General features: G+C 46.0%; 57 protein-coding genes. 42 read left to right on the forward strand and 15 right to left on the reverse strand.

Annotated elements, in window-relative coordinates; all coding sequences use genetic code 11:
• Positions 1-319 precede the first annotated feature (319 nt).
• Both K6G33_RS14765 and K6G33_RS14770 read right to left on the reverse strand, forming a co-directional pair.
• On the reverse strand, positions 320-1,114 hold the full coding sequence (locus tag K6G33_RS14765; RefSeq protein WP_296780986.1) for a hypothetical protein: 795 nt from the start codon (positions 1,112-1,114) through the stop codon (positions 320-322).
• Between the two features lie 109 nt (positions 1,115-1,223).
• Positions 1,224-2,078, reverse strand: a complete 855-nt coding sequence (locus K6G33_RS14770) for a ComEC/Rec2 family competence protein (RefSeq protein WP_296780988.1) — start codon at positions 2,076-2,078, stop codon at positions 1,224-1,226.
• Between the two features lie 324 nt (positions 2,079-2,402).
• Here K6G33_RS14770 and K6G33_RS14775 point away from each other — a divergent pair, with 324 nt between their 5' ends.
• The 32 genes from K6G33_RS14775 to K6G33_RS14930 all read left to right on the forward strand — a co-directional run bounded on the left by K6G33_RS14775 (position 2,403) and on the right by K6G33_RS14930 (position 32,540).
• Positions 2,403-2,867: a dockerin type I repeat-containing protein gene (locus K6G33_RS14775; RefSeq protein WP_296780990.1), complete on the forward strand. Its 465-nt coding sequence runs from the start codon at positions 2,403-2,405 to the stop codon at positions 2,865-2,867.
• Positions 2,868-3,067: 200 nt separating this feature from the next.
• Positions 3,068-3,538 carry a dockerin type I repeat-containing protein gene (locus tag K6G33_RS14780; protein ID WP_296780993.1) on the forward strand — a complete coding sequence of 157 codons (471 nt, stop codon included), beginning with the start codon at positions 3,068-3,070 and terminating at the stop codon, positions 3,536-3,538.
• Between the two features lie 220 nt (positions 3,539-3,758).
• Positions 3,759-5,180, forward strand: a complete 1,422-nt coding sequence (locus K6G33_RS14785; RefSeq protein ID WP_296780995.1) for an ABC transporter substrate-binding protein — start codon at positions 3,759-3,761, stop codon at positions 5,178-5,180.
• Positions 5,181-5,236: 56 nt separating this feature from the next.
• The gene (locus tag K6G33_RS14790) at positions 5,237-5,803 is read left to right on the forward strand and encodes a hypothetical protein (RefSeq protein ID WP_296780998.1); all 567 of its coding nucleotides are present in this window, start codon (positions 5,237-5,239) and stop codon (positions 5,801-5,803) included.
• Between the two features lie 306 nt (positions 5,804-6,109).
• Positions 6,110-6,682 carry a hypothetical protein gene (locus K6G33_RS14795; RefSeq protein WP_296781000.1) on the forward strand — a complete coding sequence of 191 codons (573 nt, stop codon included), beginning with the start codon at positions 6,110-6,112 and terminating at the stop codon, positions 6,680-6,682.
• Between the two features lie 71 nt (positions 6,683-6,753).
• On the forward strand, positions 6,754-7,581 hold the full coding sequence (locus K6G33_RS14800) for a hypothetical protein (protein WP_296781003.1): 828 nt from the start codon (positions 6,754-6,756) through the stop codon (positions 7,579-7,581).
• The gene (locus tag K6G33_RS14805) at positions 7,578-8,153 is read left to right on the forward strand and encodes a DUF5028 domain-containing protein (RefSeq protein ID WP_296781005.1); all 576 of its coding nucleotides are present in this window, start codon (positions 7,578-7,580) and stop codon (positions 8,151-8,153) included. Before K6G33_RS14800 ends, K6G33_RS14805 begins: the two co-directional genes overlap by 4 nt.
• Positions 8,154-8,294: 141 nt before the next feature.
• A complete protein-coding gene (gene miaB, locus K6G33_RS14810; RefSeq protein ID WP_296781009.1) occupies positions 8,295-9,668 on the forward strand; it encodes a tRNA (N6-isopentenyl adenosine(37)-C2)-methylthiotransferase MiaB in 1,374 nt (457 codons plus the stop codon).
• Between the two features lie 14 nt (positions 9,669-9,682).
• A complete protein-coding gene (locus tag K6G33_RS14815) occupies positions 9,683-10,498 on the forward strand; it encodes a hypothetical protein (protein WP_296781012.1) in 816 nt (271 codons plus the stop codon).
• 78 nt (positions 10,499-10,576) lie between these two features.
• Positions 10,577-11,371, forward strand: coding sequence for a hypothetical protein (locus K6G33_RS14820; protein ID WP_296781013.1), 795 nt, complete (start codon positions 10,577-10,579; stop codon positions 11,369-11,371).
• A 21-nt stretch (positions 11,372-11,392) separates the two neighbouring features.
• Positions 11,393-12,178, forward strand: coding sequence for a hypothetical protein (locus K6G33_RS14825; RefSeq protein WP_296781016.1), 786 nt, complete (start codon positions 11,393-11,395; stop codon positions 12,176-12,178).
• Positions 12,179-12,211: 33 nt separating this feature from the next.
• A complete protein-coding gene (locus K6G33_RS14830; protein ID WP_296781018.1) occupies positions 12,212-12,619 on the forward strand; it encodes a YlbF family regulator in 408 nt (135 codons plus the stop codon).
• A gap of 1 nt (position 12,620) precedes the next feature.
• Positions 12,621-13,241: a hypothetical protein gene (locus K6G33_RS14835; protein ID WP_296781021.1), complete on the forward strand. Its 621-nt coding sequence runs from the start codon at positions 12,621-12,623 to the stop codon at positions 13,239-13,241.
• A 32-nt stretch (positions 13,242-13,273) separates the two neighbouring features.
• Positions 13,274-13,903 (forward strand): hypothetical protein, encoded by a 630-nt coding sequence (locus tag K6G33_RS14840; protein ID WP_296781024.1) that lies wholly within the window; start codon positions 13,274-13,276, stop codon positions 13,901-13,903.
• A gap of 15 nt (positions 13,904-13,918) precedes the next feature.
• Entirely contained in the window at positions 13,919-16,540 is a 2,622-nt protein-coding gene (gene mutS / locus K6G33_RS14845; RefSeq protein WP_296781026.1) for a DNA mismatch repair protein MutS, read from the forward strand.
• Between the two features lie 143 nt (positions 16,541-16,683).
• Complete coding sequence (locus K6G33_RS14850; protein ID WP_296781029.1) at positions 16,684-17,304, forward strand: hypothetical protein; 621 nt, start codon at positions 16,684-16,686, stop codon at positions 17,302-17,304.
• 30 nt (positions 17,305-17,334) lie between these two features.
• Positions 17,335-19,365, forward strand: coding sequence for a DNA mismatch repair endonuclease MutL (gene mutL, locus K6G33_RS14855; protein ID WP_296781032.1), 2,031 nt, complete (start codon positions 17,335-17,337; stop codon positions 19,363-19,365).
• Between the two features lie 9 nt (positions 19,366-19,374).
• Positions 19,375-19,587 (forward strand): hypothetical protein, encoded by a 213-nt coding sequence (locus tag K6G33_RS14860; protein ID WP_296781034.1) that lies wholly within the window; start codon positions 19,375-19,377, stop codon positions 19,585-19,587.
• Positions 19,588-19,798: 211 nt separating this feature from the next.
• Positions 19,799-20,752 carry a tRNA (adenosine(37)-N6)-dimethylallyltransferase MiaA gene (gene miaA / locus K6G33_RS14865; protein WP_296781037.1) on the forward strand — a complete coding sequence of 318 codons (954 nt, stop codon included), beginning with the start codon at positions 19,799-19,801 and terminating at the stop codon, positions 20,750-20,752.
• Between the two features lie 98 nt (positions 20,753-20,850).
• Positions 20,851-21,090, forward strand: coding sequence for an RNA chaperone Hfq (gene hfq, locus K6G33_RS14870; RefSeq protein ID WP_173449178.1), 240 nt, complete (start codon positions 20,851-20,853; stop codon positions 21,088-21,090).
• A gap of 11 nt (positions 21,091-21,101) precedes the next feature.
• Positions 21,102-22,361: an HlyD family efflux transporter periplasmic adaptor subunit gene (locus K6G33_RS14875; RefSeq protein WP_296781043.1), complete on the forward strand. Its 1,260-nt coding sequence runs from the start codon at positions 21,102-21,104 to the stop codon at positions 22,359-22,361.
• The gene (locus K6G33_RS14880) at positions 22,351-23,043 is read left to right on the forward strand and encodes a YggS family pyridoxal phosphate-dependent enzyme (protein WP_296781046.1); all 693 of its coding nucleotides are present in this window, start codon (positions 22,351-22,353) and stop codon (positions 23,041-23,043) included. Before K6G33_RS14875 ends, K6G33_RS14880 begins: the two co-directional genes overlap by 11 nt.
• Before the next feature lie 99 nt (positions 23,044-23,142).
• On the forward strand, positions 23,143-23,616 hold the full coding sequence (locus K6G33_RS14885) for a cell division protein SepF (protein ID WP_296781049.1): 474 nt from the start codon (positions 23,143-23,145) through the stop codon (positions 23,614-23,616).
• Positions 23,616-24,374 (forward strand): YlmH/Sll1252 family protein, encoded by a 759-nt coding sequence (locus K6G33_RS14890; RefSeq protein WP_296781052.1) that lies wholly within the window; start codon positions 23,616-23,618, stop codon positions 24,372-24,374. Before K6G33_RS14885 ends, K6G33_RS14890 begins: the two co-directional genes overlap by 1 nt.
• Positions 24,375-24,385: 11 nt before the next feature.
• Positions 24,386-24,946, forward strand: coding sequence for a DivIVA domain-containing protein (locus tag K6G33_RS14895; RefSeq protein ID WP_296781055.1), 561 nt, complete (start codon positions 24,386-24,388; stop codon positions 24,944-24,946).
• Positions 24,947-25,046: 100 nt separating this feature from the next.
• The gene (gene ileS, locus K6G33_RS14900) at positions 25,047-27,824 is read left to right on the forward strand and encodes an isoleucine--tRNA ligase (RefSeq protein WP_296781058.1); all 2,778 of its coding nucleotides are present in this window, start codon (positions 25,047-25,049) and stop codon (positions 27,822-27,824) included.
• A 64-nt stretch (positions 27,825-27,888) separates the two neighbouring features.
• Positions 27,889-28,398, forward strand: coding sequence for a signal peptidase II (gene lspA / locus K6G33_RS14905; protein WP_296781061.1), 510 nt, complete (start codon positions 27,889-27,891; stop codon positions 28,396-28,398).
• Positions 28,391-29,305, forward strand: a complete 915-nt coding sequence (locus tag K6G33_RS14910; protein ID WP_296781064.1) for an RluA family pseudouridine synthase — start codon at positions 28,391-28,393, stop codon at positions 29,303-29,305. The genes lspA and K6G33_RS14910 overlap by 8 nt, the downstream gene beginning before the upstream one ends.
• An 11-nt stretch (positions 29,306-29,316) precedes the next feature.
• Positions 29,317-30,138 (forward strand): HAD family hydrolase, encoded by an 822-nt coding sequence (locus tag K6G33_RS14915; RefSeq protein ID WP_296781066.1) that lies wholly within the window; start codon positions 29,317-29,319, stop codon positions 30,136-30,138.
• A gap of 4 nt (positions 30,139-30,142) precedes the next feature.
• Positions 30,143-30,466 (forward strand): hypothetical protein, encoded by a 324-nt coding sequence (locus K6G33_RS14920; protein WP_296781069.1) that lies wholly within the window; start codon positions 30,143-30,145, stop codon positions 30,464-30,466.
• Between the two features lie 284 nt (positions 30,467-30,750).
• A complete protein-coding gene (locus tag K6G33_RS14925; protein ID WP_173449724.1) occupies positions 30,751-31,590 on the forward strand; it encodes a transketolase in 840 nt (279 codons plus the stop codon).
• 5 nt (positions 31,591-31,595) lie between these two features.
• Complete coding sequence (locus tag K6G33_RS14930; protein WP_173449723.1) at positions 31,596-32,540, forward strand: transketolase family protein; 945 nt, start codon at positions 31,596-31,598, stop codon at positions 32,538-32,540.
• A gap of 106 nt (positions 32,541-32,646) precedes the next feature.
• Here the strand turns inward: K6G33_RS14930 and K6G33_RS14935 are convergent, their stop codons facing one another.
• Both K6G33_RS14935 and K6G33_RS14940 read right to left on the reverse strand, forming a co-directional pair.
• Complete coding sequence (locus tag K6G33_RS14935) at positions 32,647-33,252, reverse strand: hypothetical protein (protein WP_296781074.1); 606 nt, start codon at positions 33,250-33,252, stop codon at positions 32,647-32,649.
• Positions 33,253-33,403: 151 nt separating this feature from the next.
• On the reverse strand, positions 33,404-34,576 hold the full coding sequence (locus K6G33_RS14940) for a hypothetical protein (protein ID WP_296781076.1): 1,173 nt from the start codon (positions 34,574-34,576) through the stop codon (positions 33,404-33,406).
• Positions 34,577-34,977: 401 nt separating this feature from the next.
• Between K6G33_RS14940 and rplJ the strand changes: the two genes are divergently transcribed.
• From rplJ to K6G33_RS14955, 3 genes are all read left to right on the forward strand, one after another.
• Complete coding sequence (gene rplJ, locus K6G33_RS14945) at positions 34,978-35,493, forward strand: 50S ribosomal protein L10 (protein WP_296781079.1); 516 nt, start codon at positions 34,978-34,980, stop codon at positions 35,491-35,493.
• 103 nt (positions 35,494-35,596) lie between these two features.
• Entirely contained in the window at positions 35,597-35,968 is a 372-nt protein-coding gene (gene rplL / locus K6G33_RS14950; protein ID WP_173449719.1) for a 50S ribosomal protein L7/L12, read from the forward strand.
• A 204-nt stretch (positions 35,969-36,172) separates the two neighbouring features.
• A complete protein-coding gene (locus K6G33_RS14955) occupies positions 36,173-36,919 on the forward strand; it encodes a CAP domain-containing protein (protein ID WP_296781084.1) in 747 nt (248 codons plus the stop codon).
• A gap of 184 nt (positions 36,920-37,103) precedes the next feature.
• On the opposite strand, the gene K6G33_RS14960 is transcribed toward K6G33_RS14955, so the two are convergent.
• The 5 genes from K6G33_RS14960 to K6G33_RS14980 all read right to left on the reverse strand — a co-directional run bounded on the left by K6G33_RS14960 (position 37,104) and on the right by K6G33_RS14980 (position 42,656).
• Positions 37,104-38,213 (reverse strand): GTP-binding protein, encoded by a 1,110-nt coding sequence (locus K6G33_RS14960; RefSeq protein ID WP_296781087.1) that lies wholly within the window; start codon positions 38,211-38,213, stop codon positions 37,104-37,106.
• A gap of 261 nt (positions 38,214-38,474) precedes the next feature.
• Complete coding sequence (gene grcA3, locus K6G33_RS14965) at positions 38,475-38,714, reverse strand: autonomous glycyl radical cofactor GrcA3 (protein WP_173450509.1); 240 nt, start codon at positions 38,712-38,714, stop codon at positions 38,475-38,477.
• 83 nt (positions 38,715-38,797) lie between these two features.
• On the reverse strand, positions 38,798-39,019 hold the full coding sequence (locus tag K6G33_RS14970; protein WP_296781089.1) for a hypothetical protein: 222 nt from the start codon (positions 39,017-39,019) through the stop codon (positions 38,798-38,800).
• A 1-nt stretch (position 39,020) separates the two neighbouring features.
• Positions 39,021-41,123 carry a formate C-acetyltransferase gene (gene pflB / locus K6G33_RS14975; protein WP_296781090.1) on the reverse strand — a complete coding sequence of 701 codons (2,103 nt, stop codon included), beginning with the start codon at positions 41,121-41,123 and terminating at the stop codon, positions 39,021-39,023.
• 312 nt (positions 41,124-41,435) lie between these two features.
• Positions 41,436-42,656: an AI-2E family transporter gene (locus K6G33_RS14980; protein WP_296781092.1), complete on the reverse strand. Its 1,221-nt coding sequence runs from the start codon at positions 42,654-42,656 to the stop codon at positions 41,436-41,438.
• 167 nt (positions 42,657-42,823) lie between these two features.
• Between K6G33_RS14980 and K6G33_RS14985 the strand changes: the two genes are divergently transcribed.
• The 7 genes from K6G33_RS14985 to K6G33_RS15015 all read left to right on the forward strand — a co-directional run bounded on the left by K6G33_RS14985 (position 42,824) and on the right by K6G33_RS15015 (position 48,936).
• Entirely contained in the window at positions 42,824-43,561 is a 738-nt protein-coding gene (locus tag K6G33_RS14985) for a VWA domain-containing protein (RefSeq protein ID WP_296781094.1), read from the forward strand.
• A gap of 9 nt (positions 43,562-43,570) precedes the next feature.
• A complete protein-coding gene (locus K6G33_RS14990; protein WP_296781095.1) occupies positions 43,571-44,710 on the forward strand; it encodes a PP2C family serine/threonine-protein phosphatase in 1,140 nt (379 codons plus the stop codon).
• Positions 44,711-44,968: 258 nt separating this feature from the next.
• Complete coding sequence (locus tag K6G33_RS14995) at positions 44,969-46,507, forward strand: sodium/proline symporter (RefSeq protein ID WP_296781098.1); 1,539 nt, start codon at positions 44,969-44,971, stop codon at positions 46,505-46,507.
• A gap of 191 nt (positions 46,508-46,698) precedes the next feature.
• On the forward strand, positions 46,699-46,932 hold the full coding sequence (locus K6G33_RS15000) for a hypothetical protein (RefSeq protein ID WP_296781100.1): 234 nt from the start codon (positions 46,699-46,701) through the stop codon (positions 46,930-46,932).
• Positions 46,916-47,215, forward strand: a complete 300-nt coding sequence (locus tag K6G33_RS15005; protein ID WP_296781103.1) for a sigma-70 family RNA polymerase sigma factor — start codon at positions 46,916-46,918, stop codon at positions 47,213-47,215. The genes K6G33_RS15000 and K6G33_RS15005 overlap by 17 nt, the downstream gene beginning before the upstream one ends.
• A 10-nt stretch (positions 47,216-47,225) precedes the next feature.
• Positions 47,226-48,560: an aminotransferase class V-fold PLP-dependent enzyme gene (locus tag K6G33_RS15010; protein WP_296781106.1), complete on the forward strand. Its 1,335-nt coding sequence runs from the start codon at positions 47,226-47,228 to the stop codon at positions 48,558-48,560.
• Between the two features lie 64 nt (positions 48,561-48,624).
• A complete protein-coding gene (locus K6G33_RS15015) occupies positions 48,625-48,936 on the forward strand; it encodes a DUF1292 domain-containing protein (RefSeq protein WP_296781108.1) in 312 nt (103 codons plus the stop codon).
• Positions 48,937-49,334: 398 nt separating this feature from the next.
• Here K6G33_RS15015 and K6G33_RS15020 read toward each other — a convergent pair whose 3' ends face one another.
• From K6G33_RS15020 to K6G33_RS15045, 6 genes are all read right to left on the reverse strand, one after another.
• Positions 49,335-51,251, reverse strand: coding sequence for a fructose-1,6-bisphosphatase (locus tag K6G33_RS15020; RefSeq protein ID WP_296781110.1), 1,917 nt, complete (start codon positions 51,249-51,251; stop codon positions 49,335-49,337).
• A gap of 54 nt (positions 51,252-51,305) precedes the next feature.
• Positions 51,306-52,940, reverse strand: a complete 1,635-nt coding sequence (gene ptsP / locus K6G33_RS15025) for a phosphoenolpyruvate--protein phosphotransferase (protein WP_296781114.1) — start codon at positions 52,938-52,940, stop codon at positions 51,306-51,308.
• A gap of 34 nt (positions 52,941-52,974) precedes the next feature.
• On the reverse strand, positions 52,975-53,241 hold the full coding sequence (locus tag K6G33_RS15030; RefSeq protein WP_173449956.1) for an HPr family phosphocarrier protein: 267 nt from the start codon (positions 53,239-53,241) through the stop codon (positions 52,975-52,977).
• 254 nt (positions 53,242-53,495) lie between these two features.
• Positions 53,496-55,406, reverse strand: a complete 1,911-nt coding sequence (locus tag K6G33_RS15035; RefSeq protein WP_296781117.1) for a fructose-specific PTS transporter subunit EIIC — start codon at positions 55,404-55,406, stop codon at positions 53,496-53,498.
• Between the two features lie 14 nt (positions 55,407-55,420).
• Positions 55,421-56,320: a 1-phosphofructokinase gene (gene pfkB, locus K6G33_RS15040; protein WP_296781119.1), complete on the reverse strand. Its 900-nt coding sequence runs from the start codon at positions 56,318-56,320 to the stop codon at positions 55,421-55,423.
• Positions 56,320-57,066 carry a DeoR/GlpR family DNA-binding transcription regulator gene (locus K6G33_RS15045; protein WP_296781122.1) on the reverse strand — a complete coding sequence of 249 codons (747 nt, stop codon included), beginning with the start codon at positions 57,064-57,066 and terminating at the stop codon, positions 56,320-56,322. The genes pfkB and K6G33_RS15045 overlap by 1 nt, the downstream gene beginning before the upstream one ends.
• Between the last annotated feature and the right edge of the window lie 605 nt (positions 57,067-57,671).

Consider the following 57,671-nt stretch of genomic DNA (forward strand, 5'->3'; position numbering starts at 1 on the left):
TAGCTGTTCACAGCAGAAAATACAATAATTTCCCTATGCGTCCGCTTAACTGGAAATCTCCTTCTGATTACATCAAAGCTTTCCTCGAATACGGTCAAGTTTTTTGATTTAATTTGTCTCGCATCATTGACAAACCAACAACAAAAGAAAGAATTATCAATACCGCAAAAAATGACAGCTGTGCATAAAACAGAGATTCCCGAAAGCAGGTTTGCTGCCTTCGGGAATGGTGTGAGTTATTTTCTTTTTCTGATGAGGTGCTCGGGAGATATAGTCTTCCAGCTGATACCTTCATCGTCAAGCTTTGCGGTCAGGTCTTTTATGCTGCCATTGTATTTGGTTTGGTGTAGTATTTTTCGTCTTTCGAGTGTCCTGTGTAAGTGAACTCGATGTATTTTCCTCTTATGATGACAACGTCGCTGATATTGCCGTTCCCGAGGCTCGATTCAAATGCCGCGGAGGCTGTATACGGGTATTTCAGCTCATAGGTGTTTTTGTTTATATTTATGAGTTCAAATAATCCTTTTGTCGAAAAAAGGGTCAGTAACAAAGAGACAGCAGCCAATCCGCCCATTATAAGCGATAGTTTACGGTTGTGTTTTTTCTGCTTGTCGGCAGGGACGATATTTCTTATAAAGTTCAGCTGTTCATCGGTGCATTGACTTTTTTCAATGGTGAAATTCTTGTTGAAAAGGAAGAATACAGAGATGACCGGTGGGTTTTCGTGATAATAATTCGCAGTATTGTAGGCGAGTTCCCTTTCGGATGTGGGAGTTTTTAGTATGACACGATCGGGATAAAAGGTGTAGGATAGTTGGTCTTCATTTGCAGCGTGTATTTTTTTGTAGTTCTTTTTATGTGTATAAGGTGTTAAAATAAGCTTGCCTATGATCGATATTACAAAATATGCTGCAAGGAGAGCATAAAGTGATTTGAATGAAGAACGGCTTATGAATGTCAGTATGATCAACTCTATGGCGATTATAGCTTGAGCTGCCTCGGTGATAATAAAGAACTTTTTCAGAGGTTTGCCCAATTGCTGCTTTGTGTAAATGTATTCGGGCAGCTGAAGGTCGAAGTAGTAGATCGGTTCTTGTTCTTGAATGTTAGTCATATTGGTATCCCTCACAGTAATATTATTACTTTTAATTATACATCAGAATAAATGCGGAGTCAACAGGAGAAAATGACTTTTGTTATATGTGGGCAGCACGGCGAACAGATCACAGAGCTCCGCCTGTTTCAGTGGTGAAGGAGATCGAGCCGCCGTTGCTGACAGCTGTTATATCGCCGTTGAAGCAGGTAGCGTATGTGGTTATCTTCTTATTTTTAAGGAGATCCTGCACCTTGCCCGAAAATTCCGACGATGAGGTGCACACTACAGCACATTTTGGCTTGACTTTGTTCAGGAAATCGCTGAGATTATCAAGTTTTCTGCCGTGATAGGGGACTTTCAGGAGAGTACATCTGCCGATATCCATTATTTCGTCGAGCCTCTGCTCCATTGCATCGCCTGTAAACAGCATGGTGTTGTTGTGATGGACGACCTTCGTCACAAGGGAGAAGTCGTTTTCGTCGTCATCGCCGTAGAAGGTCTTCTTTGGTGCGTATACAGTTAATTCAACGTCATCGAGGGTGAATTTTACGTCCTCGGTAAGCCTTGTGGGCTGGATATTCTTTTCTGCCGCCGCTTTGCAGTACTTGTCATACTCGTCGACTGTTCCCTCGTAATCGGGAGTAAGTATATTCTTTACATCAAAGTTGTTTATGAGTTTTGCTGCACCGCCCACATGATCCTTGTCGAAATGAGTGATTATGAGGTAATCAATAACAGTAGTGTCGCTTTCTTTGAGAAGGTTCGATATCTTCTTGCCATCGCCCTTTTCGCCTGTATCTATAACAACGGTAGCGGTCTCGGACTGAAGCACTATCGCATCGGCTTTTCCGACATCGAAGAAAGTAACTGTCAGGTCTTTTGCGTCCTTGGGAATGCTTTCTTTGGAGCTGCATGAAGACACTGAGAGAACGGCTATAACAGATGAAAGCAGCAGAGCTGCGATGTTTCGGATCCTTTTCATGTTTAGTACTCCTTTCTTGAAGTGTTTGTATACACTTCCACATTTTATATTATAGCACAAAAGCTTAAAAAAGTATTGAAAAAGGCAAAAAAATATTGTGGATCTGGTTGAGCCAATGTAAAGATAACTGCTCGTTATTATAAACAAAAAAAAGTTCTATGTTGAAAATGTTTAATTGATTGTTTAAAAATGCAATGCATGATGCATGATTTGTTGTGTATGTTACATATTGACAATGACTGTAAAATATTCTATGATAATTACAGCCGGTAAAAATGATCGATCAAAAAATATGTTACAGTTCACAAAAGGAGAATTATTATTATGAAAATCACAAAAATGGTAGCAGGATTATTTGCTTCAGCAGTTATGGCTTGCAGTCTTACAGCATTTACTGCATCAGCAGATTCATATTCAATAAAGTTCATGAAGGGCGATCTCAATGGTGATGAAGTTATCAATGTTACAGATATGACTATTATGAATGCACATTTCAAACTTATTAAGCCTATTGACGATTTAACAGTTGCAGATCTTAACTGGGACGGTAAAGTAAATGTTACTGACCGTGTTCTCATGTCTCAGCATATTAAGTGCCAGAAGGCTATCCATACAGGTGACGCTGACGGTGACAAGGCAGTTACAACAGACGATGTTCGTGCTATAAGTAATCACATTATGGGCAGAAAGGCTCTCTCAAAGAGCGGTCAGTATGCTGCGGACGTTAACGGTGACGGAAAAATCAATGTAACTGATATCGCTAAGATAAGCAATTATCTTAACAACTAAAAATCATTTATAAAGTCCTGAATTTGGCTGATACCGAAATATAGTTTTTTGATATAGCTGCAATTATGTAATTTTTTTGCTGTTTTTTGGAATGTGTATTGACTTTCAAAGTAAAAAGTATTATAATATAAAGCTGAAGTTTAAACGTATCGATACTAAAATTTTAGCATAAAATTGGTTTTTTAGAGGAGGATTCTACTATGAATTTCAGAAAGATCACAGCAGCAGTTATGGCATCTGCACTTATGGCTTGTGCAACATCTGCACTTACATCGTCAGCAGACTACTATTACTTCAAGGTGCTCAAGGGCGATATCAACGGAGATACAGAAGTAGATATCGAGGATTATATTTTAGTTAACAATCACGTTAAGGGCATCAAGGCTATCCCAAGCAGCCGTCTTGCAGCAGCAGACGTTAACTGGGACGGCAAAGTTGATGTTACTGACGTAATGCTCATTTCTTACGATATCAACGGCGTTAGACCTATCAGATCAGGCGATGTATTAGATAACGGATATGTTTCAAGCAAGGACGTTAAAGCTATCGTTAATCACATCAACGGTGTGAAGGCTCTCAGCAGCAGCCGTTTAAAGCGCGCTGATGTTAACAGAGATAACGTTGTTAACGTTGTTGACGTTGCTCTTATCCAGAATTACCTCACAAAGTAATTGCTGTAAACCGTACATTCAAGGGCCTTTCCATTGCGGAAAGGTCCTTTTTTGTTGCCAGTTAAAAATATTATTTTTTGAAACGTTATTGACAAAAAGGGGAGCAAGGTGATATAATTAGAATGTTGTGTTCCTGCTGATTAAAAATATTATTTTATGATGCGGCGGAAATTTGATACTATATAGTAACACTTCAATACATTACGAAATAAGGTAAAATATGAAAAAAGTATTATTGATTCTTTCAGTCATTGCACTAACATCTTGCAGTTCAACAGGTCAGGCAGCTGATAATAAAGGTAAGACAGCTGCGGAAAAAATTCCCGATAATGGCAGCGTTGTTATTAATCTGGCAGTTTGCAATTATAACAATTTATTTATCGGTTCTGACCCTGTAAAGGAGTTTAACGCTCTCGATAACGGCTACTACATTAATATTGTCGATTACAGTTCAAACTATGATATTGATCTGGATACCGAATCGGCAGATTCATCAGATAAGATATCAGAAGCCTATGCCAATGCGGACAATGATTTCATTCTTGATGTGCTCTATGGCGATAAAGTCGATATGACTATGAAGTTCATTGATGAAGGAAGATTTGATTCACTGGCTGAAAAAGGCGCGTTCGTTGATCTTTACACCTTTATGGAAAATGATGATACGATAAATAAGGATACGCTGAACAGCCATGTGCTCGAACTTTGTGAAAAGAGCGGAAAACTGTACTATATGCCGTTAGCGTTTTCAGTAGGAACAATGTGCGGATATGAAACAAATGTGGGTACTGATGAAAACTGGACGATAGATGAAATGAAAGAGCGTTGGGGAAAAATGCCGAAGGGCGCTTCATTTACAAAAGCCTCCAGCACGAATACTGCGTATTCGGTATTCTTTGATTTCTGCATGAATTGTACCCCTTCATTCATTGATTATGATAATCATAAATGTAATTTCAATTCTGATGAATATATCGAATTGCTGAAATTTGCCAACAGCTTTGACACTGAGTCTCTTGTGGAAAAGGAAGATGTTCAGTATGTTGACTTTTTTGTATATCCTGTAACGATATGCGGTTTTCAGCAGTTCCATGAACTTGTGAACGACGATACCTTCAATAAGCCTGTTACTTTTGTGGGATATCCGTCGGTGGAAAAAAGCCATTCATATATTGACATAGACAATACTTTCGCTATCTGTGCTTCCGCTTCGCCCGAGGTGCAGAAGGGCGCATGGGAGTTCATGCGCTACATGGAAGGATATGATTATCAGTCTTCTATCATGAAGCCGACTGTCAATGATTCTTCCGAAGAGGCTGCGTTTTACGAACCTAACTCAGAGCTTTTCTTCCCTATGAACAACGAGGCATTCAATAAAAATGCTGATGAACTCATTTCAAAGCAGGGCGAAAAGAATATCGTGACCAAGCAGGGGGCTGAATATGATATCGGTTATCTTTCGAGCAGTGAATTTGAAAGACTTAACCATATTATTGATATGACCAACCAACTGAATTTCGGTGACAGAACTATCTCAAGAATTATCTATAACGAAGTTTTTGCGATGCTGAACGGTGAGATTTCTCCTGAACAGGCTGCCGAAAATATACAGCAGACAGTTACATTAAAAATAAACGAGTAACACATATTTCATGTGATGCTCTTTTAGCTGTTGATGTATATTATTGGAGGAGAAAAATGAAATTAACAAAGATCATAGCATCTGCACTTTCAGCAGCAGTACTCGCTTCAGCAGGCGTTGCAACTTGCTTTAATTCATTAGCAGCAAATACTTCAGATACAGACTGGTATGTAGAGAATTCACGGGAAGGTGCTAATTACAGAATAAAGATGGATGATTCCTGTGTTTACCTTTCAAACAGCGGATTAAAGTGGAATAGTTCACAGCGCAGATATGTAAGTGCTGAAACAAATGATGCATATATCTGGATCAACGGTTCCGTAAAGTACAATAATGTTTGCTATTTATACGATATCGAGAATAACAAGCTTAACTCAAACAGCAGAATGTACAAGTGTAAGTATTCAAGAAATCTTCGTTTAAAGAAGGGCGCTGTAAGAGTTGCTTACCAGTATATTTATGAAAACTACAAATCAGGTTGTGCTCAGTATGGCATCCCTACAAACAAGGGCGTATGCACAGCTGAGTTCCACTATAAGACATTAAGTTCAGGTCAAAAACTTCACGGTCAGTGGAGCCCTGACACATACGGCACAGGATATGCTCGTCTCGAAAATCAGTAATCGACGTATTTAATATTTAAAATAAATTATCATAAAATTAAAATAATTTGACACTAAATACATCAACAGTTAAAAGAGGATCACATGAACATTACAATATATAAACATAAATTGCTATATCTGTTATTACACAGAATTATAAATACGATTCCGAACAGTCAGAAAAATCAAAGGTCATATGCTCCTTTCAGTAATATGGCAGGAAAATCCCGCTTCCTGCTGTAAAGTACATCAGGATAGAATGAGCATCACATTTATTATGTGATACTCTTTTAGCTGTTGGTGTATATTATTGGAGGAAAAGAAATGAAAATATCAAAAATCATAGCATCTGTACTTTCAGCAGCAGTACTCGCTTCAGCAGGCGTTGCATCTTGCTTTAACTCATTAGCAGCAAATACTTCAGATACAGACTGGGGTACAGAAAGTTATAACGCATATGTAGCTCAGAGAGAGAAGCAGGACGATTCCTGTGTTTATGTTTATAACAGCGGATTACAGTGGAATAGTTCACAGCGCAGATATGTAAGTGTTGGAACAAATACTGTAATAGTTGGTTTTATTGGAGATGCTCTGTATAATGGCAGATATTATTTCTATAACTGTGAAACGAACAGACAGAATTCATGGAGCAGAAAGTTCAACTGCGATTTTAATAAGAAAAACCTTCGCATTAATAAAGGTAATGTCAGAGTAGTATACCAGTATATATACGAAAACTACAGAGCTGCCTGCAGTGATTGGGGTATCCCATATAACAAGGCTAAGTGCATTGCAGAGTTCCATTTCGGATCAGCTGACTATAAAAACATTAAAGTTCACGGTCAGTGGAGCCCTGACACATACGGCACAGGATATACTGCACTCGAAAATCAGTAATCAAACAGTTTAACATCAATATTAAAATAATCTAATTACAAATAATACATCAACAGTTAAAAGAGGATCATATGAAAATCAATATCAAAAAACGCAAATATTTATTTTTTATTATACCGTGTATCTTACAATTTGTTTTTTCATCATTATTTGTATACAATTCAGTATCAGTCTACAATGAATTCAAGGATTCATTCGTAAACGAAGAGGCAGTATCCAATCCGCTCCTTCCGCTGCAAAGTGCTTTTACTTACTGGATAGGTGCAAATGTTGTTGATTTTTTCGGCAATATATTCTTTTATATAGTATTCTTGGGAGCAATGCTGCCTTGTATGCCTGTTGTTTACAGGTGCTTCAAGGACAAAAAATATGCGCAGAATAATGCTTCCAATTACCTGAAGATATTCCTCGCTTCAGGACTTCTGGCTTTTATACCGCTGCTTTTCAATTTTGTGAGCACGCTGATGTTTATTCCCGCTATGAAGCCTGATTCGGTCTATGATATATATTTTGATGTGCTTACGGGAGATGGTTTAAGCAACGTCTTTTATACCAATCCTGTTATATATGAGATCATCTATATGCTTATTATTTTTGCAATGTGCGGAGCTATAGGCTGTTTATGCTTTGCAACGGCTCAGCTCTGCAATTATAATGTTCTTGCAGTAATGATACCTGAAACACTGATCTATATCCTTCATCTGTTTAACAGAGGCTTTGGCATAGAGAAAGTAATTTCACCGATCATCTATTGCAGGTCGCTCTCGGGAATAATGCAGAACAAAAAGATCGCGTTAATTGAATTCGGAATAATCATTGCATTGCTGCTGATGTTTATACTTATTAATAGTATAAGGTCGCATATCACCAAAAATAAAGTCGTAGGAGAGAAAGCATGAAAAAGATACTTACTGCTATTGTATGTGCTTTGATAGCTGTATGCTGCGGTACGAAGATATATTTCGTTAATTCAGAGGGTATAAAACAAGAGGAGAAGAATTATAAGCTCAATGAAGAAGTAAAATTTGAAAATAACTTCTTTAACAGCAAAGGGGATTCGTCAGACGGATATTCCGTTACAGTTCTCGGATCTGAGATCGTTGACAGAGAGCAATTCAAAAAGGATCATGATATCAATGAGGATATAGGCATAGAGCTTATAGATTATTTTTGCCTTGTAAAAGTGCGATTTGCCAATGTATCAAATAAAAACGGTTCAAGATCAGGTATAAGCATAATGCATTTCATTTTACAGAACGAGGATTATATTACGTTCCCGAATAAAATAGTGTATCCGCTTGTGAACAAGAGCGACAATCTGAACTTCTCACTTGAAGAGGATTCAAGTGCTGAAATAGTTATCCCGTTTGCCGTATTAAATGATGATATCACAGCCGAGGATTTCAAAGACGGTTCGCCGCAGCTCGTTATTTCACTGTATCCAACGAAGAAAGCGATCGCAATTAGATAATATATCGTAAAGGACTTTAAATTCGTTAAAGTCCTTTTTTTATGTTATTGTTAACTACAGCAAATCCGTACTTGAAAAAATCTGTATAATATGGTATAATAATTCATTACAGGATTTTTATAGAAGGTGAGGTTCTGCGAATTGAACGACAATACCGCATTGATAAGCGAGATAAGGAGCCTGCTCGGTGACAGTGAGCATAAAGCTTATGTCAGGAGCTTCGGCTGTCAGCTGAATGTTTCCGACGGCGAAAAAATAAAGGGTCAGCTGAAAAAAATGGGTTATACCTTTACTGAAAGTGAAGCCGAGGCTGATCTTATCATACTCAACACCTGTGCGGTACGTGAAAGCGCTGAGGACAGAGTATTCGGCATAGTCGGAAGCATGAAAAAACTCAAAGAGCAGAAACCGTCACTTATTATCGGCATTGCAGGCTGTATGACTGCACAGAGCCATGTTGCGGATAAGATAAAGCAGTCCTATACGCAGGTGGATTTCGTACTGGGCACATCTGCGATAAATGCTTTGCCGAAGCTCCTGCTTGAAGCTCTGAAGGGAGCAAAGTTCTCGGCGGATATCACAGAGTATGATGACTTCTCCGAGGTGGCGGAGCAGGTGCGCGACAGCTCGTTCAAGGCTTCTGTGCCGATAATGTTCGGCTGCAACAATTTCTGCACATACTGCATCGTGCCCTATGTGCGCGGCAGAGAGCGCAGCCGCCGTCCCGAAGACATCATTGCGGAGGTGCGCGGACTTGTGGCTGACGGCTACAAGGAGATAATGCTCCTCGGACAGAACGTCAACTCCTACGGCAATGACCTTGACGGCGAAATGAGCTTCCCGAAGCTTCTCAGGGAACTCAACAGCATTGAAGGCGACTTTATTATACGTTTTATGTCGTCCCACCCGAAAGATGCGTCAAAAGAGCTTATCGACACCATTTTTGAATGTGAGAAGGTCGCCAAACATCTTCACCTTCCTGTTCAGAGCGGCAGCAGCGAGGTGCTCCGCCGTATGAACAGACGTTACACCATAGAAAAATACCTTGAGATAGTTGATTATATCCGCGGCAAAGACCCTGATTTTTCTCTTACAACGGATATAATTGTAGGTTTCCCCAACGAGACCGATGAAGAATTCCGTGAGACAATAAATATTGTAAAAAATGTTATGTTTGACAACATTTACTCGTTTATTTATTCAAGACGTTCAGGAACAAAAGCGGCTGAGATGCCTGACAGTACATCTGACGAAGTTAAGAGCAGACGTATGAGAGAGCTTCTTGATGTTCAGCGCGAAGTGTCGTCAGAGCACTATAAGCGTTTCATCGGCAGGACTATGAGAGTTCTTGTAGACGATACCGCTAAGAAGCGCGACGGCTGGCTTACAGGAAAGAGCAGCGAGTTCATTATTGTTGAATTCGAGGGCGATAAGTCGCTGATAGGACGTTTTGTGAATATCAAGGTGACAGACGCGATGAACTGGGCTGTTGTCGGCGAGCTCATCAGCGGCTGAGAATGGAGGAAAAAATGAAAAGAACAATAACTGCTTTATCAATTCTGTCTGCATCTTTGATCCTTGCAGGCTGCGGAAAAACTTCCACAAGCGAGAATATCGCTCCTAAGACGGAAAGTGTAAAGACAACGACTTCTGTCACAGCGGCAGAAGGTGAGGTGACAACTATTGCTGCGGCTGAAAATACTGCGGAAGCGACTACAACGGCTGCGTCAGCAAATGAACAGCAGGTTCAGACAACTGCAAACGATCAGAACGGCGGTGAGCAGTCATCGGCAGGCGGCGGTACCTCCTCCGAACAGGGCGGAACTTTCGCAGGCAGGCTGAATCAGGGCTATCAGGAAAATTATCAGAATATGATAACAAAAATGGTAGACGAGGCTGTTGCAGGAGGCAGGACTCTTTTCATGGATTATGCTCTCATGGACGTAACAGGTGACTCCGTTCCCGAGCTTATCATAAACAGTGGTGCATATACTCTGTCTTTGTCAATAACGGTATACGATCAGAATCTGAATATCATTGGCGATCAGATGCGCGGTGACAATACAGGAATTTATAAAACAAGCAGCGGCGGTCTTGCGCTTGCAACTATATACCAGGGCAACTGCTATATATTGGATTATTCGTACGATCCCACAATTGGTTCGCTGGTCGTTTCCGATTCAAAGAATATGCAGTACGGCTCTGCCGATGAGATCGTCGGTATAATACAGAACGAGGGACTTACCTCAGCCGATGTTGTCAGCATATCTGTTGACGGCGGTGCAGTAAAAAGTTATTACAACAGCCAGTCTTTTGACTATGCTTACCTCGGTATCATTGTATGATGTTGGATAAGCGTATCTGACAGCTGCCTATTTCAGTTGATATGATTTCCCGCAGAACAATATATGAAGGAGCGTATTATGAAAAAAATTGCAGTATTTCCCCTTATTGCAGCTGTTGCACTTGCGGGCTGCGGAAAGAAAAAACAGAAGGATCCTTCCGGCGATAATAACACTACAACAACTACTGCTGTAACATCGGAAACTGTGGCAGCTACAGAAACGGAAGCAGTATCAACGACTGCTGCTTCGTCTGCATCGGCTGAAACTACAGGATCAACCGAAACGTCTCCTGTTACATCTCCTCCGATCACTACGGCAGCACAACCCGATGAAGCACTGCTCCAATCTTTCTATCAGGATCTGAAGCCTATGCTCAGCCTGTATTTCGAGGATCTGCTCAAAAAGCAGAAAGACAGCGGCTATATGGAATACGCTTTCTATGATGTCACCAAAGACGGTGTGCCCGAATTCATTATCAAGAGCGGCATGAGCGAAGCAGATTTTGAAATAAAGGTATTCGCCGAGGATGGCTTTGACGGCTGTTATCAGATAGGCGAGACCTACGGCAGTCATACGAACTGTTACTATGATACAGCTGCCAACGATCTCGTTTTTGTTTCTGCGATGATGGGAAAAATGGTGATCAGATATACGGGCATGGAAGACTATAAGCTGAAAGAGGTCAATATCGTTGAAAAAGACCTCTCCTCAGACGGTGATTTCGACAGTGTGATCGCTGATGGAGGACTGAAGGCTCTGACTTATGTGTCGGTGTACAAGGCAGATGCAAACAGCGAGGGTTACTCCATTATCCACCATGCTGACGGTACCGAAGAGAGAAAGGAAGGACTCTATTTTGTGTTCACAGAATAAATATTTAAGGAGAAGGACAAAATGAAAAAGATAATAGCGTTGTCATGCCTTGCAGCAGTTATGCTCGCAGGCTGCGGCAAAACAGAACCCGCTGATAACAGCGGCAATGATGCAGGGACTACCACGAAAGCAACCGAAACTGTAACTGCTGCCGAAGAAACAACAGCGGCAGAAACAACTGCGGAGCCTGAAGCACAGACAAGCTCTGCTCCTGTTACCCTGCCTCCTGCAACAACTACTATGGGAGGAATGGTTTCCGCAGGCGGAATAATGGATATGTATCCTGCTATCTATCAGGGCGTAGTGCAGGCGAAGTTCGATGAGGTCGCAAAGCAGCATGAGGGACTTGTAAGCATAAACTATGCTTTCCGTGATCTTGATGCTGACGGTATCCCCGAGCTTCTTCTGAAATACGGTACCTGTGAGGCTGATTATTCAATAGATATCATCACCCTCGACAAGGAAGGCGAACCAAAGGTGATAAATAATATCGGCGGCGGTCATACTTCATTCGCATATGATGAAAATACAGGCGACCTCGTTCTCGTATGGGGTCATATGGGTGCTGCAAGCATCGACTATTATGTATGGGACAGCGGCAGCATGAAGCTGAGAGATCACTATGATTTTGAGATAAATGAACAGAATCCTTCCTACGAAAAGGTGCTCGATGAAAAGGGAATAAGGTTCATTGACTTCGGTTCTGCTTTTCAGACGGATTACAGCAGCGGAGTTAGTTCCTATCTCTGCCACCCGGACGGTACCGCTGAAGACAGGGAAGGCGTATTCATTTACGACCTGTTATAATAAAGTATATAAGTGTAAAGGAGTATTTTAACTATGGATATTATGAAAATGACAAGAGAGCTCGGAAAGGCTATCCAGCAGGACGACAGATATACTGCATATATGCTGGCTAAGCAGGCTAACGACGAGGATAAGGAGCTTCAGGAGGAGATCAATCGCTTTGAAGACCTTCGTATGAATTTAGGCAGCGCAATGAGTGTGGAAGAGCCTGATTCAGACAAGATCAAGGCACTGGATACCGAGCTGAAATCAGTTTACCAGAATATCATGAAGAACCCGAAGATGATAGTTTTCTCAGGCGCTCAGCAGGCTCTTGAAAAGCTCGTCTCAAATATACAGCAGATGATAAGTATGTGCGCTAACGGCGAAGACCCTGAGACCTGCCAGATACCTGAGTCAGGCTGTACGGGAAGCTGTGCATCATGCGGTGGCTGTCACTGATATGAAGTACAATATAGATAATAACGTTAATAACGCGCTTTTTGAAAGAATATCAGCAGTAAATAATATCATCAATTCTTTTGATGCGGGCGATCCGCCTGACAGCTTTAAACTGGGATACTGTGCAGATACCGTCAAGCAGACAAAGCAGGTATGCTATGCAATGATAGGCGCAGGACTTCTGGTAACTGTTCGTTCTATGCCGCGTTCCGCAAGTGCGCGGAGCGTCGGGATCGTCTTGGGTATGGCATCATTTATAATGGCGATAATATACCTTGTCTATTCGGCAAAAATGAGCAGTGTCGTTTTTGCCGAGATAAACGGCGACAAGCTCACCGTTAAGGGAAGAACTTACGATAGCAGTGATATCTCCGAGATCAGCGGCGGAGCATTAAATAACCTTAAAGTGATGTCATTCGGCAAAAAAGTGCTGAATATCAATAAGTCCTGTGAAGGCTGCGGCGACCTTGTAAGGTGGGCAAAGAAGAACAATATCCCTATAAATGACGGTAATACAGGCGATGCACAGAGCATTAAAAAGAGAAATTCAACTCTTGCTGCGGTGATAACTGTTATGTGTATCGTGATCGCATTCGTTATCGTATTTCTGAAAAGAATGTGACCGAGGAAAACGGTTTGTGAGAGGTGAGCGGTATGGGTCTTGAACTTGATAAAGAGCAGCAGGAAGCGATGCGCCGTCTTAGTATCGAGAGCGATATCAAGGCTGCCGACGTTGACCGTATCATAGAAATGACCTCTCCCGAACCGCCGAAGCGTCAGTTCAGCATTGATATCCCAAAGCAGAAAAGCGGCTCTGACAGGATATATCTCTATGCTTCGGCAACGGGATTTGCCTGTGACGCGGTGATCTATCTGGTAAGGAAAAGGGTGTCGGTCGATAACGGCAGCTTGGAGCTCGTTCTGGGCGTGGTATTTCTGATAGCTTGTATAGTCGCGGTCTTTCTCAATATTATCAACGAGAATACCGCAAGAGTCATCGGCGAGGAACTGAAGATCGGCGGAAAGAATTATTTCACCTGTGATATCGAGCAGATAAAATGCCGTAACAGAGAAGTTAAGGTCATAAGCGGCGGAAAGCCGATATTGAAGCTGACAAAATCCCACGAGGGCTGCGACGAGCTTATCAGGTGGGCGAGAGCTTACGAGATCCCCGTCGAAAACGAATATACCGTCCCGTCAAGGCTGTTCACTGTTCTTGCGGTCGTCGGGCTGACAGCGGTATTTGCGCTGTTTATATTGCTTACCACATTATTATTGAAATAAAAAGGAGCTAAACCAATGGAAATCGACAGAAGTAAAATATCTCCCATGATGCAGCAGTACTTCGAGGTCAAGGACAAGTACGAGGACTGTGTCCTCTTTTTCCGTCTCGGCGACTTCTACGAGATGTTCTTCGATGACGCTGTAGTTGTCTCAAAGGCGCTGGAGCTTACCCTGACGGGCAGGGACTGCGGTCTTGAGGAACGCGCTCCCATGTGCGGAGTGCCCTATCATGCGGCGGATATGTACATAAAAAGGCTCATAGACATGGGCTTTAAGGTAGCTGTCTGCGAGCAGCTCACTGATCCTGCCGAGACCAAAGGTATAGTTGTCCGCGACGTTATCCGCGTGGTAACTCCGGGTACTCTCACCGAGAGCAGTATGCTCGACGACGGCAGCAATAACTACATATGCAGCATCTTCTACGACAAGGAGGAAAATACCTGCGGCGTGGCTTCTGCCGATCTTTCCACAGGTGAGGCGGCTCTCAGCTTTTTTGAGGGCAAGGATCTCGAAGCTAATGTCATCAATGAGCTTTCACGCTGTCAGCCTGCGGAGATAATCTTCCCCGAGAATTTCCTCTCGATGAAAAATGTTGCTGACTTCGTAAAGGTAAGGCTCTCGTGCGCAGTAACTCTCCGTGATACCATATGCTTTACTCCGTCAGCCCGCCGCGATATGGCAGCGGCAGTATTCGGCGTGAAGTCGGTGTCGGAGCTGGGCATAAGCGAGGACGGCGCAGACTGTGCGGCGGTCTGCGGTCTTTTTGATTATATCAACGATACGCAGAAGACCTCGGTTTCGCGTTTCACTTCCATAAAGCTCCTCAGCGGCGACCAGTTCATGGGACTTGACCTCAATGCAAGGCGAAACCTTGAACTCACGGAAACTCTCCGCAGCAAGGAGAAGAAGGGCTCGCTCCTGTGGGTGCTGGACTCCACAAAGACTTCGATGGGACGCAGACTTCTCAGAAACTGGATAGAACAGCCGCTGAAAAGTCCCGCAAGGATAATCGAGCGCCTTGACGCTGTTGAAGCGCTTTACCGCAAGAGTGTCGTGCTTGCGGATATCACCGATCTCCTTGACAGAGTGTACGACCTCGAACGTCTTATGACAAAGGTCATGTACAAGAGCGCTAATCCCCGTGACCTGAAGTCGTTGTCCGCAACTGCCATGCAGCTTCCTCTCATAAAGGCTGAGCTGACAAAGCTTGCGGACTCAAAGCTTCTGGCAAGATACAACAGCGAGATATCTACTCTCGACGAGCTTGTGAACCTTGTGGAGAATGCCATTATGGACGAGCCGCCTATATCCGTAAAGGACGGCGGTGTCATCAAGGAGGGCTTCAACAAGGAGCTGGACGAGCTTCGCCATATCATGAACAACGGCAGGAGCATCATCGACGAGATAGAGCAGCGCGAAAAAGAAGCTACAGGCATCAAGAACCTGAAAATAGGCTTCAACCGCGTGTTCGGCTACTATCTTGAAGTTACTCGCTCCTACTACGACCTTATCCCCGAGGGCTGGATACGCAAGCAGACTCTCGCAAATGCCGAGCGTTTCATCACCGAGGAACTGAAAAATGCCGAGAACGCCATACTCGGTGCCAAGGACAAGGCACTCTCCCTCGAAGCCGATATTTTCGCAGAGGTGCGCGACTTCCTCGCTACAAAGCTCGAAGCTGTGCAGAAAACAGCTTCCGCAGTCGCTTCTGTTGATGTGCTCTGCTCCTTTGCGGACGTAGCTCTCAAAAATCAGTACGTAAAGCCCGATATCGTCCTCGACGGAGCTATCGACATCAAGGCCGGCAGACACCCTGTTGTGGAACTCATGCTCACAGATGAGGTGTTCGTGCCGAATGATCTCTATATCGACAACAAGTCTGACAGAATGTCCATAATCACCGGACCGAATATGTCAGGTAAATCAACATATATGCGTCAGAACGCTCTTATCGTGCTCATGGCGCAGATAGGAAGCTTTGTCCCTGCGGATTCCGCGAAGATATCCGTCGTGGACAAGATATTCACCCGTGTGGGAGCTTCCGACGACCTCACCGCAGGACAGTCTACGTTCATGGTGGAAATGAGCGAGGTGTCGGACATACTGAAAAATGCTACTCCTAACAGCCTTGTTATACTCGACGAGGTGGGACGAGGTACTTCCACATTTGACGGCGTGAGCATCGCCCGTGCAGTCGCAGAGCATATCTGCACATCGAAAAAGCTGGGCTGCAAGACCCTTTTCGCTACTCATTACCACGAGCTTATCGGACTTGAAAACGAGCTTGCAGGTGTCAAGAATTACAGTATCGCCGTAAACAAGCACGGCGGCACTATACGCTTCCTGCGCAAGATCGTCCGCGGCGGAGTTGATGAGAGCTACGGAGTTGACGTTGCGAAGCTGGCAGGACTTCCTGCAAAGGTAGTCACTCGTGCAAGAGAGCTCCTTGCGGAAATGGAGCAGGCTCATGCGTCGGAGCGCCCTGCTGTGACAAACGATGATCTCGGACAGATAAGCTTCGGCAGTCTCGGTCGTGAAGCAGCTCTGGAAATGCTTGAAAAGACCAATATCGACGAGCTCAGCGACAGCGAGTGCCGCGAGCTTCTGAGCGATATGCTGGCTGCATTGCAGCAGTAGGGAACGCTGCCTTTGGCAGTCCGCATAATATAAGCAAAATAACGTGAAAACACCAAAGGTGGGCGAATCGTGCGTTTGCTAAGGTGTAAAAACATTCAGATGTTGAACTCTGAATATCCAATTTTAAAACGGAGGTAAATAAAATGCCTGCATATGTTTCTATGACTTTTGAATACAGCCGCCTTGAGCTGGATTACGACAATATGAAGGAGCTCCTTGCATATATCAAACACGCAGGTCTTGAATTCAAGGGCGGTGTGAACGGCTCTGAGGGTCAGACCATCGAGGAGATACTGGACTATAACCAGAAAAAGCTCGAAGCAGATTTCGTTCTCGGCAGCGGTGAGGACCGCGCAAATGACTATAAGCAGATGCTGTTCGGCTACGAAGGATTTTCCGAGATACGCGGATATATCAGCAATAATTACCCTGCTGACAGAGAGTACAGCTTTACACTGCTGTTCCCCGAGGAGGAAGTCCTTGCGGAGCATGGAGCATATAAGACCGAGGCGGTCGCAAAGATGAAGAATATCGCAAGCCTGCTGTGGATACTCCCGAAAACACGTACTGTCCAGACCGAACTCGAAACAAGTGACGGTATCCTTACGGAGCAGGAAATTAAGGACGGAGCTGCGCCTTCTGTCTGTCCTCTGGCAATAGTATCCGAAAAGCAGTTCGGACATATGGACAATTCCGCATATACAGACGACCACATCTATGCAGGAGGAGTTCTCATAATGCCGAAGGATATAAAGCTTGTCTGAACTGCCCGTCAATCAGAAAGGAAGTTTAAAATGCCGTCAATCAATGTGCTTAGCAAGGAGATATCTGAACTTATCGCCGCAGGTGAAGTCATAGAGCGCCCGTCCTCTGTCATCAAGGAGCTGGTGGAAAACTCCATAGATTCAGGAGCTGCTCATATAACTGTGGAGATAAAAAACGGCGGAACTACATATATGCGCGTCACTGACGACGGCTGCGGAATGTCCTTTGGCGATGTGCCAAAGGCGTTTCTTCGTCATGCGACAAGTAAGATAAGTGCAAAGGAAGACCTTGACAATATCCTCACTCTCGGTTTCCGCGGAGAAGCCCTTGCTTCTGTTGCTGCCGTTGCCCGTGTGGAGATAATGACCAAGCAGAAGGAAGAACTCTATGGTACGCTGTATTCTATCGAGGGCAGTGAAGAGAAGTCCCACGAGCAGAGCGGCTGTCCCGACGGCACTACTATTATAATACGCGACCTTTTTTATAATGTCCCTGCACGGCGCAAGTTCATGAAAAAGGATGTGACGGAAGCAAATGCGGTAAGCAGCATCTTGCAGAAGATCACTATGTCTCACCCTGATATCGCGTTCAGATTCATTCGTGATAACCGTACTGAGTTCAATTCCAGCGGTGACGGTGAGCTTTTTTCGGCAGTATATGCAGTCTACGGACGAGACTTTGCCCGTGACCTCATTCCCGTGGACTACGAATATGAGGGTGTCCATGTGGGCGGCTATGTTATAAAGCCTCTTTACTCCAAGAACAACCGCGCTTTCCAGAATTTCTTCGTGAACGGCAGATATGTGCGTTCAAAGCTGTGTTCGGCAGCCGTCGAGAACGCCTATACCAACATGATAATGACGGGAAAATTTCCTGCCTGCGTTCTGCTCATCGACCTTCCTCCGCATACCATGGACGTTAATATCCACCCCACCAAGGCTGAGGTGCGCTTCACCAACGAGAAGTCGGTCTCGGACGCTATTTATTTCGCAGTAAAGAACGCCATGATGAAGGACGGTCTTATCTACGAGTTTGAGCTGAAACCGCGTACTGACTGGAAAAAAGCCGCTCCCGAGCAGGAGGAGATGATACAGCAGGAGTTCCTTTTCACGCCTGTTGATAAGATAGAGGAAGCAGAGAAAAATCTGACAGAAGCGCCTGCGCCTGCGGTGAAAACAGCTCCCAAGCCTGCTGCGGAGGAACAGCCTTATACTGCGGATATCACGCCAAGTCCTGCATATGACAGACCTGAGCCGAAGAACGTTCCGCAGACTGCTCCCGTTATTGCAAAGCCGGTGGAGACTGCTCCGATAGCTGAGACTGCTGCGGAGCCGATAAAAGAGCCTGAAATCGTAAGCGTTTCCAAGCCTGCGGAAGCTCCCGTACCTGAGAAGGTGGAGGGATTCAGCTATATCACCCAGCAGTCCTTCACGGCAGCTCCGCAAAAGCCTGCGGAGGAAGCGACAAAGGAGTCGGTATGGACGGAAAAGCCGAAAATCCGCGTTATCGGCGAAGCCTTCGGGCTTTACATCGTGGCTGAGGTCGGCGACGATACCATGATAATGATAGACAAACACGCCGCTCATGAGCGCATAATCTTCGAGCGCCTGAAAAGCCGCAACTGCCGACAGTACAGCCAGCAGCTCCTTACGGGAGTGAAGGTGCTCCTCACAGGGGACGAGATAAGTGCCCTTGAATCAAATCAGGAGCTTCTTGCGGATCTGGGCTTTACATTTGACTTCTCCGAGAAGCCCTGCGTGGTGGCGACGGCAGTTCCTACATTTATTATGGAACTGGATATGGAGGACATAATCTCCGAGATAGCAAACAATCTGCGTATGTATAATCACGACCCACAGTCCCATATGCTGGACGATATGCTCCATACAGTTGCCTGCAAATCGGCAATTAAGGGCAACGACAAGAATGATATCGCGGAGCTGCAATCCCTTGCGGAGCAGGTATACTTTGACGAGAGGATACGCCACTGTCCTCACGGCAGACCCGTGATGTTCACCATGTCAAAGAGCAATATATCCCACCAGTTCAAGAGAACGTAAGGGGAAGAAATGAAACTGTCAGTAAAAGTATCCATTGCACTTTTTTTGTCAGCCTTTATGTGCATTTTCGGCTGTTGTTCTGCTTTTGCGGCTTCTTGGAATATTGACCATTCGTGGCAGCTTATACGATTTGATGAGGATAAAGTCCCCGAGGGGACAGCTTTTGCGGACATACTCATAAAGAATAAATGGCACGACGAAGGTAAAACACGCCTCGCATAAAAAGGCTGTTTACTGCTTTGAGGCTGAGGGTGAAAGTCTTAGCTGCTCGGTGAGTAAAGCTCCTGAGCTGCGTTTGGGGATTTCCTTTGTTATATTCATAGCTATTCTGCTCGTTATAATTTTTATTATAATTCTGAGAGCTATCGTGAAATTCGCGGAAAAAGCGAATACGAAAAAATGATAAAACGGATACAGTCAGGAGAACTTGACAATGAACGAAAAGAATAAAAAGCCCTTTGTGCTTGCCGTTGTAGGCCCTACCGCTTCCGGCAAGACATGGCTGGGCGTTGAACTTGCGAAAATCTACGGCGGAGAAGTCATCTCCGCCGATTCCATGCAGATATACAAGGGCATGGACATAGCTTCTGCAAAGCCTACAGAGGACGAAAAGCAGGGGATACCGCATCATCTTGTGGATATCCTCGGAAGGGACGTTAGTTTCAGTGCTGCGGACTACGTTGCGCTTGCAAACGAGAAGATACGTGAGGTGCTTTCACGCGGTCGCCTTCCTATTATAGTAGGGGGCACGGGACTGTATGTGGATTCGCTCCTTGAAAACGTGAAATTCTCCGAGGGCGGCAGCGATGAGGCTTACCGCGAAGAGCTTTATGCTTTTGCGAAGGAGAACGGCAACGAGGCTCTTCACGCCCGTCTTGCGGAAATAGACCCCGAGGCTGCCGAGGGGATACACCCAAATAATCTGGTGAGAATTGTCCGCGCACTGGAGGTCTGCAAGGTCACCGGAAGGCGCTTCAGTGAGCTCAAAAAAGAGAGTAAGCTGGTGGAAAGTCCGTATAATTCCCTGATACTCGGACTGAATTACGAAAACAGACAGACTCTTTACGACAGGATAGACCTCCGCGTAGATGAAATGGTGAAAACGGGACTTGTCGAAGAAGCAAGGCAGCTCTGGCAGGAGAGCGGCATGAAGACCGCTGCAAACGCTATCGGCTATAAGGAACTCATACCGTATTTCAAGGGTGAAGCAAGTCTTGAGGACTGTATCTCCATCGTAAAGCAGGAAACAAGGCACTATGCAAAGCGTCAGCTTACGTGGTTCAGAAGAAATGAACGCATAGTGTGGATAATACTTGACAGATTTGATAAAAAGAATGAAATATTAGAAAAATGCAAAAAAACTATAGCCAAATACTTGGAAACGTGATATAATATAATGTGTGTATTTCTATGCGCGTTATTTGGCAAAACATTTTACCCATAGAGATGCCGTGATAAACAAATATGTCAGTTAGGAGAATGTGTATGAACAAAACAATCAATCTGCAGGACGTGTTCCTTAATCAGTGCAGAAAAGACAAGATCATGGTAACTATTATCCTTACAAACGGATTTCAGTTCAAAGGTATGGTAAGAGGTTTTGACAGCTACGTTGCTATTTTTGACTGCGAAGGCAAACAGCAGCTCGTATATAAACACGCTATATCAACAATTATCCCTGCAAGAGCCGTTTCTATCCTTGACGCTGCTGAAAAGAACGATTAAGGGTGAGCTGAATGGGATTTACCAGATCGGAAGGCAGCGTTGTGGTCAAGCTCCTGAGGAACGTTGTCCTTGTGCTGCTTCTGATAGTTTTTATAAGTATAGTCTATAATTTCCGCAATAAGGAGAGCGATACTGTCTCCGCACTGACGGCTTCGGCTGTACAGTCGAAGGAGTACAAGGGCGTTTTTATAAGAGATGAGGAGATGCTCCTGTACAGCGGAAACGGCGTTCTGAGCTATAATGTCCTTGACGGCGGAAAGGTCGGCAACGGCACTGTTATCGCGGAGGCTTATCCTTCCGATGAACAGCTCAGCATCAAGCGTGAGAAGGCTATGCTCGAAAAAGATCTCACTATCCTTCAGAAGATCCAGAACCCGGGTACTCTTGAGTCTGCGCAGCCTGCCAGCCTTTCGGAAAGTATCGACATGAGCTACCGCAGTCTTATATACTACAGAGATATGCATGATTATGACAGTCTCGGTGAGGTGAAGGAAGATCTTCTTGTACAGATGAGTACATACCAGATAATCACAAATGAAGTGCAGGACTTCAGCCAGAAGATAAACGATATCAAGTCAGAGATCGAAAAGCTCGACGCTAAGGCTGTTGTTTCAAAGGAACAGATAGTCGCTCCGCGTTCGGCTTATTTCGCAAGCTACTGCGACGGCTATGAGGAAAAGTTCAGGACGGACAACCTCGACCACATCTCGTCTGAGATGATAAATGAGGTCGAGGATAAAAAGTCTACCGCTCCGAATGTCGTAGGCAAGCTTATCGACGGATACGGCTGGTATCTTGCTCTTGTTGCGGACAATTCCAAGAAGGAATATGCTGTAGGCGATGAAATACTGCTAAGGTTCGATTCGTCTGTTGAGAAGTATCCTGCCACAATATACGATATCCGCGAAGAAAGCCCCAACAGAAGCGTTGTGGTGATCTTCTGCGATAAGTTCAATTACGACCTTGTCCAGCACAGAACGGAAACTGTTGAGCTCATTCAAGATGAACCCACAGGTCTGAAGGTGCCCCGTGAGGCTATCCGATTTGCCGATGTCAAGGAGACATATACCGACAGCGAAGGCAATGAATCGGAAAAGACCATAACAAGCAAGGGCGTGTATATCCGCAAGGGCGAACAGATAGTGTTCAAAAAGATCAAGGTCGTCTATGAGGGCAGCGATTACGTTCTCTCAGAGATAAACAGCGATCCTGAGTACCTTGCACTTTACGACGATATCATGATCGAGGGGGTCGATAAGAATGAACAATAACGATCTCGCTTATATCGACGAGAACCTGCGCATAATAAAAGAGAGATGCGCTGAAGCAAAAGAAAAATTCCGAAGCAGCGATGATGTGATCCGCATTATGGCGGTCACAAAAACTGTTGCTCCCGAAGCCATAAACCACGCTATAGGACTGGGTATGGATCTTCTGGGAGAAAACAGAGTGCAGGAATACCTTTCCAAAGCCGATCTCTATGACAAGTCTGCGGAGGTACAGTTCATCGGTCATTTACAGACAAATAAAGTAAAATATATCATAAATTCGGTAAGCATGATACAGTCCGTTGACAGCCTGAAGCTGGGACAGGAAATAAGCCGCCTCGCCGTTAAGAACGGCAGGACTATGGATATCCTGTGCGAAGTGAATATAGGCGGTGAGGACTCCAAAAGCGGCGTTTCTCCCACGGAACTGAACGAGCTTATCAAACAGCTCTCGGAGCTGGAAGGCTTGCGCCTGCGCGGTCTTATGACTATCCCGCCGCCGAGTGACAGCGATATCTTCCTCGGACGCATGAAGGAGCTTTTCGATAAAGTCTCCGAAGAATACGCCGATATGGATACGCTCTCAATGGGCATGACCCATGATTACGCTGAGGCGATAAAGTACGGCTCAACACTGGTGCGTATAGGTACGGGAATTTTCGGCGCAAGGGATTATTCAAAGTAATTCCCGGCGGAATGCTGAATATCAACACGGGATGCTCCGCATTGATCCTGTGAAGAAAAATAAATAAAAAAACAAATAATGCGGAGAAGGAGTATTAAGATGAAACTTTTTGACGGAATTAAAGATTTTTTCTTTGCTGCAGACGATGATGATGATTTTGAAGCTGATGTACCCGTTCGTCATGAGCGTGAGCGCGGCGGTTTTCAGCCTTCCGATCAGGACGATGCTCCCGTTAATGAGGGAAGCGGAGTTGGTTCAGGCAGAAGAAATAAAGTTGTAAATATACAGACTACCGCACAGCTTCAGGTCGTTCTCGTAAAGCCTTCGGCTTTCACAGACGCTAAGCAGATAGCAGATCACCTCATTGCTAAGAAGACAGTAGTCCTCAATCTTGAAACAGCTTCTCCCGAAAACAAGAGAAGGATCATCGACTTCCTCGTTGGCGTTGCTTATGCAAACGGCGGAAGCCTCAAGCCTGTTGCAAATCTCACATATATAATTACTCCTTATAATGTTGGATTTATCGGCGAAGACCTCGTTGGTGAGCTGGAGAACAACGGCGTATTTATCTGATGAACGATCAGTCGGATAAGCTTTTTGCTGCAAGGCTCGGAGATATGGTCTCGCTCTGCGAAAGAGACGGTATGTATCAGTTCTCTTCATTTCTTGACGAAAGACAGTGTGCCGAAGCTGAGGCGTGGTGCGCAAGAAATACGGGAGAGCTGAGATACAGGCTCTGGGGCGGATACGGCGACGCAAGACGAAAAATGCTTGCGGTCTATTCCGATTACTGCGAGGACTATATCAGTGAGGAGTATCCCTTTGCGTGTCTGACATTCAGCTACCGCAAAGAGGATAAACTGACACACAGGGATTTTCTCGGCACTTTCATGGGGCTTCAGCTCAAACGTGAGGTAATCGGCGATATCGTTACGGCTGAAGGAAAAACACAGGCGTTCGTAACTGTGGTCGCAGCAAAGCTTATAATGTCGGCAGTGTCTAAAATAGGCAGGGTCGGGGTAAAGATCACCGACAGTCTGCCCTTTGAGCTGGAAAATGCTCAGAAGTATCAGGATATCAGCGGAACAGTCGCCTCCCTTCGCGCCGACTGCGTGGTAGGTCTGGCTGCTCATCTGAGCCGCGAAAAGGCTGCCGCACTTATCCGTGCAGATAAGGTGGAGATAAATCATTTTCCCGTTTCATCTGTATCCCGTGAACTCAGGGGCGGAGATATATTGTCAATTAGGGGCTTTGGAAGATTTGTACTTTCAGATATCAACGGCGAAACAAAAAAAGGCCGTATACACATTGAGCTGAAAAAATATATTTAGAGGTGAATGAAATGATAACTTCAAAGGACGTAAGAAATAAGAGATTTGAGAAGGCTGCATTCGGTTATAAGCAGGAGGAGATCGACGAGTTCCTCTCACAGCTGGAGGCAGAGCTTGACGAAATGGAGCGCGAACGCGCAGAAGCAAACAGCAAGATACAGGTGCTTGCCGATAAGGTAAGAGAATATATGAGAGATGAGGACGCTCTCAAGGACGCTCTCCTCGGTGCTCAGAAGCAGGGTCATCAGGTGCTCAACGACGCTAACGAGAAGGCTGAGCAGATACTGGCAGAGGCTAAGGAAAAGGCTGCCGCTCTTGAGGACGAGGCTGTTCGTCAGCACGCTGAGGCTATGGAGAAGAACCGCGCTGAGATAGCTAAGGAGAAGGAAGCTCTCATCGAGGCTCAGCAGCAGGTAGCTGACTTCAAAAAGAGCCTTTTCGATATGTATAAGAGCCACCTTGAGCTTATCTCTTCTATGCCTGATTCCTTCGAGGAGGAAGAAAGTGCAGAAGAACCTCAGACCGCTGAGGAGATCGCAGCTGCTGTTGCAGCAGACGCTGAAGAAGAATAAATTGTACCGCGGAGTGGGGAGACCCGTTCTGCGATGCTTTGTTTTGAAAAAAGTTTGAAAGGAGGATCCCTCACAGCCTTTATAAGAGGGATCAGATAGTATGGCACAGGATTATAACAGTACTCTTAATTTACCGCAGACAGAGTTCCCCATGCGTGGAAATCTGCCGAAGAGAGAACCCGAAACTCTCAAAAAATGGGAAGACGAAAGACTCTATTACAAGATGATAGAGAAGAACAAGGGCAAGACTCCTTACATTCTTCATGATGGACCTCCGTATGCAAACGGTGAGATCCATCTTGGTCATGCTCTTAACAAGTCTCTCAAGGATTTCATTGTTAAGTATAAGAATATGAACGGATTCTGTGCTCCTTATGTTCCTGGCTGGGACACTCACGGCCTTCCTATCGAGCTCAAGGCTATGAAGGCTATCGGCGTCGAGAACGGAGCTATCCCTGCAGTTGACCTCAGAAAGCATTGCCGTGAATATGCTATGACTCAGGTCGCTAACCAGATGAAGGGCTTCAAGAGACTGGGCTCACTGGGTGACTATGATTATCCTTACCTTACACTTCGTCCCGAGTACGAAGCAAAACAGGTGGAAGTATTCGGCTCAATGGTAAAGAAGGGCTATATGTACAAGGGCTTAAAGCCTGTATACTGGTGCCCTGACTGTAATACAGCTCTCGCTGAGGCTGAGATCGAGTACTCAAACGATCCATGCTATTCTATCTATGTCAAGTTCAATGTGACTGATGATAAGGGCATCTTCACAGGTCTCGGACTTGACCTTTCAAAGATATATTTCGTTATCTGGACTACTACTACATGGACTATCCCGGGCAACCTGGCTATATGCCTCGGTCCTGAGTACAACTATACCCTCGTTCACGTAGGCGATGAGTACTACGTAATGGCTGAGGAGCTCGTAAAAACTACTATGGAGACAGCAGGTATCACTGAGTATACCACAGAGCATATCTTCACAGGCGCTGAGCTCGAAGGCATGAAGACAAAGCACCCTCTCTATGACCGTCCGTCACCGATAATCGTCGGCGACCACGTTACTCTTGAAAGCGGTACAGGCTGCGTACATACAGCTCCAGGCTACGGTGTAGAGGACTTTGAGGTGTGCAAGAAGTACGACGATATCGGTATCATCGTATGCGTTGACTCTAAGGGCAAGCAGACCGCAGAAGCAGGCGAATTCGAGGGAATGGACACAGATCAGGCTAACAAGGCAATCGCTGCAAAGCTCACAGAGCTGGGCGCTATGCTTGCTACTCAGAAGATCGTCCACCAGTACCCACATTGCTGGAGATGTAACAGCCCTATCATATACAGAGCTACAGAGCAGTGGTTCTGCTCGGTAAACGGCTTCAAGGACGACGCTATCAAGGCTATCGAGTCCGTTCAGTGGATCCCTGAGTGGGGCGAGGACAGAATCAAGGGCATGGTACGCGACAGAAGCGACTGGTGTATCTCGCGTCAGAGAACATGGGGCGTTCCGATTCCTGTTGTTTACTGTAAGGAATGCGGCAAGCCTATCTGCAACGACGAGACTATCAAGGCTATATCCGAGCTTTTCCGCAAGGAAGGCAGCGACGCATGGTGGATAAAGGATACAAGCGAATTTATCCCCGCAAGCGTTAAGTGCGAGTGCGGCTGCGGCGAGTTCACTAAGGAATACGACATCATGGACGTTTGGTTCGACAGCGGTGTATCTCATACATCCGTTATGGAAGGAGAGGACTTCCCGAGCCTTTCATGGCCTGCTGACCTTTATCTCGAAGGCGCTGACCAGTACAGAGGCTGGTTCCAGTCATCGCTCCTTACATCTGTTGTATACAAGGGACAGTCTCCTTACAAGGCTGTATGCACCCACGGCTGGGTAGTTGACGGCGAGGGCAAGGCAATGCACAAGTCCCTCGGAAACGGTATCGACCCAAGCGAGATAACAGGACAGTACGGTGCTGATATCCTCCGTCTGTGGGCAGCTTCATCGGATTACCACAGCGATATCCGTATCTCAAAGCCGATCCTCGGACAGCTTTCAGACGCTTATAAGAAGATCAGAAATACTGCCCGTTTCATTCTCGGAAATCTGGGTAACGGCGCAGGCTTCGATCCCGACAAGGACAGCGTAAGCGACGATCAGCTCACAGAGCTCGATAAATGGGCTCTCATGAAGCTTGACTCTCTTATTGACACTATGAAGAAGGGCTACGATGCATTCGATTTCCATATCGCTCTCCACGCTCTTCACAACTTCTGTGTAATAGATATGTCCAACTTCTACCTTGACATCATCAAGGACAGACTTTACTGCGAGAAGGAGGATTCCGTACTCCGCCGCGCAGCTCAGACAGCAATGTATCGCATAATCAGTGCGATGACAAGACTTGCTGCTCCTATCATTTCATTCACAGCCGAGGAGATCTGGCAGTTCATGCCTCACTCATCTGCTGACGACAAGGAAAGCGTATTCCTCAACCAGATGCCCGAAAAGAGCGGCATCGAGTTCAGCGCTGAGTTCGTTGATAAGTGGGAATTCATCTATAATACACGTCTGGGCGTAAACAAGGTGCTCGAAGAAGCTCGTAACGCCAAGACTATCGGTAAGTCTCTTGAGGCTAAGATAATCATCAAGAGCAGCGATGCTGACTATGACAGATACGTTTCACTGGCTGACCAGCTCAAGGATATCCTCATCGTTTCAGGCGTTGAGGTAGAGAAGAGCGGTGCTGAAACTGCCTTCGAGGTAGCTAAGGCTGAAGGCGAAAAGTGCGAGCGCTGCTGGTGCTTCAGCAAGTACGTCGGCACAAATCATGACCACCCAACTCTCTGCGAGAGATGTGCAGTGGCTGTAGAAGCTTAATTTGTACTATATTGCCTGTCGGCTCATGGGTCGGCAGGCAGTCTTATTGAAAGGATAAAACAACGTGGCTATAATTCTTGTACTGATGATTGCGGCTCTTGTCGGAGCTGACCAGCTCGTGAAATACTGGGCTGTACATGAACTGCGACCTGTGGGGACGATGGACTTTATCCACATCGGCGATCTCAAGATATTCGATCTGACGTATCTGGAGAACCGCGGAGCAATATTCGGAAGTATGGCGGGAAAAAGATGGTTCCTTGTGGGCTTTACCAGCCTTATCGTAATAGCAGGCATCGTCGTCCTTTTCAAGGTATATCGCCGCTCGAAGCTTCTCGGCGTTGCGGTTGCCTTGTTCGTTGCAGGCGGTATCGGCAACCTCATTGACCGCATACGCTATGCCTATGTTGTGGATATGTTCGAGCTGAAGCTCTTTAAATTCGCTATTTTCAACGTGGCGGACATATGCGTGACGATAGCATTCGTGATGCTCCTTATTTACGCATTCTTCATCGACCCGAAAATCGAAAAGGCTAAAAAAGCCGAGGCTGAAAAGGCGGGAAGCAATGAATGAGACTGTAGTGCTCAGCGTTCAGCCTGAGGATTCGGGAAGCCGCATAGATAAGTATATTTCGGACAATATTGCTGAGCTGACGCGCTCTGCGGTGCAGGGACTTATCGAAAAGAGCCTCGTTCTTGTGAACGGCAGGACAGTCAGCAAGAACTGCAAGCTCAAAGGCGGCGAGGAGATATCCGTAGAGATACCCGAACCCGAGCCTATGGACGCTGTACCCGAGGATATACCTCTCGATATCGTCTATGAGGACGACGACCTCCTTGTGGTCAACAAGCCAAAGGGCATGGTAGTACACCCTGCTCACGGAAACTATACGGGAACTCTCGTGAATGCGCTCCTGTATCACTGCGGAGACAGCCTTTCGGGAATAAACGGCGTGATACGTCCGGGGATAGTCCACCGTATCGACAAGAATACCAGCGGACTTCTCATCGTTGCGAAGAACGACGCTTCGCACCTGAAGCTTGCCGAGCAGATAAAGGTACACAGCTTCACCCGCGAGTACGAAGCAGTCGCAAGCGGCTATTTCAAGGAGACCGAGGGCACTATCGACGCTCCTATAGGCAGACATAAGACCGACCGCAAGAAAATGTGCGTGACAACCGAGAATTCACGAAACGCAGTCACTCACTACAGCGTCATCAAGCAGTATGGCGGCTATGCCCACGTAAGACTGAAACTCGAAACGGGAAGAACTCACCAGATAAGAGTTCACCTGAGCTATATCGGTCACCCTGTACTGGGGGACGATGTTTACGGGAAGCCATACAATGGCATCGAGGGTCAGTGTCTCCACGCCCGCAAAATAGGCTTTATCCACCCGACAACAGGGGAGTATATGGAGTTCGTCAGCGACCTTCCCGATTATTTTGTATCCATTCTTTCAAAGCTCGAAAAAATGTAGGAGGTATACCATTGTTTGAAGATATCTCAAAGGTAGTTCTCCTCAGTGACATGGACGGCACTCTGCTTGATTCCCACAAGCAGATAACCGACACCGACCGACGCGCTATTGAGCGCTTTACGGCTATGGGCGGTCATTTTACAGTGGCTACGGGACGCACGATACAGTCCTTTGACCAGTACCGTTCCATGCTTGAGCTGAAATACCCCATTATAATGTATAACGGAGCGGCTATCCATGATTATATCAGCGGAAAGGCCCTCTATACACACCCTCTGCCCCTTGAAGCGAAGGCTTATACAAGAGAGCTCTTGGAGCTTATGCCTCAGGCAGGCGGCGAGGTGCTGAAAGCGGAAGGCACGTTCGTTTTCAGCAATACCGATTATCAGCAGCTGCATACAAAGCTCTGCAATATCGTGCCGAATTATGCGGAACTGTCAGACATTGCCGACGGCGGTTGGCTGAAGGTCCTTTTCTCACTTGCTCCGGAAGACGTGGATTATATGCAGATACTCGTTAAGAAACAGGCATATGAGGGAGTGGACTTCGTTAAATCGTCGGATATATTCCTTGAGATGCTCCCAAAAGGAGTGAGCAAGGGCTCGGCTCTGGCACAGTACAGAAAGCTCGAAGGCATGGAGGACTTCACCTTCGTGTCTATAGGCGACTTCGACAACGATATAGAGATGATAGTCGAAGCTGACTTAGGAGCTTGTCCTGCCAATGCGGAGGACTCCGTAAAGGCAAAGGCCGACCTCGTTCTCACCCGTACCAACGATGAGGGCGCGGTGGCTGAACTTATAGAACATATAACCGAAAGGTGCAGCAAATAACAGAATGAAAAAGAAAGCGGCAATAATCACATACATAATAAGCATATTCTGCCTGCTGGGACTGCTGGCGCTGCTTGTGTACAGCGCATTCTACGACAAGGCCTCCCATGCTACGGCAAGCTTTACTCTCAATGATGCAGCGATACTCAGCCTTGCACTGTTCGCAATACCCATGTGGGGCGCTTCTGTATTCCTTATCAAAGCACTCAGACTGAGAGGTACACTGCATGAGAAACAGAACAAGCTGTTCATAATCTTCCCTGCGATGCTATGCAGCGGATTCTTTGTGTTCTACGGTATCGTTCTGATAAATATGGCTCTGAAATAAAAGAAACAGATGCTCAGGGGATAAATAGCGCTCAGAGGCATATACAATAGTTAAAAGATGAATTTCAGTTAGCAAAAAATGTGTTGCAATCTTACATTTTTTGCTGTATAATATATTTGTAGCTTTTTATTGCAGGGGCGGGCGGCTGTCTAAACATAATTAGGGGGGGCGACCGAGAAACCCGCCCACTGCTGTCAAAATCGGTACGAAATAACCGCTTCTGACATATCCCCCTTATACGTAAATCGCGGCGTGTGCCGTTAAATAAAATCATGGAGGTCATTATGGACGCAAAGCTTAAAAAGGAATTGCAGAAAACAGCCTGCAAGGTTAGAATGGGCGTTATCGAGGGCACTTATAACGCTAAATCAGGTCATCCGGGCGGCTCGCTCTCTATCAGCGATACTCTGACATATCTCTATTTCAATAAGATGAATAACGATCCAAAGAATCCTGACGCTCCCGACAGAGACAGATTTGTCCTCTCAAAGGGACATACAGCTCCTGCTCTTTATTCGGTTCTGGCTCAGAAAGGCTATTTCTCAGTTGAGGAGCTGAAGTCGCTCCGCCACATCGGTGCGCTTCTTCAGGGACACCCATGTATTCATATCCCCGGTGTAGATATGTCCAGCGGTTCACTGGGACAGGGCATCTCTGCTGCTTGCGGTATGGCTCTTGCAGGAAAGATCGACGGAAAGTCATATAAGGTATATACAGTTCTCGGCGACGGCGAGATCGAGGAAGGTCAGGTTTGGGAGGCAGCTATGTTCGCTGCTCACAAGAAGCTCACTAACCTCATTGCTATCGTTGATAATAATGGTCTCCAGATAGACGGTCCTATTACTGAGGTATGCTCACCCGAGCCTATCACAGACAAGTTCGCAGCATTCGGCTGGCACGTTATCACTATGGACGCTCACGATTTCGACGATATCGACAGAGCTTTCACAGAAGCTGAGTCCGTTAAGGACAAGCCTGTTGCTATAATTCAGAAGTCTACAAAGGGCAAGGGCGTTTCATTCATGGAAAATCAGGTAGGCTGGCACGGTACAGCTCCTAACAAGGAACAGTACGAGCAGGCTATGTCAGAGCTTAATGCGCAGTTAAAGGAATTGGAGGACTAATTATCATGGCAGATGTAATCAAGAAGGCTACCAGAGAAAGCTACGGCGAGGCTCTCAAGGAGTTAGCCGAGGAATATAAGGACTTAGTAGTCCTCGACGCAGACCTTGCTGCTGCAACAAAGACAGGTATCTTCAAGAAGGCATACCCTGACCGTTTCTTCGACTGCGGTATCGCAGAGGCTAACATGATGGGCGTTGCAGCAGGTCTTGCAGCCTGCGGCAAGATCCCTTTCGCAAGCACATTCGCAATGTTCGCAGCAGGAAGAGCTTTTGAAATAGTAAGAAACTCTATCGGCTACCCACACCTCAACGTAAAGATCGGCGCTACACACGCAGGTATCTCTGTTGGTGAGGACGGCGCTACACACCAGTGCAACGAGGATATCGCTCTTATGAGAACTATCCCGGGCATGACTATCATCAATCCTTGTGATGATGTTGAAGCAAAGGCTGCCGTAAAGGCTGCTCTCGACTTCAACGGCCCTGTATATATGCGTTTTGGAAGACTTGCTGTTCCTGTTATCAATGACGCTGCAAGCTACAAGTTCGAGCTTGGCAAGGGCGTTGTTATGAAGGACGGTAAGGACGTTACTATCGTTGCAACAGGTCTTATGGTCAACGAAGCTGTTGAAGCTGCTAAGGCTCTCGAAGCTGAGGGCATCTCAGCAAGAGTTGTTAATATCCACACGATAAAGCCTCTCGATAAGGAGCTTATCTGCAAGTGCGCTAAGGAGACAGGTCTCATTGTAACTGCTGAGGAGCACAGCATCATCGGCGGTCTTGGCTCAGCTGTTGCAGAAGCTGTTACAGAATGCTGTCCTGTTCCCGTTATCAAGATCGGCGTGAACGACGAGTTCGGTCACTCGGGTCCTGCTGTTGACCTCCTCAAGGAGTTCGGTCTTTCAGCTGAGAACATCGCTAAGACAGTTAAGGCTGCTCTCAAGAAGTGAGCTGAATTGTAATATGAAGATAAAGGGCACAGTTATGTGCCCTTTTGATATTTGCCATAAAAAAGCTGCTCTCATGTGAGAGCAGCTTTACTATTATCGGGTCAGCTTAGAATTCAGTACCGTTGTCAGATACACCGATAGCATACTGACCGTTCTGGTCGTAGAAGCATATCCAGCCTGTGTGTCCTGCATATGATGTCTTTAACCATACGCTGTTAGCATACTTCTTTGAGCCTGTGATAACAACTATAGTGTTGCGTGGGATGTATGTAAGAGTAGTATTTGACGAAGCTGTAGAACCTGGGTTCTTACGTAAACGAAGTGAGCTTGCTGTGATCTTGCACGGCCAGCCCTGCTTGAGGTTTGGAAGATATATCCAGCCTGACTTGAAGCCGTTTCCGCATCTGATACGTGAAGTGTAGCCCCATGAGCCAACTACAGATGTGATGATACAATCTGCACCATACGGAGCTGTTCCTCTGATATTGGAGCTGTTTGCAGTGCTGCGTGATGAACGAACATTTACGCCGCTTGATACATTAACTGTATATACAACATTAGTTGCATAAGCTGCGTTTGCGCTCAACTCATTAACAAAAGAATTTGTCTTGATAAGACCGGCGGAGTTTAATGCAGCAGGTGCTGCGACGGCGCTGAACATCATTGCGGCAGAGAGCGCGATAGTTGTGATACGTTTTTTGTTGGATTTCATAATAAAACCTCCGTTAAATATATTTGTAGTTCACAGAAAATGAACTATGTATATATTGTATCATAACCGATGTAATATGTCAATATATTTTGTACGTGAAAAATATATTATTACAAAAATAAGCTGCCCTCATATGAGAGCAGCTTTATGATTATTCTTTTACAGTGCTTTCGTACTTGTATTTGTCGATATTAGCTGTAACAAGTTTGTTGAACATAGAATCCAGGTCTTTGTAACCCTTATAATAGTAATTACCAACGGTGAAAGCTTCACCTGATGGTGTACCGAAAAACGCTGAACCCTCAGGCTTCTCTATGGTATTTAAATCAAATGAGCAAGTACCGTCATCCAGGATAACGATGTTCTTATAACCTGTGTAGTAGTAATATGTAAACTCTTGCTTTGTTGATTCGTCGGAATCCTTGTTTGGCATATTCTCGGCAGTCATCTTGTAAATGAAGTATACATTGTTGGAAGTTGATGTGCTTATGGAACTATCCTTAGGAGTAAGCATATAGTTGCCGATAAGTTCCATTTTCTTGAATGTTTCTGAGTCACTCCACTTAGATGCAACGTAAGCTTTGAATGTGTCCTGAGCGTGTTCGTCCATTTTCTTCATAGCGTCCTCAGGGATATCTTCAAGCTTCTGTACGTAGCTGGAAACGCCCTCTACAGTGTAGGTCTTTTCGGTTGCAGTTGGTTTGTAGCCCTGATCGAAGCACTTCTGCTCGCAGTCAGCTTCGCCGAACTTAACAGTGATAGTATCGCCGTTTGAGAGGTGCTCCTTGTTGTCACAAGTGAAGCTCATACCGCTTACAGGGAGCTCCTTAGCAGAAAGTACAGCCTTAGCGTTAGGAGCGATACCTTCATAGGATACAGTAAGGTGCTCGAAAGGATCAAATTCTTCAGCAACTTTGAGGTCAGTTACCTTTATCTTCTTGTCGTTGAGCTTGAGTTTTATCTTGTACTTTTCTTCAAGCTTCTCTGCGTTTTTCTTGTCCCACTTGAATGTAACAGTGTCGCCGTTTGTGATGTCACTTTCCTTTGAGAGGGAGCCTTTAAGGTACTTGTTTACCTTTTCTTCGACTTTTGCCACTGCAAGAAGATTGCTTGAATCAGACAACTCAAACGCTTCAAGGTTGTCTGCTACTAATTCGTCAAGACCAATATGAGCAGATGCAGTGCCCTTTGTATCGATGCCGTCAATATCTACAGTGACATATTTGCTGGCATCGATCTCTGTTCTGCCGCAGCTTGAGAGAGATGCTGCGCTCATACATACTGCGAAGGCAAGAATAGTCGTTTTCATTAAATGATTTCTCATTTGTAAAACCCTCTTTCAAAATTACAACTTGTAGTATTTTTACTATTATAAATGAATATTGTGATAGAATTGTGAAAGAATATGCAAATCGGCTATAACGCACATAAAAAAATCGAATTTTATAGCTGTTTTGCATATTTTTGAAAGAGCAAAATGCACAGATAAAATTTGTATGATTTATTTTGCGAAAAGAGCTTGACAAAGGAAGAATAATGTGGTATAATAATCAAGCTGTTAAAGCAGCATCGTATTCTAAAGACAGCTGGCAGAGCATATGCTCAGTAAGTCCCGCCGAGGAATAGCAATTGATAGAATTATCATTGTCCATTCTGCGCTGTCGGAATGGGCTTTTTTATTGCTCTCTGAATACGATAAAATACATTCGGAGGTGAATACACACTATGCCAAGCAATGCTGTACTCGAAGCAAAAAAGGCTAAGGTCGAGAAGCTCACCGAGATCATCAAGAATTCCGTATCAGGCGTTCTCGTTGATTACAAGGGTATCACCGTTGAGGAGGATACTAAGCTCAGAAAGGAGCTTCGTGAGGCTGGCGTTAATTACTTCGTAGAGAAGAACACACTGCTTCTCCGTGCTTTCAAGGAATGCGGTATCGAGGGCTTTGAAGAGGCTCTCAACGGAACAACTGCTCTCGCTGTTTCAAACGACGATCAGACTGCTCCTGCAAGAATCCTTGGTAAGTTCGCTGAGGAGGCTGGCGATGAGAAGTTCAATCTCAAGGCAGGTTACATTGAGGGTGAGATCTACGATCAGGCTGGAGTTGTTGCTCTTTCCAAGATCCCTTCAAAGGATACCCTTCTTGCTCAGCTCGTTGGTTCTCTTCAGGGACCACTCCAGAAGCTGGCTGCTACTCTCAACGCTGTTGCAGACAAGAAGAAGGAAGAAGAAGCTGCTTGATCGCTGCTTAGTCTTTCAAACCACACACGCGGATATTTGTTCCGCAGCTTAAATTTAACAGCCCTGTATTCGGGCAAATATTATTAAAAAGGAGATTATTATCATGGCTTCTGAGAAGATCACAAAATTTGTTGAAGATATCAAGACTCTTTCCGTTCTCGAGCTTTCTGAGCTTGTTGACGCTATCCAGGAGGAATTCGGTGTAACAGCTGCTATCGCTGCTGCTCCTGCTGCAGGCGGTGCTGCTGCTGGTGCTGCTGCTAAGACAGAGTTCGACGTAGTTCTTGCTTCATTTGGTGACGCTAAGATGGCTGTTATCAAGGTTGCTAAGGAAGTTCTCGGTCTTGGCCTTAAGGAGGCTAAGGAAGTAGTTGAGTCTGCTCCTAAGGCTATCAAGGAAGGCGTTTCTGAGGCTGAGGCTAACGAGCTCAAGGCTAAGTTTGAAGAGGCTGGCGCTACAATCGAGATCAAGTAATTATACTGAAAGATCTAATATCAAAAGGCTGTACAATTGGTACAGCCTTTTTGTTTATTGTGTCGTGTCGACAAATACTTTTTTATGCAAAAATGACCAATCAATGTATATCCGTTGACTTTGTATTATGGAATGTGCTATAATTATAAAAATGGGTCTCTCATTTGCATCAGTTTATTCTCTTTCCGTATTGGAGGTTATATTATGAAGAAAATAGCAGCATTATTAGGAGCGGTCGTGATGGCTTTTTCGTCCGTTTCTGTTTCTGACATCAATGCGGTCTCGACTGAACTTGTTACCCAACATGAATCTGTAGGAGCACAGTATAATGGTACCGACCTGATACTTTATTCCGTTGAGGTCATAAAGCTCGTTAATCAGGAACGCGCTAAAGTCGGGCTTCCTGAACTTATGATGTTCCCGAGACTGAGTAAAGCTGCTAATATGCGCGTAAAAGAAACAACTCAGACCTGGTCGCATACTCGTCCTGACGGCAGAGAAGCCTTTTCGATCATTACTGATCTCAATATAAGATATAATGCTATAGGTGAGAATATTGCCTACGGACAAGGCTCGCCGCAGGCTGTTGTGAACAGTTGGATGAATTCAACCGATCACAGGAAAAATATACTTAGTTCTTCTTTTAAGTATCTTGGCGTGGGCGTTGCCGAAAAAAACGGCACACTTTACTGGACTCAGCTTTTCCTCGGTGTTAACGATCCGTACCCCGAAGCTTTCTATACTAAGGCATTTGGCGATGTGAACAGTGACGGCAAAATTGATGCAGTCGATGCTTCTCTGACGCTTAAAGACTATGCATCGGTATCTGCGAGTCGTGGATACGTTCTGAGTACAAGCCAGAGGGCTAAGTCCGACGTTACAGGTGATGAGAATATGGACGCTGTCGATGCGTCTGTAATGCTGAGCATTTATGCAAGAAATTCAACGTGAATACATTAATCAATAACGCAAAACACCGCACAGTATTAGGCGGGTACTTGTATAGAAATTTTACACGAATTATCGGGGAAACCTTTCTGAGAAAAGGGGGGCCTCAATATCTCATGTGAAAATTTCTGTATAAGCACCGTGCCTGCACTGTGCGGTGTTTCTTTGGAGAGTATTTAAATTGTCATTAAGCAGTTACAAGGCAGCTTTCAAGCTTTGCGAGAATATCAGCCTTTTTGTAGCCTTTGCCTATAAAGACAAGCTGATTTATGCGGTCGCCGTACTGTTCGTCCCAGTCATCTTTAAGGTCAGGATAATTTGAGAACATAATGTCGAGCTCCTCCTGAGGACAAGATGCAAGCCACTCGTTGAGCTCGGTAACACTTGCGTTACGTCCTGCCTGCTCAAAGAGCTGGATGTGTACGTCGTCATCAGCAAACCATACATAGCCCTTTGTGCGTATGAGCTCCTTTGGATATTGGTCAACGAGATCCATGAATTTGTCGCGGTCAAACGGACGCTTTTCCTCGTACACGAAAGAAGTTATACCGTATTCGTCCATGCAGGCTTCTTTATCGTTTGGCTCGTTGGTGTTGAGAGCTCGCTGTATTGATGATGAAGCAAGAACCTCGTGGTAGTCGAATTCTTTGCCGTGGAGTATCTTGTCGGGGTCTATCTCGCTGTTACGGCATGGAATGATCTCGGCTTCGGACTGGATATCGCGGATAGCCTTTGTAACTTCCTCGATCTGCTCAGCGTTGAGAAGGTCGGTCTTGTTAAGGAGTATCAGGTTGCAGAATTCTATCTGGTCGATGATGAGGTTGATGATATCACCCTCCTCGGTGTCGTTTTCCATGCTGAGCTCACGCATAAATTCGCGGTAAATTCGGTCGCAGTCCACAACGGATACCACTGAGCTGAGGTATACATTGGTGTCGGGATTGTCCTCTTCGTAGATGATGAACGAAGCCGCAATGTTTGAAGGCTCGCTGATGCCCGAAGCTTCAACGAAAACAGCTTCTATATCAGGGAGCTTTGAAATGCGCTCTATCTCGGCGATGAATTCGTCACGAAGAGTGCAGCATATGCAGCCGTTCTGAAGCTCGACCATTTCAACTGAAGAAATGCGGTCGCGGTTTTTGTTAAGGAGCGCAGCATCAATATTAACGCTGCCCATATCGTTTACTATAAGAGCTATCTTGCGCTGCTCCTGCTTGAGGAGATTCTGCATAAGGGTAGTTTTACCCGAGCCAAGGTAGCCTGTTATCAGGATTACAGGAATCTTTTTGTTGTCCATAGAGCACCTCACATCATTAATATGAAAATGATTATCAATTTCATATTATATTATAGTCCCGTAAGTGCAGATTGTCAATATTTTCGTGAACAATTCTTGCAATACAGCAAAATGATATTCATTCTCAAATTTAAATTAGTGAAGATCAACAAAGCTCTTAGTAATTAACCTGTAGGAGCTGCGTCAGCGAGCTCAAAGTAGAATGGGGGAGCTGTGAAGTATATAAAAAATGAAGGGGCGCGTTTGCGTCCCTTCGTTATGTTAGAGATTTGAATGAAAAGTTCTTGATATAACGTCGTCCTGCTGCTCCTTTGTGAGCTTGACGAAGTTTACTGCATAGCCCGAAACTCTTACTGTGAGCTGTGGGTACTTCTCAGGGTGAGCCTGAGCATCAAGGAGCGTTTCGCGTGTGAACACGTTTACGTTGAGGTGATGGCCGCCTTTTTCAACGTAGCCGTCAAGAAGTTCTATAAGGTTGTCAACCTGTTTCTGGTTATCCATTTTTCGTTCCTCCTTGTTACTGTGTAGGGGCTGATAGCCCGATTGGGTTTATTGCTGAACGCCGAGGACGGCGTTCCCTGCATTTATAATTCGTCATCATCGTCGATGGCATCTTCGGTGGGCTGACAGCAGGCACCCTTTGTGCCGCATACATCGGTACTTTTAACGGTATCGACTTTCAGCTCCGAGCCGCTTTCGCCTGAGACGATATTTACATGACCGCTGCCCTGTTCCATGAGCTTGTCGATGAGGTCTGCAAGCTCTGAGGGATCATCGGTCTTTCCGAGCATATCGGGAGTTATCATATTATTCTCCTCTGAGCTTGTCGAGGTCGAGGTCTCCTGCGAATACTTCCATATCCTTGCCGAGAGCGTTAGGAATTATGGAGAAGGTGTTGGAGATACCGTCCTGAGCGTGTCTGAACGGGAGCTTAGCTACAGATGAAAGTGAAGCTACTGCACCGTGAGTATCTCTGCCGTGCATCGGGTTAGCTCCAGGAGCGAGCGGTACGCCCTGTTTGCGTCCGTCAGGAGTATTACCTGTCTTCTTGCCGTATACGACGTTAGAAGTGATAGTGAGGATAGACATTGTAGGAACGCTGTCACGGTATGTGTGGTGCTTTCTTACGCAGTCCATGAACTTGCGGACAACTGTAACAGCGAGCTGGTCGACACGGTCGTCGTTATTGCCGTATTTCGGGAAGTCTCCCTCTATCTCATAGTCAACGACAACGTTCTTTGCAACGTCAACAACATTGCCTGCCTTGTCCTTGATCTCGATATCCTTGCGGATAGGCTTTACCTTAGCGTACTTGATAGCTGAGAGCGAGTCTGCAACGACTGAAAGACCTGCGATACCTGTTGCGAAGTAGCGCTTTACATCTCTGTCGTGGAGAGCCATCTGGAGTCTCTCATAGCTGTACTTATCGTGCATATAGTGGATAACGTTGAGGGTATTGACATAAAGTCCTGCAAGCCACTCCATCATATCCATATACTTTTCCCATACATCGTCGAAGTCGAGGTACTCGCTGTCAACAGGACGGAACTTAGGGCCTACCTGTAAGCCGAGACGCTCGTCCACGCCGCCGTTTATAGCGTAGAGGAGGCACTTTGCAAGGTTAGCTCTTGCGCCGAAGAACTGCATTTCCTTGCCGACTCTCATTGAGGATACGCAGCAGGCGATAGCGTAGTCGTCACCGTGTACAACTCTCATCATATCGTCGTTCTCGTACTGGATAGATGAGGTCTTGATAGACATTTTAGCGCAGTATTCCTTGAACTTTCTCGGGAGCTTTGTTGACCAGAGTATAGTCATATTCGGCTCGGGAGCAGTTCCGAGGTTTTCGAGAGTGTGGAGATAACGGAAGCTGTTCTTTGTAACGAGGTGGTGACCGTCAACGTCAACGCCGCCGATAGATTCTGTTATCCATGTCGGGTCGCCCGAGAACAGTGAATTGTACTCTGGAGTACGTGCGAACTTGACGATACGGAGCTTCATGATGAAGTGGTCGATGAGCTCCTGTGCCTGTTCCTCGGTAATAATACCGCGGTCAAGGTCACGCTGTATATAGATGTCGAGGAAAGTGGAAGTACGTCCGAGGGACATAGCTGCACCGTTCTGCTCCTTGACAGCTGCGAGGTAGCCGAAGTAGAGCCACTGTATAGCTTCCTTAGCGTTTGCGGCAGGCTTTGAAATATCGAAGCCGTATATTTTTCCCAGTTCCTTGAGTTCCTGAAGAGCACGTACCTGCTCTGCGAGTTCCTCACGGAGACGGATATTCTTGGAAGTCATTCTGACAAGTGATGTCTCGATCTGATGTTTTTTGTCCTCGATGAGCTTGTCTATGCCGTAGAGAGCTACACGTCTGTAGTCGCCGATGATACGGCCTCTGCCGTAAGCATCAGGGAGACCTGTGAGTATAGCCGAATGACGGGCAAGTCTCATTTCCGGAGTGTATGCGTCGAAAACGCCCTGATTATGAGTTTTTCTGTACTTTGTGAAGATATCGACAACTGACTGATCTACTTCATAGCCGTACTCCTTGCAAGCCTGCTGAGCCATACGGATACCGCCGAAAGGCTGAAGCGAACGCTTGAAGGGCTTGTCTGTCTGAAGACCCACGATCTGTTCGAGGTCTTTGTTGAGATAGCCTGCGCCGTGTGAAGTTATAGTAGATATGATCTTGGTGTCCATATCCAGAACACCGCCTGCTTCTCTTTCCTGTCGGGACAGTTCCATTACCTGCTCCCAGAGCTGTTTTGTAGCTTCTGTAGGACCTGCGAGAAAGCTTTCGTCACCTTCATAAGGAGTGTAATTCTTCTTTATGAAGTCTCTGACGTTGACTGAACTGGAGCTCCAGCGGCCTTCTTTGAAGCCGTCCCATTCCTTTGCCCATGTATTGACCATAACACATTACTCCTTTTTTAAAAGTCTATAGTAATCTTATCACATTGTTTATTTTTTGTCAAACCCCGTATTAACTGAAGTTAACCTAAAAACCCCTGTTTTCGTTTTATCAGATTACAAAGTCTTACTGCTCGTTTTGAATGAAAAATTTTCAAGTGCGGTTTTTTGGAATATTCTGTCCCTTGTATATCGGGCGGTATCAAAATGTTATGAACTTGTTGGACTGATTTGTGCATTTGACAGAACTTCATATTAAGGTGGCGAAAATATCAAATTTTGCTCTTTTACATATTCGTCAAAAGTGTTGTATTATTATTTCTTTTTAACTGGTTTCTGCTTTTTTTGTTTTGCAGGTTTCTTCACAGGCTTTTTCTCCTCGGGAGAAGCTATTCCCAGTTCTTGTTCTCTCTTTTCGAGGATCTGGAACGACAGCTTATAGAGCGTTCCGGTAAGCGGTACGCCCAGTATCATACCCGGAATGCCGAAAAGTCCGCCTCCGATAGTAACGGCGGCAAGCGTCCATATACTCGGAAGTCCAACAGATGTGCCGACAACCTTCGGGTAGATGATATTGCCCTCCGCCTGCTGGAGTATCATGAGGAATATCAGGAATATCAGCGCTTTCATAGGCGATACCGTCAGTATGATGAATGCGCTCACAACTGCACCGATGAGAGCTCCGACAATGGGTATGAAAGCCGTTACGCCTACGAGAGTTGCCGACATGGCAGCGTAGGGGAGTTTCAGTATCTTCATGCCGATAAAACAGAGCGAGCCGAGTATTATCGCTTCGATGAACTGTCCTACGAAGAAGCTGCGGAATGTTTCGTCAGCTACCTGTAGCAGCTTTGAGCTTTTTGCGCTGAATATATCGCTGAAATATGCACGGCGTATGCGCTTGATGTCGCATATCAGCTTATCCTTGCGGGCAAGGAAGTATATAGCGAAGATTATACCGATAACGGTATTGGTGATCGCGGAGGTGACTCCGCCTATTATTCCCACAGCGGAACTGAGTATTCCTGTCAGACCTGTGGTAAGGATCTTTGAAGCCTTCTCGGCGATCTTAGCCCAGTCGAACTCTAATGAGCTTATTTTCTCCTGTATATCAGGGTATTCTTTTAGCTTCGTAGTAACGTAGTCTCTTGCCGCCGTAAAGGTGGGTGGTATCTCGTCGTAAAGTACACCGAAGGCGTTTGCCATTTCGGGGACGATAATGCGTATAATAAGGATTATCACCGCGATGGTTATCGCAAAGGTGCATATCATGCAGACAGGTCTTCGCAGCTTATCTACAGTGGTCGACTTACTTTTGGGGAAGAAGTGCTTCTCCAGAAATGTCATGATGATGTTGAAGATGTATGCTATCGAAAAACCTATAATTAACGTTTTAAGAGCGTTCATGAGCAGAAGCAGAAGCTGTGCGCATACCGAAAAATTCTGTACGGTCACACAGACTATGATCGCAAGAAACGCAATGAACAGGTATCGCTTAATCTCTTGTTTTTCCATATTAAGCCTGTAAACAGGCATATCCCTCCCAATATTATATCATACCTTTATTATACATTATATATAAAAATAAGTCACCTTATTAATTGTTAAATTTGTGTGAACATTTCGGCACTTGACCAATTTGAAAATATATGTTATAATATTGAAAATAAGAAGATTTTTCGGTATGATCGGAGGTCAATACAATGCCTGGTTTAGATGATTATGCTCCAGCTGTCAGAAAGGTAATGACATTATTCTACGTTATAGACACATCGGGCAGTATGCAGGGAAGCAAGATAGGACAGGTAGAATCTGCTCTCGAAGAGGTTATGCAGACTCTACAGGAAATAAGTGATGACAGCGATGACGCAGAGATCAAGATCGCTGTTCTGGAGTTCTCCACAGGTACTTCATGGGTAACTCCCGAGCCTGTTTCCCCTGAAGGCTACCGCTTCAAGAATTTTGAAGCCTGCGGTGTTACTGACCTCGGTGCTGCCTGCAAGGAGCTTGACAAGAAGCTTTCGCGCAATGAGTTCCTACAGACCGTAGCAGGTGCTTATCCGCCTGTAATACTCCTTTTCAGTGACGGAGGCCCGACGGATAACTGGGAGAGCGGACTTGATACTCTCAAGAAGAATAACTGGTATAAGCGTTCCATAAAGATAGCTTTCGCTATCGGTGATGATGCTGACAAGGATGTTCTTGCACGTTTTTCGGGAAGCTCGGAAACAGTTCTCGACGTAAAGAACAAGGAGCAGCTAAGACTTATGATAGAAAAAGCAAGCGTTATCACAAGCGTTTTTGCAAGCCATTCAAGTACAGTTGACAGCGATACCGACCCCGTTGAGATCTCAAAGCAGCTGGCAGAGGACGTTCAGGCTCAGACTGCGGAGGCTCTCAGCGATGCTAATACTGCCGACTGGGACGAATCCGACTGGTAAGGTGATATAATGGAGAGATATACTTCCTTTGCTCAGACAAGCATAGGTGCTTCTCATATCAGCCGCGGACTTATTTGTCAGGACAGTTCAGCCTGCGTTGACCGTGAAAAATACTCTTTCGCGGCAGCTGCCGACGGTCACGGAAGCCCTTGCTACCTTCGTACTGACAGAGGTTCAAGGTTTGCTGTGGAGTGCGCTGCCGAGTGTGTAAGTGAGTTCATGGAAGGGCTCGCGGAGGCAGAGGAGCTTCTTCAGGACGAACGTCAGCGTGAGGAACTGTTAAATCAGCTCTGGCGAAGCATTATCGCCCGTTGGCATGATGTGACGGAACAGGATTACCTGAATGATCCGTTCACCGAGGAGGAGCTCGATCGTATCCCCGAAGATGTATTCCCGGGATACCGCGAAAGGTACGAAGAAGGAGAATATATAGGCGCTTACGGAACTACCCTCGTTTTTGCTGTAGTCACCGACAGCTATGCCTTCGGTGCGCAGATAGGCGACGGAAAGTGCGTGGTCATAGACTGCGACAGCAACATTGAGGCTCCGATACCCGATGATCCGCGCTGTTATGAAAATATTACGACTTCAATGTGTCAGGACGATGCAGCTCTGTCGGCAAGATTCTTCTATCTGCCCAAGGGTATGCTGCCTGCGGCTGTATTCCTTTGTACTGACGGCGTTGAGAATTCCTACTGGAACGAGGATCAGCTTTTTGGCTTCTTCCGCGGACTTGCTCTGACTATTGTGGAGAACGGCATAGAGGAAAGTGTGCATCAGCTTTCTGAATTCCTGCCTTCCATGACCAAGAAGGGCAGCGGCGATGATGTTTCGTGCGCAGGTATAGTCCATGTGAGAAGACTGTGCTCATGTTCGGACGGTATACGTGAGGATCTTGCGGCATCTGTTATTGCGGCGGAGGCGGAGGCTGCGGCAGCAGCTCCTCCTGATGATATCGTATACGTCGATGAGGATATGCAGCAGGTAGTTTCAGATGTTATACATGAAGAGGAGAATACTCCCGACGAAGAAGCCGAACAGCCGAATGCTACCGATGAAGAAGCTGAACAGCCGAATACAGAGCCTGAAGCAGAATCGGAAGCAGCAGAGACTGCTGAGAATACTCATGAAGAGAAAACCGAAGAATAATATAAGGCGAATGGATACGAAAGCGTGTCTGTTCGCCTTTTTTGTATGAATTGTACATATAATGCGGATCGTTAAAGGAAGTGAAACAACTATAATATTGCAGTTTTAACTAATAAGTGTATCGTTTTTTGTGCAGTTTGCAGCTAAATCCTGATGGCGTGACAAATTTTGTTTTTTAATATTGACTAAAAGTTGAATATAGTTTATAATAAAATACGGCTATTTGTACCAAACAAAATACAGTAAAAGGAGTAAGAAATGAAAACATCTGAAATTATCATTCTTGGAACGATAGTTGCATACCTTGCTTTAATGGTCATTATAGGTGTAGTATTTTCCAAGAAGAACGAAAATGTCGGCGATTTCTACCTCGGCGGACGTAAGCTGGGACCGATCGTGACTGCAATGAGCGCCGAAGCTTCCGATATGAGCAGCTGGCTGCTTATGGGACTTCCCGGAGTTGCCTACCTTACAGGCTGTGCGGAAGCGGGCTGGACCGCTATAGGTCTTGCTATAGGTACATACCTCAACTGGCTCATAGTTGCAAAGCGCCTGAGAGTTTACAGTCAGCGCTGTGGAGCTATTACCATACCCGATTTCTTTTCCAAGCGGTATAACGACAAGAAAAAGGTGCTTATGGGCGTTTCTGCCTTGATAATCCTTATATTCTTCGTTCCGTATACAGCTTCGGGCTTTGCAGCCTGCGGAAAGCTGTTCAACTCGCTCTTTGGCTGGGATTATCACTTCGCAATGATAATAAGTGCCGTCATCATCATATCCTATACCTGCACGGGAGGATTTCTCGCTGCAAGTACCACCGACCTTATCCAGAGCATCGTTATGACAGTCGCTCTTATCAGTATTGTTATTTTCGGCGTTAATTCAGTAGGCGGACTGAATATCGTTGTTGAGAATGCTCAGTCAATGGTCGGATATCTCTCGCTTACCAGCATCCATGATCCTGTAAAGAACGGCTCCAACAGCTATAACGGACTTACCATAGCTTCAACTCTTGCGTGGGGACTTGGCTATTTCGGTATGCCGCATATTCTTCTCCGCTTCATGGCTATAAAGGACAAGAACAAGATCAGGATATCAAGAAGAATAGCTTCTGTATGGGTAGTTATCTCAATGGGAGTGGCCATATTCATCGGCATTGTCGGAAATACCCTTTCAAAGAGTGCAGAGATCGAGACACTCGACGGAAGCAATTCCGAGAAGGTCATCATTAAACTTGCTCAGTATATGAGCGATCACTATGTAGGTCTGGCAGTTGTGGCAGGTCTTGTATTTGCAGGTATCCTTGCTTGTACCATGTCGACATCGGATTCTCAGCTCCTTGCAGCATCGTCCTCTATGTCCGAGAATATCCTCAAGGGCGTGTTCAATATGAAGCTCAGCGACAAGCAGTCAATGCTGGTAGCAAGAGTCGTTCTCGTTATAATAGCAGTTCTCAGCGTTATCCTCGCATGGGACAGCGACAGCTCGGTATTCAGAGTAGTATCCTTTGCATGGGCAGGCTTCGGCGCAACATTCGGACCTGTTATGCTGACAGCTCTTTTCTGGAGACGTTCAAACAGATTCGGCGCTATCGCAGGTATGATAGTAGGTGCAGTAATGGTTTTCGTATGGAAGTTCGTTATCGCTCCAAATGGCGGAGTATTTGCGATATATGAGCTTCTTCCTGCATTCCTCTGCGCATTTGCCGCAATAATCATCGTATCTCTCGTTACAGGAGCTCCTGAAAATGAGGTCACATACGATTATGACGCTGTAAAGGTGTCAGTTAATAAGTGACGTATCAACAGTTATAAAAAAGAACGGTTATTACCGTTCTTTTTTTGTTTTGTCGTATTTTGTCTAATTGCAGAAATGTACTTGACATTTAAGAACGAATGTTCTATAATATGATTATAGGAATGGAACATTAGTTCTTAAAAGCTATCTTGATCGTGCTGCTATATTGACATTACAGGGGGAATGCTATAATGACTGAACTGATAAACAACTACACTCATAGCTTTGAATTGGTAAAACAGCGTATCGCTGAGCTTCACAAGATGCGGACTCATCTTGTGAAGAATGGCGGCGAAAGCTGTGAGGTGAATGACCTCGACCGCCGCATAAGGCTCCTTTATACGGAATATGAGGAGCTGAAGGCTGTCATATCTCATCTAACTTCGTACAACAGGAGGACAGAGGGCTATGGCAAGAAACAGTAAAACCTATTCGGATTCTTTCACAGGTGAGGCTGACAAGGGGATAAGAGCGGTTCTTGGATACGACGACGATGATGAAGATGCGGTAAAGCTGAAAAGAGTTCTGTTAAAAGTTATTAATAATGAGCTGACTGCAAGACAAAGAGAAATAATTGTGTTATACTATTTCAAGAACATGAATATGGTCAATATCGGAAAAAAACTGGGTATCACTACGCAGGCGGTTTCAGACGCTATAACTCGTGGAAGACGCAAGCTGTTCATGATACTTCAATATTACATCTGAGGAGGTCGGAATGGAAACACCTGTTTACGATTTTTTGCGGAAATATGCGGCTTCGGGAACTCTTCGCGCTCATATGCCGGGGCATAAGGGCAGTGCGCTGTTCACTGAGCTTGAGGAGCTTTTCAGACTCGATATAACCGAGATAAACGGTGCAGACAGTCTTTTTGAGGCTGACGGCATCATCGCTCGCAGCGAGAGGAATACTTCCATGCTTTACGGAAGCGCTGCCACAGCCTTTTCCGCAGGCGGTTCGACACTTTGCATACAGGCGATGCTCGCCATTATGAAGCTGGAAGATCGCCGCGTTATAGCTGCAAGGAACGTTCATCGCGCCTTTCTCAATGCAGCTGCTCTGCTCGGTCTCGATGTGCAGTGGTTAATGTCGGCATACAGCGGCGATATCTTGTCGGGTGAGCTTCAGCTCACCGACGTTGAAGCAGCTTTAGCTGCTTCAACAACGCCAGCCTGTTTGTATGTAACGTCACCTGACTACACGGGCAGGCTGGCGGATACCGCCGCACTGGCAGAGCTTTGTCATCGGTATGGAGCGAGACTGCTCGTGGACAACGCTCACGGTGCGCATCTCGCCTTTTTTGAAGAGAATATCCACCCGATCGCACTTGGAGCTGACCTGTGCTGTGATTCTGCGCATAAAATGCTTCCTGCTCTTACGGGAGCAGCTTTTCTGCATACCTCACGGGCCGAGTATGCACCAATGCTCAAACAGGCGATGAGCTTTTTTGGCTCTACGAGCCCGTCATATCTGATAATGTCTTCTCTTGATATCTGCAATCGCTACCTTGACGAGCAGATACGTGATGATATCAGGAATGCTTTGCCGAAGATAGCGGAGCTGCGGAATGCTTTTGCAGGCAGGCTCGTATTCGCAGACGGCGAGCCCTTCCACATTACGGTCAGAGCTGCCGAGAGCGGATTCAACGGGACAGAGCTTGCGGAACTTTTGCGCAGTAACGGTGTCGAGTGCGAGTACGCAGACGCTGAACTTTTGGTACTGCTGATGTCGCCGTTTTCTGATATAAGTGACTATGAGCGGCTTCACGCCGCGCTCGGGAGCGCGGTTACGGGAGCTTCATGCAGCAGTAAGAGCACCGTAAATATTAAGCCGAAGCTCCCGAAAATGGCTTTAGCCATTCGTGAAGCCGCGTTTGCGCCTGCGGAGGAGATCGCGGTGGAAGAAGCTGAGGGACGGATATGTGCATCGGTAAAGGTACCGTGTCCGCCTGCTGTACCCATAGCGGTCAGCGGAGAGGTCATAGACAGGGACTGCATAGAGATATTTAAGGCGTATGGTATAAAAACAGTTCTTGCGGTGAAAAATCAGTGAAGCTATTGCAATTTTTTAGAATATGTGATAAAATAAGTTATATTATTTTTGCGGAGGTATCACTATGAGCGATATGAACGAAAAAGACCTCGACGAGATCGAGGAGGAAGAAAATATAGAGAATTATATCACCCTGACAGATGATGACGGAAATGAAGTTTCATTTGAGATCATTGGTACTGTTGAATATGAAGACCGCCTCTACGGAGTGCTCCTGCCGTTTGAGGACGAGGACGACGAGGTAGTTATCCTTGAGATAATCCCTGGAGAGACACCAGAGGAAGATGACTTTGTATCAGTTGACGACGATGAGCTTCTTGGCAAGGTGTTCGAGGAATTCAAGAAGAACTACGACGGCGAGTACGAGTTTGAATAAGCAGCTTGACGCTGCAACCTTGCTGCGGTGCCGTCCGTAAATAGTACGCATAGTATCGAATACATTGAAATTAAGAAAAGGACGGATTTAAATACAATGCTTATATAGGAGTATTTATTAGAATTATTGGAGTAAACCATTTTGACGAAATGGCATTCCAAGCCTTATCTTTAGTTTTTTCCACAATGGTATAAAAATATCCGGAAGCAGAAATACTTCCGGATAATTTTTTGGCAAGAACATATACCATTGTGGAAAAAAACAGATTAAAGTCTTTGGAAAAGGGTCTGGGGAAGAACCTTTCCTCAGAAAGTTTTTCCCCAGTCAGTTCCCATAATACTTCCGTATGAACATTGTGCTTACTTTTCCGTCCTTTTATATTTGCTAATGGGTAAAGGCTACTTGATAGTGCCTGCCTTGTAAGCTTCAAGGAGCTGACGGAGGTCGCTGATCTTGTCGTTTATTTCCTCGCCCTTGTCGGTGTCGGAAATATTAGCGCGGCGGTCGAGCTTTTCCACAAGATGTATTGTAGGAGTATTGCCGCTCTCATCAGCCACGAACGGCTTGTGTTCGGCAAGATTCAGGCTGTGTGAATCGTATATGAGGGTATATCCCGCGATCCCCGTTGTGGACTGGTACGCCTTGGAGATGCCGCCGTCGATGACGAAAAGCTTTCCGTCGGCTTTGACAGGGCTTTCGCCGTTCTTGATCTTTACGGGAACATGACCGTTGATGATATGACCGCTCTCGGAATCCAGTCCGAAAAGCTCCAGCAGGGACATACACACCTCTGCTTTTTCGGAGTATGTATAGTACGCATTGTAGTTCTCGGTATGCAGGGACTTGTCCGCAAGCAGTCCGCGCTCGAAGAAAGCCATCTTGTCCTTGCCGTAGAGAGGGGACTTAGCTCCGCACCAGAGATACCACATGAAGTCGCTGGCGTACTCCTTTTCCTTGCCGCTGCTGAAATAAGCCTGATTCACAAGCTCGCCCAGCTTGTCGAGGAGAGCCTTTCCGCTGTACTTCACGCCGCGTATGCTGACGCTCTGGAGCTCGCCGTTCTTGTCCATAGGTATACAGCCGTGAAAAAGGAGATTGTTGTTGCAGGTTTTGTACATAGCGCCCTTGGCATAGATGAAGCGGATATGCCTTTGCAGCTTCTCGCTGTGACGGAATGAGGCTCCCAGCACCTTCATGAGCTCAGCCTCGCCCTCGGAAAGAGTAAGCGGCGACTTGGGGTCAACTGTAGGGAAGCTCTTGTCGAGGAGCTCATGGGTAGTTCCGACGACTTTGACCGTACCTGCGGTGAAGTCCGTTCTGCCGAAAAGGTCGCGCTCCTGCATTTCCCATTCAGGGTGCTTTGCTATGAGCTGACCTTCAAGCTTCATCTGTATCACGGTTATCGCCTTGTGCATTTTTGCGGCAAGCTTCAGGTCAACGGGGTCGTAGATATTGTCATCGAGAGCATTTGGCGTATAGGCTGTGCAGTCGTCATGCTCGTAGGTCTCGGCAGCAAATACAGCAAGTGCGCGGAGATTGAGACCGTAGCCGTCTTCGAGAACGTCGAAGTTGTTGTATCTCATGGCTATGCGGATAACATTTGCGATGAGGGCAGGATTTCCTGCGGCAGCTCCCATCCATGAGATGTCGTGGTTGCCCCACTGTATATCCACATCATGCATCTTCATGAGTTCGTCAATGATAATATCGGCACGGGGACCTCTGTCGAAGATATCGCCGATGATATGAAGTCTGTCTATGGATACGGACTGTATCAGCTTGCACAGGGAGATTATGAAGGTCTCGGCGATGCCCGTGTCAAGGATAGCAGTGATTATCTCGTCGTAGTAATAGTCCTTGTTCACGTCGTCGGTGACGTTTAGCAGCTCGTCGAGTATGTACACCATATCCTCGGGGATACGCTTGCGGATACGTGAACGGGTGTACTTGGCGGAGACGGCTTCACACACGAGTATGAGCCTGTAAATGTTCAGGCGTTTCCATTCATCGGAGAGCTCTCCGCAATTAGCAAGGCGTGTTATCTCCTTTTCGGGGTAGTATATGAGTTCTGCAAGCTGTTCGCGGTCGCGGGCGGAGACGGTCTTGCCGAGTACGCGGTCTATTTTTATCTTTATCATGCCGGAAGCGCTCCTGAGCATATGCAGGAAGGCTTCGTATTCGCCGTGCATATCGCTGAAAAAGTATTCCGTGCCCTTGGGCAGGCTTCTTATAGCCGAGAGGTTTATTATCTCGCTGGCTGCGCTTTCGATGGTAGGGTATTCCTTGGCGAGGAGCTGCAAATATTTCTTGTCCATAATGTTCCTTTCAACAGCTATGAGCCGACAGCATACGCCGTCGGCTCTGTTTTGCTATTTCGATAGATCTGTTTTTCTTACTGTATCTCTTACTCTGAGGACAAAAGAAGGTGATACCGAGAGCTCGTCTATGCCCATTCGCAGGAATGTCTCGGTAAGTGAGGTGTCGGCTGCAAGCTCGCCGCATATGCCTATCCACGCACCGTTCTTGTGGGCGTTGTCGGCAGCCATTTGTATGAGCCGCAGTATCGCTTCGTGGTGAGTATCCACGAACTGTTCTATCGCCGCGTTCTGTCTGTCGCAGGCGAGGGTATACTGTGTCAGGTCGTTGGTTCCGACGCTGAAGAAATCAACAAGGGGCGCAAGCCGATCACTTATGACAGCGGCGGCAGGAGTCTCTATCATTATGCCCAGCTCAACACTGTCGGAAAAGGGAGTGCCCTCAGAGGTAAGTTCTCTTTTTACATTATCGCACATTTCGAGACATTTTTCAACCTCTTTTTCACTTGTTATCATAGGAAACATTATTCCGAGCTCACCGAATGCCGATGCACGGTAGAGTGCGCGGAGCTGTGTGCGGAATATTTCGGGGCGTGTAAGGCATATCCTTATAGCTCTCAGACCGAGTGCAGGGTTTTCCTCCTTTGCAAGACCAAAGTAGTCCGCCTGTTTGTCTGCGCCGATATCCAGCGTTCTGATGATGACCTTTTTCCCTGCCATGCTTTCGAGTACTTTTTTGTATGCAGAGAACTGCTGCTCCTCGGTAGGGTAGTCGCTGCTTTCGAGATAGAGGAACTCGCTGCGGAACAGACCGATACCTCCTGCATCGCTTGCGAGGACTGCCCCGATATTGTCAACGCTGCCTATATTTGCGTATATATTTATCTTTTTGCCGTCTATGGTGACATTTTCCTTGCCTTTAAGTTCCTGTAACAGTCTTTTCTTTTCGAGATCGTCAGCCTGCTTCTTTGCGAGAGCAGCTGCGGTCTCTTTATCGGGTTCGAGGAATACTTCACCTGTGTATCCGTCAACAGCAGCTTCCATGCCGTCCTTCACGGTTTTGAGGAGTTCCTTTCCTGCGCCTATAACAGCAGGGATATTCATGTTCCTCGCAAGTATCGCCGTGTGAGAGTTGGACGAGCCGAAAGCTGTGACGAAAGCGAGCACCTTGTTTTTGTCGAGAAGTACAGTCTCGCTGGGAGCGAGGTCGTCGGCGCAGATTATGACCTTTTCGTCGCTGTCGGATACGGTATTGCCGTCTGAGGAAAGGTTGGAGATTATGCGGTTGGATATATCCTTCACGTCCGCGGCACGAGCCTGCATATAGGCATCGTCCATAGAACTGAACATCTCTGCGAAATTATCGGCAGTAACAGCCACCGCATACTCTGCATTTACGGACTGGGTGTCGATGATGCTGTTTATGGACTCGTTGTAGTCGTCGTCATCAATCATCATCATGTGGATCTCGAATATCTGAGCATTAGCCTCTCCCACTTCCCTGAGCGCCTTGTCGTATATCACGCGGAGCTGTTCCACGGAAGCTGCCTTTGCAGCTTCAAGGCGGGCTTTTTCAGCCTCCTTGTCCTCAATGTGTATCCTTTTTACGTTTGTGTCGCTGCGCTTGAATACGGATATCCTGCCTATAGCTACAGCGCCGTAAACTCCTTTTCCGTTTATTACAGTCATTGTCTGCACCTCCTGTTGCGAAATAGTGTAGCGTTTATTCGCCGAAGCCGTTCTCGAACATTCCTGCTATCTCGTCAAGGACAGCCTGTTCATTGCCGCCGTCAACGATTATCTCAACCTCTGTGCCTTTTTTCATGCCTGCTGCCATTATCTGCATGACAGCCTTAGCCTTGATGTCCTTGCCGTTTGCTTTGAGCATGACAGTGGAATCCTTATGAGCTGCAACAGCCTTTGCAAGCTCTCCTGCGGGTCTCATATGGAGACCTTCTTCATTTATAACAGTAACAGTTTTAGTCAGCATAGATATTACTCCTTTCATTTCGTGAATGTGAGAGCGTCAGCCCTTGCAGGATCTTTCAGCTGTACGCTGCGAACCGTGTAAGGGCTGAGATCTCATGAACACACCTAATAATTATTTACACGCCATTCTGTACAAATGACGATGCTGTTTGGTAAGAACACAGCGCATTTACGCTGCCTTCCCCACCGATGGCGGTGAGGAAGGACGAGCCCCAACATTTTTATCCACGATATATCCCTTTATATCATAGTATATCAAGCCCTTTTCTTTTTGAGCAGAGCAAGCATCAGCATACCTGTTACCGAGCCTGTTGCAAGGGCAATGACATAGAGAAGCGGGTGTCCCACAACTGCGAATACGAAGATGCCGCCGTGTGGAGCTCTGAGTGTGCAGTCGAAAGCCATTGAAAGACCGCCTGCTGTTGCAGCGCCTATCATACATGAGGGGATAACTCTTGCGGGATCAGCTGCTGCGTAAGGGATAGCTCCCTCTGTGATGAAGCTGAGACCCATGAGATAGTTTACGGGGCCGTTCTTCAGTTCTTCCTCGTTCCATTTGCTGCGGAAGAATGTTGTTGCGAGAGCTATTGCGATAGGAGGTACCATGCCGCCGAGCATTACTGCTGCCATGACATTGAAGCTGCCCTCTGCGATAGCTGCAACTCCAAATACGTAGGCTGCCTTATTGAAAGGACCGCCCATATCTATGGACATCATTGCTCCGAGGATACAGCCGAGGAGTATCTTGCTGGAATCGCCCATGCTTGTGAGGAGGTCGGAAAGACCCGTATTGAGTACGCCCATGATAGGATTTACCGCGCACATCATGACTGCGACCATGGCAAGTCCGCCGAGAGGATATATGAGTACGGGCTTGATGCCGTTGAGTGACTTTGGAAGCTTGTCACAGGCTTTTTCAAGGGCGAGCATGAGGAAGCCGCCTGCAAAACCTGCGAGAAGCGCTCCGAGGAAGCCTGATGGGATATTTCCGCCGGGAGCTGCGAACGTTGAGCCTGCTGCTGCCATTGCGCCGCCTGCCATACCAACGAGAAGTCCGGGGCGGTCAGCGATACTCTTGCCGATATATCCTGCGAGGATAGGTATCATGAAGTTGAATGCGTATCCGCCTACCGTCTTGAACCATCGTGCAGCCGCAAGATGCGTACCGAAGTCGCCGTCCTGCGGTGCGCCGCCGATGGAATCTATAAGGAAAGCAATAGCAATGAAAATTCCGCCTGCAACTGTGAACGGGAGCATATTTGATACGCCGTTCATGAGGTGCTTATACAGCTTGCGACCGAAGCCTTCGTCGTTGTCGGACTTCTTCTCTGAAGATGAGCCGCCCTCGTGCTTGTATACGGGAGCATCACCGTCAACGATGCGGTTTATGAGTTCCTCCGGCTTCTTGATGCCGTCGGAGACCTTTGTCCTGAGCACCTTCTTGCCGTTGAAACGTGCCATTTCCACGGTCTTGTCAGCTGCAACGATGATGCCGTCGCAGCTGTCTATTTCTTCCTGAGTGAGGATATTCTTTGCGCCGCCCGAGCCGTTTGTCTCGACTTTTATGGAGATACCCAGCTTGCTGCCTGCTTTTTCGAGAGCTTCTGCTGCCATATAGGTATGAGCTATACCTGTAGGACAGGCAGTAACTGCAAGTACTCTGTAACCGCCTTTATTTTCGGTCGGAGCTTTGCTTGCCTCGTCGGGATACTTTTCCTTTTCCTTCTGGTCGATAATGTTCAGGAACGTTTCCTTGTCCTCGGCTCCGATAAGATCATTGTGAAAGTCCTCGTCCATGAGGAGCGTCATGAGTCTTGCGAGCACTTCAAGGTGAACGTCGCCGTTCTGCGGAGCTGCTATCATGAAAAGCAGCTTTACGGGCTCGTCATCAAGAGCTTCGTAGTCAACGCCGCCCGGTACTGTCATTGCTGCCAGTGACGGAGCTGATACGGCTGCGCTTTTGGCATGGGGAACTGCGATACCTTCGCCTATTGCTGTAGAGCCCTGTTCTTCACGGGCAAGTATGCCGTTTTTATATGCTTCTTTATCTGAAAGCTTTCCGCCTTTTTCCTGTAGGTCGATAAGCATATCTATAGCGTTCATCTTGTCCTTTGGAGAAGCACCGAGTTCTATGCTTTCCTTACCGAGAAGATCAACTATACGCATAATAATACCTCCTGTCAGAGCTGTTTTATCAGCTCAAATATCAGTTCTTTTTTAGCAAGTCCGTCGGAGAATGCAGTTGCACCGCCGCAGGCTGTTCCGAGCCTGAGAGCGTAGTCGTAATCGCCTTCAAGCGAGCCTGCCGTGAAGCCTGCTACCATTGAATCGCCTGCACCTACCGAGTTTCTGACCTTGCCTTTGCATACGCCGCATCTGTGGAGTTTGCCGTTCTCGTCGAGGAGGATAGCTCCGTCGCCTGCCATTGACACGAGCACGTTACGTGCTCCCATGTCCTGAAGCTTAGCGGCATATTCAGCGATCTCGCTGTCGCTTGTGAGAGTTGTTCCGAACATCTCTCCGAGCTCGTGGTTGTTTGGTTTGATAAGGAATGGGCGGTATTTTAATACGTTCATAAGAAGATCTTTTGTTGCGTCAACAACTGCCTTTATTTTTCTGTCCGAAAGTCTTTGCAGTATCTTTTCGTATATATCCGATGGGAGACTGCTCGGGATACTGCCTGCAAGTATAAGAGTGTCGCCGTCTTTGAGTTTATCGAGCTTTGCAAAAAGCTCGCCGAGAGCTTTTTCGTCTATATGAGGGCCCTGTCCGTTGAGTTCGGTCTCTTCTTCGGCTTTTATCTTTACGTTGATACGTGAGTTGCCCTGACTGAGCCTTACGAAGTCGGCATCTATCCCCATTGCCTTTACGCCCTGCTCGATAGCCTCGCCTGTGAAGCCTGCCGTAAAGCCCAGTGCTTTGGAAGGTACTCCGAGTTCGGCAAGAACTATGGAAACGTTTATGCCTTTTCCGCCGAAGTACATTTCCTCGGACGCTGAGCGGTTGACACTGCCGAGCAGCATCTTTTCCGTGCGTACCACATAATCTATGGCAGGATTGAATGTGACGGTGTATATCATTACAAGACCTCCTTTATCGTGGCTTGTGACAGAAATTTCTTGTCAATGAGCTTGTCAGTGATTATCCTGACCTTATTGATAGGGGAGAATGTCACTGACGTGATCTGGTCGAATTTGGAATGGTCTGCCAGTATATATACCTGTCGGCTGTTTGTGATGACAGCCGTTTTGACGCTCGCTTCGGTGCTGTCTGGAGTTGTTATGCCGCCGCTGAGCGATATGCCGTTTGCACCGAGGAAGCTTTTCGTGAAGTTGTAGCGGCTGAGACTGTTGACACATTCAGCTCCAACAATAGCTTCCGTGGTGAGCTTTATCTCGCCTGCGGGGAGAAACACCCTGAACCCCTTCTGCGCAAGTTTTTTTGCGTGAATGAATGCGTTTGTGACGAAGGTGACGTTTTTTGGCGGGATATAGTCTATCATCTTCGCCGTAGTAGTTCCCGCATCTATGAAAATGAAGTCTCCGTCATCAATGAGAGATGCTGCGAAACGTGCGATAGCAGCCTTTTCTTCGATGCAGAGCAGCGATTTTTCTTCAACATTGTGTTCTATGACTGAAAATGAATCCGTAACTGAGATAGCTCCGCCGTGTACCTTGAGCAGCAGCCCTTTTTCGGCAAGAGCGGTCAGATCGCGGCGTATCGTGGATTCCGATGTATCAAGAAGTGCGCAGAGCTCGCCGAGCGTAACGCTTCTGCGGGCGTTGACGGTTTCGACTATTATGGAATGGCGTTCTTCTGTAAGCATCGTGTTCACCTGCCTTTGTGAGTAGTTTTGACTGTTTCTGACTATATTATACCACTGCGTTTTTGTGAAATCAAGCATTTTCTTTCAAAAGCATTCATAAATCATCAATTTCGTAGACATAAACATATGAATTGACTGCTGATTGTGCATTTTTTTCTGTAGAATGTGACAGAATATGGAATATTGTGGACGAAATATGTGGAACTGTAGCACTGCATACATAAAATGTGCTTTGATGAATTTTGTGATTTGTAACTTAGGATATAAGAAAGGGGAAGATTTATACACAAAATGGAGCATTATTAGTTGTGCATAATGTAAATTTTTTGTGGCACGGACAATTATTGTTGAATTATTAGTGAGAATATGATATAATCTATATAAAAAGTAGGGTTGAAATCGTTACTATCCACGGAGTATTTTTCACAATTAAAACAGACATTTTTTGATATATTGACAGTAAAGAAACTAATTATCGGACTTGAAATTTTGGTATGACGGCTTCGGCTGTCCGTTGCAGCAATCAACTCACTTAAATATGCCGTATTCGACTGTGAAATATATTGAATAACCTGATATATCCAATACTATATAAATGTATTTTG

Origin of the sequence: Ruminococcus sp. (assembly GCF_024691275.1) — a bacterium.
Taxonomy (GTDB): domain Bacteria; phylum Bacillota; class Clostridia; order Oscillospirales; family Ruminococcaceae; genus Ruminococcus.

Coding starts and splice junctions, on each gene's coding strand:
- K6G33_RS14805 (WP_296781005.1), top strand. CDS start 7,578: ATGAAAAAGATACTTACTGCTATTGTATGTGCTTTGATAGCTGTATGC.
- K6G33_RS15000 (WP_296781100.1), top strand. CDS start 46,699: ATGACTGAACTGATAAACAACTACACTCATAGCTTTGAATTGGTAAAA.
- K6G33_RS14850 (WP_296781029.1), top strand. CDS start 16,684: ATGCCTGCATATGTTTCTATGACTTTTGAATACAGCCGCCTTGAGCTG.
- K6G33_RS14885 (WP_296781049.1), top strand. CDS start 23,143: ATGAAACTTTTTGACGGAATTAAAGATTTTTTCTTTGCTGCAGACGAT.
- K6G33_RS14780 (WP_296780993.1), top strand. CDS start 3,068: ATGAATTTCAGAAAGATCACAGCAGCAGTTATGGCATCTGCACTTATG.
- K6G33_RS15020 (WP_296781110.1), bottom strand. CDS start 51,251: ATGGACAAGAAATATTTGCAGCTCCTCGCCAAGGAATACCCTACCATC.
- K6G33_RS14890 (WP_296781052.1), top strand. CDS start 23,616: ATGAACGATCAGTCGGATAAGCTTTTTGCTGCAAGGCTCGGAGATATG.
- K6G33_RS14910 (WP_296781064.1), top strand. CDS start 28,391: ATGAATGAGACTGTAGTGCTCAGCGTTCAGCCTGAGGATTCGGGAAGC.
- K6G33_RS14825 (WP_296781016.1), top strand. CDS start 11,393: ATGAAAAAGATAATAGCGTTGTCATGCCTTGCAGCAGTTATGCTCGCA.
- K6G33_RS15045 (WP_296781122.1), bottom strand. CDS start 57,066: ATGCTTACAGAAGAACGCCATTCCATAATAGTCGAAACCGTCAACGCC.
- K6G33_RS14875 (WP_296781043.1), top strand. CDS start 21,102: ATGGGATTTACCAGATCGGAAGGCAGCGTTGTGGTCAAGCTCCTGAGG.
- ptsP (WP_296781114.1), bottom strand. CDS start 52,940: ATGACTGTAATAAACGGAAAAGGAGTTTACGGCGCTGTAGCTATAGGC.
- K6G33_RS14985 (WP_296781094.1), top strand. CDS start 42,824: ATGCCTGGTTTAGATGATTATGCTCCAGCTGTCAGAAAGGTAATGACA.
- miaA (WP_296781037.1), top strand. CDS start 19,799: ATGAACGAAAAGAATAAAAAGCCCTTTGTGCTTGCCGTTGTAGGCCCT.
- K6G33_RS14830 (WP_296781018.1), top strand. CDS start 12,212: ATGGATATTATGAAAATGACAAGAGAGCTCGGAAAGGCTATCCAGCAG.
- grcA3 (WP_173450509.1), bottom strand. CDS start 38,714: ATGGATAACCAGAAACAGGTTGACAACCTTATAGAACTTCTTGACGGC.
- K6G33_RS14770 (WP_296780988.1), bottom strand. CDS start 2,078: ATGAAAAGGATCCGAAACATCGCAGCTCTGCTGCTTTCATCTGTTATA.
- K6G33_RS15015 (WP_296781108.1), top strand. CDS start 48,625: ATGAGCGATATGAACGAAAAAGACCTCGACGAGATCGAGGAGGAAGAA.
- K6G33_RS14935 (WP_296781074.1), bottom strand. CDS start 33,252: ATGAAATCCAACAAAAAACGTATCACAACTATCGCGCTCTCTGCCGCA.
- rplJ (WP_296781079.1), top strand. CDS start 34,978: ATGCCAAGCAATGCTGTACTCGAAGCAAAAAAGGCTAAGGTCGAGAAG.
- K6G33_RS14795 (WP_296781000.1), top strand. CDS start 6,110: ATGAAAATATCAAAAATCATAGCATCTGTACTTTCAGCAGCAGTACTC.
- K6G33_RS14995 (WP_296781098.1), top strand. CDS start 44,969: ATGAAAACATCTGAAATTATCATTCTTGGAACGATAGTTGCATACCTT.
- K6G33_RS15005 (WP_296781103.1), top strand. CDS start 46,916: ATGGCAAGAAACAGTAAAACCTATTCGGATTCTTTCACAGGTGAGGCT.
- mutL (WP_296781032.1), top strand. CDS start 17,335: ATGCCGTCAATCAATGTGCTTAGCAAGGAGATATCTGAACTTATCGCC.
- K6G33_RS14785 (WP_296780995.1), top strand. CDS start 3,759: ATGAAAAAAGTATTATTGATTCTTTCAGTCATTGCACTAACATCTTGC.
- K6G33_RS14800 (WP_296781003.1), top strand. CDS start 6,754: ATGAAAATCAATATCAAAAAACGCAAATATTTATTTTTTATTATACCG.
- K6G33_RS14815 (WP_296781012.1), top strand. CDS start 9,683: ATGAAAAGAACAATAACTGCTTTATCAATTCTGTCTGCATCTTTGATC.
- rplL (WP_173449719.1), top strand. CDS start 35,597: ATGGCTTCTGAGAAGATCACAAAATTTGTTGAAGATATCAAGACTCTT.
- K6G33_RS15010 (WP_296781106.1), top strand. CDS start 47,226: ATGGAAACACCTGTTTACGATTTTTTGCGGAAATATGCGGCTTCGGGA.
- K6G33_RS14765 (WP_296780986.1), bottom strand. CDS start 1,114: ATGACTAACATTCAAGAACAAGAACCGATCTACTACTTCGACCTTCAG.
- K6G33_RS14925 (WP_173449724.1), top strand. CDS start 30,751: ATGGACGCAAAGCTTAAAAAGGAATTGCAGAAAACAGCCTGCAAGGTT.
- K6G33_RS14775 (WP_296780990.1), top strand. CDS start 2,403: ATGAAAATCACAAAAATGGTAGCAGGATTATTTGCTTCAGCAGTTATG.
- K6G33_RS14980 (WP_296781092.1), bottom strand. CDS start 42,656: ATGCCTGTTTACAGGCTTAATATGGAAAAACAAGAGATTAAGCGATAC.
- K6G33_RS14880 (WP_296781046.1), top strand. CDS start 22,351: ATGAACAATAACGATCTCGCTTATATCGACGAGAACCTGCGCATAATA.
- pflB (WP_296781090.1), bottom strand. CDS start 41,123: ATGGTCAATACATGGGCAAAGGAATGGGACGGCTTCAAAGAAGGCCGC.
- K6G33_RS14955 (WP_296781084.1), top strand. CDS start 36,173: ATGAAGAAAATAGCAGCATTATTAGGAGCGGTCGTGATGGCTTTTTCG.
- pfkB (WP_296781119.1), bottom strand. CDS start 56,320: ATGATATACACCGTCACATTCAATCCTGCCATAGATTATGTGGTACGC.
- K6G33_RS14940 (WP_296781076.1), bottom strand. CDS start 34,576: ATGAGAAATCATTTAATGAAAACGACTATTCTTGCCTTCGCAGTATGT.
- K6G33_RS14790 (WP_296780998.1), top strand. CDS start 5,237: ATGAAATTAACAAAGATCATAGCATCTGCACTTTCAGCAGCAGTACTC.
- K6G33_RS14840 (WP_296781024.1), top strand. CDS start 13,274: ATGGGTCTTGAACTTGATAAAGAGCAGCAGGAAGCGATGCGCCGTCTT.
- K6G33_RS14970 (WP_296781089.1), bottom strand. CDS start 39,019: ATGATAACTCCCGATATGCTCGGAAAGACCGATGATCCCTCAGAGCTT.
- K6G33_RS15035 (WP_296781117.1), bottom strand. CDS start 55,406: ATGCGTATAGTTGATCTTCTCGGTAAGGAAAGCATAGAACTCGGTGCT.
- K6G33_RS14990 (WP_296781095.1), top strand. CDS start 43,571: ATGGAGAGATATACTTCCTTTGCTCAGACAAGCATAGGTGCTTCTCAT.
- K6G33_RS15030 (WP_173449956.1), bottom strand. CDS start 53,241: ATGCTGACTAAAACTGTTACTGTTATAAATGAAGAAGGTCTCCATATG.
- K6G33_RS14860 (WP_296781034.1), top strand. CDS start 19,375: ATGAAACTGTCAGTAAAAGTATCCATTGCACTTTTTTTGTCAGCCTTT.
- ileS (WP_296781058.1), top strand. CDS start 25,047: ATGGCACAGGATTATAACAGTACTCTTAATTTACCGCAGACAGAGTTC.
- hfq (WP_173449178.1), top strand. CDS start 20,851: ATGAACAAAACAATCAATCTGCAGGACGTGTTCCTTAATCAGTGCAGA.
- K6G33_RS14930 (WP_173449723.1), top strand. CDS start 31,596: ATGGCAGATGTAATCAAGAAGGCTACCAGAGAAAGCTACGGCGAGGCT.
- mutS (WP_296781026.1), top strand. CDS start 13,919: ATGGAAATCGACAGAAGTAAAATATCTCCCATGATGCAGCAGTACTTC.
- K6G33_RS14960 (WP_296781087.1), bottom strand. CDS start 38,213: ATGGACAACAAAAAGATTCCTGTAATCCTGATAACAGGCTACCTTGGC.
- K6G33_RS14820 (WP_296781013.1), top strand. CDS start 10,577: ATGAAAAAAATTGCAGTATTTCCCCTTATTGCAGCTGTTGCACTTGCG.
- K6G33_RS14895 (WP_296781055.1), top strand. CDS start 24,386: ATGATAACTTCAAAGGACGTAAGAAATAAGAGATTTGAGAAGGCTGCA.
- K6G33_RS14920 (WP_296781069.1), top strand. CDS start 30,143: ATGAAAAAGAAAGCGGCAATAATCACATACATAATAAGCATATTCTGC.
- K6G33_RS14835 (WP_296781021.1), top strand. CDS start 12,621: ATGAAGTACAATATAGATAATAACGTTAATAACGCGCTTTTTGAAAGA.